Annotated in this window: 56 protein-coding genes, 2 pseudogenes and 3 riboswitches (2 of these 61 cut by a window edge); of the genes and pseudogenes, 44 read left to right on the forward strand and 14 right to left on the reverse strand. The window is 40.7% G+C overall.

The window, feature by feature from the left end:
- Together BM126_RS00285 and BM126_RS22080 are read left to right on the forward strand one after the other, a co-directional pair.
- On the forward strand, positions 1-341 hold the end of the coding sequence (locus BM126_RS00285) for a hypothetical protein (protein WP_090987141.1). Its footprint begins 517 nt before the window's first position; 341 of the gene's 858 nt are visible here — the last part of the coding sequence; its start codon lies beyond the left edge, outside the window; its stop codon occupies positions 339-341.
- 79 nt (positions 342-420) lie between these two features.
- Positions 421-588, forward strand: a complete 168-nt coding sequence (locus BM126_RS22080) for a hypothetical protein (protein WP_177201251.1) — start codon at positions 421-423, stop codon at positions 586-588.
- A 373-nt stretch (positions 589-961) separates the two neighbouring features.
- On the opposite strand, the gene BM126_RS00295 is transcribed toward BM126_RS22080, so the two are convergent.
- Entirely contained in the window at positions 962-1,201 is a 240-nt protein-coding gene (locus BM126_RS00295; RefSeq protein ID WP_071352150.1) for a YhdB family protein, read from the reverse strand.
- Between the two features lie 366 nt (positions 1,202-1,567).
- Here BM126_RS00295 and BM126_RS00300 point away from each other — a divergent pair, with 366 nt between their 5' ends.
- The 10 genes from BM126_RS00300 to BM126_RS00340 all read left to right on the forward strand — a co-directional run bounded on the left by BM126_RS00300 (position 1,568) and on the right by BM126_RS00340 (position 10,991).
- Positions 1,568-2,485, forward strand: a complete 918-nt coding sequence (locus tag BM126_RS00300; protein WP_177201252.1) for a M14 family zinc carboxypeptidase — start codon at positions 1,568-1,570, stop codon at positions 2,483-2,485.
- 11 nt (positions 2,486-2,496) lie between these two features.
- The gene (locus BM126_RS00305; protein WP_177201253.1) at positions 2,497-2,823 is read left to right on the forward strand and encodes a DUF3889 domain-containing protein; all 327 of its coding nucleotides are present in this window, start codon (positions 2,497-2,499) and stop codon (positions 2,821-2,823) included.
- Positions 2,824-2,919: 96 nt separating this feature from the next.
- Entirely contained in the window at positions 2,920-4,335 is a 1,416-nt protein-coding gene (locus BM126_RS00310) for a SpoVR family protein (protein WP_090987149.1), read from the forward strand.
- 374 nt (positions 4,336-4,709) lie between these two features.
- Positions 4,710-6,101: a protoporphyrinogen oxidase gene (locus BM126_RS00315; protein ID WP_090987151.1), complete on the forward strand. Its 1,392-nt coding sequence runs from the start codon at positions 4,710-4,712 to the stop codon at positions 6,099-6,101.
- Positions 6,102-6,153: 52 nt separating this feature from the next.
- Complete coding sequence (locus tag BM126_RS22085; RefSeq protein WP_177201254.1) at positions 6,154-6,318, forward strand: hypothetical protein; 165 nt, start codon at positions 6,154-6,156, stop codon at positions 6,316-6,318.
- An 802-nt stretch (positions 6,319-7,120) separates the two neighbouring features.
- Positions 7,121-7,495, forward strand: coding sequence for a GntR family transcriptional regulator (locus BM126_RS00320; protein ID WP_090987153.1), 375 nt, complete (start codon positions 7,121-7,123; stop codon positions 7,493-7,495).
- A 15-nt stretch (positions 7,496-7,510) separates the two neighbouring features.
- A complete protein-coding gene (locus BM126_RS00325) occupies positions 7,511-8,197 on the forward strand; it encodes an ATP-binding cassette domain-containing protein (protein WP_090987155.1) in 687 nt (228 codons plus the stop codon).
- Complete coding sequence (locus BM126_RS00330) at positions 8,194-9,027, forward strand: hypothetical protein (protein WP_090987156.1); 834 nt, start codon at positions 8,194-8,196, stop codon at positions 9,025-9,027. The genes BM126_RS00325 and BM126_RS00330 overlap by 4 nt, the downstream gene beginning before the upstream one ends.
- Before the next feature lie 12 nt (positions 9,028-9,039).
- Positions 9,040-10,266, forward strand: a complete 1,227-nt coding sequence (locus BM126_RS00335; protein WP_090987158.1) for a hypothetical protein — start codon at positions 9,040-9,042, stop codon at positions 10,264-10,266.
- Positions 10,267-10,406: 140 nt separating this feature from the next.
- Positions 10,407-10,991 (forward strand): undecaprenyl-diphosphatase, encoded by a 585-nt coding sequence (locus tag BM126_RS00340; RefSeq protein ID WP_090987160.1) that lies wholly within the window; start codon positions 10,407-10,409, stop codon positions 10,989-10,991.
- Positions 10,992-11,076: 85 nt separating this feature from the next.
- On the opposite strand, the gene pbp4b is transcribed toward BM126_RS00340, so the two are convergent.
- The gene (gene pbp4b / locus BM126_RS00345; protein WP_305728144.1) at positions 11,077-12,324 is read right to left on the reverse strand and encodes a penicillin binding protein PBP4B; all 1,248 of its coding nucleotides are present in this window, start codon (positions 12,322-12,324) and stop codon (positions 11,077-11,079) included.
- Between the two features lie 530 nt (positions 12,325-12,854).
- Here pbp4b and BM126_RS00350 point away from each other — a divergent pair.
- Entirely contained in the window at positions 12,855-13,793 is a 939-nt protein-coding gene (locus BM126_RS00350) for a cation diffusion facilitator family transporter (protein ID WP_177201302.1), read from the forward strand.
- A gap of 87 nt (positions 13,794-13,880) precedes the next feature.
- Here BM126_RS00350 and BM126_RS00355 read toward each other — a convergent pair whose 3' ends face one another.
- On the reverse strand, positions 13,881-14,315 hold the full coding sequence (locus tag BM126_RS00355) for a DMT family transporter (RefSeq protein WP_071352138.1): 435 nt from the start codon (positions 14,313-14,315) through the stop codon (positions 13,881-13,883).
- A 450-nt stretch (positions 14,316-14,765) separates the two neighbouring features.
- Here BM126_RS00355 and BM126_RS00360 point away from each other — a divergent pair, with 450 nt between their 5' ends.
- The 3 genes from BM126_RS00360 to BM126_RS00370 all read left to right on the forward strand — a co-directional run bounded on the left by BM126_RS00360 (position 14,766) and on the right by BM126_RS00370 (position 17,312).
- Positions 14,766-14,951: a hypothetical protein gene (locus tag BM126_RS00360; RefSeq protein ID WP_090987165.1), complete on the forward strand. Its 186-nt coding sequence runs from the start codon at positions 14,766-14,768 to the stop codon at positions 14,949-14,951.
- Between the two features lie 260 nt (positions 14,952-15,211).
- Positions 15,212-15,901, forward strand: coding sequence for a response regulator transcription factor (locus BM126_RS00365; RefSeq protein ID WP_090988331.1), 690 nt, complete (start codon positions 15,212-15,214; stop codon positions 15,899-15,901).
- On the forward strand, positions 15,885-17,312 hold the full coding sequence (locus BM126_RS00370) for a HAMP domain-containing sensor histidine kinase (RefSeq protein ID WP_256212929.1): 1,428 nt from the start codon (positions 15,885-15,887) through the stop codon (positions 17,310-17,312). The genes BM126_RS00365 and BM126_RS00370 overlap by 17 nt, the downstream gene beginning before the upstream one ends.
- A gap of 135 nt (positions 17,313-17,447) precedes the next feature.
- On the opposite strand, the gene spx is transcribed toward BM126_RS00370, so the two are convergent.
- Entirely contained in the window at positions 17,448-17,846 is a 399-nt protein-coding gene (gene spx, locus BM126_RS00375) for a transcriptional regulator Spx (protein WP_071352134.1), read from the reverse strand.
- Between the two features lie 326 nt (positions 17,847-18,172).
- Here spx and modB point away from each other — a divergent pair, with 326 nt between their 5' ends.
- The 3 genes from modB to BM126_RS00390 all read left to right on the forward strand — a co-directional run bounded on the left by modB (position 18,173) and on the right by BM126_RS00390 (position 19,853).
- On the forward strand, positions 18,173-18,829 hold the full coding sequence (gene modB / locus BM126_RS00380) for a molybdate ABC transporter permease subunit (RefSeq protein WP_090988335.1): 657 nt from the start codon (positions 18,173-18,175) through the stop codon (positions 18,827-18,829).
- A gap of 131 nt (positions 18,830-18,960) precedes the next feature.
- Entirely contained in the window at positions 18,961-19,437 is a 477-nt protein-coding gene (locus BM126_RS00385) for a hypothetical protein (RefSeq protein WP_090987168.1), read from the forward strand.
- A 218-nt stretch (positions 19,438-19,655) separates the two neighbouring features.
- Positions 19,656-19,853, forward strand: coding sequence for a cold-shock protein (locus BM126_RS00390; RefSeq protein WP_028393295.1), 198 nt, complete (start codon positions 19,656-19,658; stop codon positions 19,851-19,853).
- A gap of 69 nt (positions 19,854-19,922) precedes the next feature.
- Here BM126_RS00390 and BM126_RS00395 read toward each other — a convergent pair whose 3' ends face one another.
- Both BM126_RS00395 and BM126_RS00400 read right to left on the reverse strand, forming a co-directional pair.
- A complete protein-coding gene (locus tag BM126_RS00395) occupies positions 19,923-20,966 on the reverse strand; it encodes a ribonucleotide-diphosphate reductase subunit beta (RefSeq protein ID WP_090988337.1) in 1,044 nt (347 codons plus the stop codon).
- Positions 20,967-21,004: 38 nt separating this feature from the next.
- Complete coding sequence (locus BM126_RS00400) at positions 21,005-23,284, reverse strand: ribonucleoside-diphosphate reductase subunit alpha (RefSeq protein ID WP_090987170.1); 2,280 nt, start codon at positions 23,282-23,284, stop codon at positions 21,005-21,007.
- A gap of 129 nt (positions 23,285-23,413) precedes the next feature.
- Positions 23,414-23,593, reverse strand: a riboswitch (cobalamin riboswitch).
- Positions 23,594-24,030: 437 nt separating this feature from the next.
- Here BM126_RS00400 and BM126_RS00405 point away from each other — a divergent pair.
- Positions 24,031-24,966 carry a manganese-dependent inorganic pyrophosphatase gene (locus tag BM126_RS00405; RefSeq protein WP_090987171.1) on the forward strand — a complete coding sequence of 312 codons (936 nt, stop codon included), beginning with the start codon at positions 24,031-24,033 and terminating at the stop codon, positions 24,964-24,966.
- A gap of 167 nt (positions 24,967-25,133) precedes the next feature.
- Here the strand turns inward: BM126_RS00405 and BM126_RS00410 are convergent, their stop codons facing one another.
- Positions 25,134-25,337, reverse strand: coding sequence for a hypothetical protein (locus BM126_RS00410; RefSeq protein ID WP_090987173.1), 204 nt, complete (start codon positions 25,335-25,337; stop codon positions 25,134-25,136).
- A 200-nt stretch (positions 25,338-25,537) separates the two neighbouring features.
- Here BM126_RS00410 and BM126_RS00415 point away from each other — a divergent pair, with 200 nt between their 5' ends.
- From BM126_RS00415 to BM126_RS00430, 5 genes and pseudogenes are all read left to right on the forward strand, one after another.
- Complete coding sequence (locus BM126_RS00415) at positions 25,538-26,215, forward strand: TrkA C-terminal domain-containing protein (protein WP_256212970.1); 678 nt, start codon at positions 25,538-25,540, stop codon at positions 26,213-26,215.
- Between the two features lie 99 nt (positions 26,216-26,314).
- A pseudogene (locus BM126_RS23175) lies at positions 26,315-27,064 on the forward strand (CHASE3 domain-containing protein); the annotation flags it as partial.
- The gene (locus tag BM126_RS23180) at positions 27,059-28,009 is read left to right on the forward strand and encodes a methyl-accepting chemotaxis protein (protein WP_371261397.1); all 951 of its coding nucleotides are present in this window, start codon (positions 27,059-27,061) and stop codon (positions 28,007-28,009) included. The pseudogene BM126_RS23175 and the gene BM126_RS23180, both read left to right, overlap by 6 nt.
- Before the next feature lie 496 nt (positions 28,010-28,505).
- On the forward strand, positions 28,506-29,570 hold the full coding sequence (ytvI, locus tag BM126_RS00425) for a sporulation integral membrane protein YtvI (protein WP_256212930.1): 1,065 nt from the start codon (positions 28,506-28,508) through the stop codon (positions 29,568-29,570).
- A 118-nt stretch (positions 29,571-29,688) separates the two neighbouring features.
- On the forward strand, positions 29,689-30,018 hold the full coding sequence (locus tag BM126_RS00430) for a YnfA family protein (RefSeq protein WP_090987179.1): 330 nt from the start codon (positions 29,689-29,691) through the stop codon (positions 30,016-30,018).
- Between the two features lie 91 nt (positions 30,019-30,109).
- Here BM126_RS00430 and BM126_RS00435 read toward each other — a convergent pair whose 3' ends face one another.
- A complete protein-coding gene (locus BM126_RS00435; RefSeq protein WP_090987181.1) occupies positions 30,110-31,474 on the reverse strand; it encodes a hemolysin family protein in 1,365 nt (454 codons plus the stop codon).
- Positions 31,475-32,235: 761 nt separating this feature from the next.
- On the opposite strand from BM126_RS00435, the gene BM126_RS00440 reads away from it, so the two are divergent.
- The 3 genes from BM126_RS00440 to BM126_RS00450 all read left to right on the forward strand — a co-directional run bounded on the left by BM126_RS00440 (position 32,236) and on the right by BM126_RS00450 (position 33,986).
- The gene (locus BM126_RS00440; protein WP_090987183.1) at positions 32,236-32,817 is read left to right on the forward strand and encodes a YitT family protein; all 582 of its coding nucleotides are present in this window, start codon (positions 32,236-32,238) and stop codon (positions 32,815-32,817) included.
- Between the two features lie 196 nt (positions 32,818-33,013).
- The gene (locus BM126_RS23185) at positions 33,014-33,181 is read left to right on the forward strand and encodes an Lmo0850 family protein (protein WP_371261387.1); all 168 of its coding nucleotides are present in this window, start codon (positions 33,014-33,016) and stop codon (positions 33,179-33,181) included.
- A 184-nt stretch (positions 33,182-33,365) separates the two neighbouring features.
- A complete protein-coding gene (locus BM126_RS00450) occupies positions 33,366-33,986 on the forward strand; it encodes an undecaprenyl phosphate transporter UptA (protein WP_090987186.1) in 621 nt (206 codons plus the stop codon).
- A gap of 99 nt (positions 33,987-34,085) precedes the next feature.
- Here the strand turns inward: BM126_RS00450 and BM126_RS00455 are convergent, their stop codons facing one another.
- A complete protein-coding gene (locus tag BM126_RS00455; protein WP_090987188.1) occupies positions 34,086-35,420 on the reverse strand; it encodes a hemolysin family protein in 1,335 nt (444 codons plus the stop codon).
- A 482-nt stretch (positions 35,421-35,902) separates the two neighbouring features.
- Positions 35,903-37,045 (reverse strand): histidine kinase N-terminal domain-containing protein, encoded by a 1,143-nt coding sequence (locus BM126_RS00460; RefSeq protein ID WP_256212931.1) that lies wholly within the window; start codon positions 37,043-37,045, stop codon positions 35,903-35,905.
- Between the two features lie 195 nt (positions 37,046-37,240).
- Positions 37,241-37,343: riboswitch (TPP riboswitch) on the forward strand.
- A gap of 105 nt (positions 37,344-37,448) precedes the next feature.
- Here BM126_RS00460 and thiT point away from each other — a divergent pair.
- Positions 37,449-38,033: an energy-coupled thiamine transporter ThiT gene (thiT, locus tag BM126_RS00465; protein WP_090987192.1), complete on the forward strand. Its 585-nt coding sequence runs from the start codon at positions 37,449-37,451 to the stop codon at positions 38,031-38,033.
- 220 nt (positions 38,034-38,253) lie between these two features.
- Here the strand turns inward: thiT and BM126_RS00470 are convergent, their stop codons facing one another.
- Positions 38,254-39,612: a M28 family peptidase gene (locus BM126_RS00470; RefSeq protein ID WP_090987194.1), complete on the reverse strand. Its 1,359-nt coding sequence runs from the start codon at positions 39,610-39,612 to the stop codon at positions 38,254-38,256.
- A gap of 641 nt (positions 39,613-40,253) precedes the next feature.
- Between BM126_RS00470 and BM126_RS00475 the strand changes: the two genes are divergently transcribed.
- The 4 genes from BM126_RS00475 (at position 40,254) to BM126_RS00490 (ending at position 43,182) form a co-directional block, all read left to right on the forward strand.
- Positions 40,254-40,484 carry a FeoA family protein gene (locus BM126_RS00475; protein WP_071353085.1) on the forward strand — a complete coding sequence of 77 codons (231 nt, stop codon included), beginning with the start codon at positions 40,254-40,256 and terminating at the stop codon, positions 40,482-40,484.
- Positions 40,481-42,478, forward strand: a complete 1,998-nt coding sequence (gene feoB / locus BM126_RS00480; RefSeq protein WP_090987198.1) for a ferrous iron transport protein B — start codon at positions 40,481-40,483, stop codon at positions 42,476-42,478. Before BM126_RS00475 ends, feoB begins: the two co-directional genes overlap by 4 nt.
- 14 nt (positions 42,479-42,492) lie before the next feature.
- Positions 42,493-42,642 carry a FeoB-associated Cys-rich membrane protein gene (locus tag BM126_RS00485; protein WP_371261388.1) on the forward strand — a complete coding sequence of 50 codons (150 nt, stop codon included), beginning with the start codon at positions 42,493-42,495 and terminating at the stop codon, positions 42,640-42,642.
- Between the two features lie 69 nt (positions 42,643-42,711).
- Positions 42,712-43,182, forward strand: coding sequence for a helix-turn-helix transcriptional regulator (locus BM126_RS00490; protein ID WP_090988343.1), 471 nt, complete (start codon positions 42,712-42,714; stop codon positions 43,180-43,182).
- 100 nt (positions 43,183-43,282) lie between these two features.
- Here BM126_RS00490 and BM126_RS00495 read toward each other — a convergent pair whose 3' ends face one another.
- Complete coding sequence (locus BM126_RS00495; RefSeq protein ID WP_177201255.1) at positions 43,283-43,804, reverse strand: universal stress protein; 522 nt, start codon at positions 43,802-43,804, stop codon at positions 43,283-43,285.
- Between the two features lie 331 nt (positions 43,805-44,135).
- On the opposite strand from BM126_RS00495, the gene BM126_RS21790 reads away from it, so the two are divergent.
- On the forward strand, positions 44,136-44,327 hold the full coding sequence (locus tag BM126_RS21790) for a hypothetical protein (protein WP_141770011.1): 192 nt from the start codon (positions 44,136-44,138) through the stop codon (positions 44,325-44,327).
- 197 nt (positions 44,328-44,524) lie between these two features.
- A complete protein-coding gene (locus BM126_RS00500) occupies positions 44,525-46,525 on the forward strand; it encodes a transglycosylase domain-containing protein (RefSeq protein ID WP_090987202.1) in 2,001 nt (666 codons plus the stop codon).
- Positions 46,526-46,677: 152 nt separating this feature from the next.
- On the opposite strand, the gene BM126_RS00505 is transcribed toward BM126_RS00500, so the two are convergent.
- Positions 46,678-47,001, reverse strand: coding sequence for a hypothetical protein (locus BM126_RS00505; RefSeq protein ID WP_090987204.1), 324 nt, complete (start codon positions 46,999-47,001; stop codon positions 46,678-46,680).
- 245 nt (positions 47,002-47,246) lie between these two features.
- On the opposite strand from BM126_RS00505, the gene iadA reads away from it, so the two are divergent.
- Together iadA and BM126_RS00515 are read left to right on the forward strand one after the other, a co-directional pair.
- On the forward strand, positions 47,247-48,425 hold the full coding sequence (iadA, locus tag BM126_RS00510; protein ID WP_090987206.1) for a beta-aspartyl-peptidase: 1,179 nt from the start codon (positions 47,247-47,249) through the stop codon (positions 48,423-48,425).
- 156 nt (positions 48,426-48,581) lie between these two features.
- A pseudogene (locus BM126_RS00515) lies at positions 48,582-49,849 on the forward strand (MFS transporter).
- 181 nt (positions 49,850-50,030) lie between these two features.
- On the opposite strand, the gene BM126_RS00520 reads toward BM126_RS00515, so the two are convergent.
- Positions 50,031-51,134 carry a DUF2515 family protein gene (locus tag BM126_RS00520; protein ID WP_090987208.1) on the reverse strand — a complete coding sequence of 368 codons (1,104 nt, stop codon included), beginning with the start codon at positions 51,132-51,134 and terminating at the stop codon, positions 50,031-50,033.
- 199 nt (positions 51,135-51,333) lie between these two features.
- Positions 51,334-51,440: riboswitch (SAM riboswitch) on the forward strand.
- Positions 51,441-51,621: 181 nt separating this feature from the next.
- Between BM126_RS00520 and BM126_RS00525 the strand changes: the two genes are divergently transcribed.
- The 7 genes from BM126_RS00525 to BM126_RS00555 all read left to right on the forward strand — a co-directional run.
- A complete protein-coding gene (locus BM126_RS00525) occupies positions 51,622-52,341 on the forward strand; it encodes a phosphoadenylyl-sulfate reductase (protein ID WP_090987210.1) in 720 nt (239 codons plus the stop codon).
- 266 nt (positions 52,342-52,607) lie between these two features.
- A complete protein-coding gene (sat, locus tag BM126_RS00530) occupies positions 52,608-53,756 on the forward strand; it encodes a sulfate adenylyltransferase (RefSeq protein WP_090988345.1) in 1,149 nt (382 codons plus the stop codon).
- A 17-nt stretch (positions 53,757-53,773) separates the two neighbouring features.
- Positions 53,774-54,379, forward strand: coding sequence for an adenylyl-sulfate kinase (gene cysC, locus BM126_RS00535; protein WP_141770012.1), 606 nt, complete (start codon positions 53,774-53,776; stop codon positions 54,377-54,379).
- A 16-nt stretch (positions 54,380-54,395) separates the two neighbouring features.
- On the forward strand, positions 54,396-56,015 hold the full coding sequence (locus BM126_RS00540) for a nitrite/sulfite reductase (RefSeq protein ID WP_090987214.1): 1,620 nt from the start codon (positions 54,396-54,398) through the stop codon (positions 56,013-56,015).
- Between the two features lie 18 nt (positions 56,016-56,033).
- Complete coding sequence (locus BM126_RS00545; protein ID WP_090987216.1) at positions 56,034-56,237, forward strand: DUF3906 family protein; 204 nt, start codon at positions 56,034-56,036, stop codon at positions 56,235-56,237.
- 116 nt (positions 56,238-56,353) lie between these two features.
- Positions 56,354-57,133, forward strand: coding sequence for a uroporphyrinogen-III C-methyltransferase (gene cobA, locus BM126_RS00550; RefSeq protein WP_090987218.1), 780 nt, complete (start codon positions 56,354-56,356; stop codon positions 57,131-57,133).
- Positions 57,134-57,671 carry the 5' portion of a sirohydrochlorin chelatase gene (locus tag BM126_RS00555; RefSeq protein ID WP_090987220.1) on the forward strand. It continues 224 nt past the right edge of the window, so the window shows 538 of its 762 coding nt (coding positions 1-538); it begins with the start codon at positions 57,134-57,136; its stop codon lies off the right edge, out of view.

Raw genomic sequence — 57,671 nt, forward strand, 5'->3', positions numbered from 1 at the left:
TAGCCTCAGAGGAAACAGTATATATTTACTACTACTCAGACTTTCCTCTAGTGAAAATTGAAAAGAATAATTATGAAATATTTAATAATATTCCAGTTGAAGGTAGCAATGCGTTTGCAATCCTGAATAACTTTGTCTTGTTCAATAATGGTTATGACGAAGAAGGTAAAATACATTTGTACTCAATGGAAAATAATTCCTTAAAAAGTTTCGATTTATTAAATTTGAAAGGCGAAATCCTTAATTATGGTAATTCTGTTGGTAGAGGGAGTAAATTCTTCTTTAAAAAGGATAAAGATTTATATCTGTTGAATTTGGAGGACTTTTTAAAATCCATTTAATTTATTGAACCCGGTTTCGTTAGAGAAAAGTTCGGGGAAGAGTATTACGTTTGGGAACAGGGTGCTTTATTTGAAGAAGATGCCTGAAGAACTTACAAATGGTTTCTTTTCTTTTGATGAAATTTCACCATTAACGCCTTGTTTTAAAATAAAAGTAATCCTTCTTGAGGTGATGAAGTTGCTTTCTAAACATAATTCCATTCAACGAGATCGACCAAAACTTTTCTTAAAGATTGTTGTTTTTTAATAAGTTCTGTGAAGCGATCCCGTTGTTAAACCGGGTTGATTGGAGTGTAAGGTGCGAGACTCCTGTGGGATTAGCGGGACCCCGCAGGCAAAGCCGAGGAGGCTCACCGCCCGCCCCACGGAAAGCGAGCATCCTAGAGCGGAAATCAGCCCCTTGTTCCATAGCAGCAAAGTGTACGAAAACAGCCTAAAACAAAAAAGACTGTAGACAAACCCGTTTTTTGGTTTTGTCTACAGTCTGAGCTGACAATAGCCTTGTCAGCTCTTTCCTTGTCTCAAAGGTTAAGGTTTACCAGCCAATTGTAAAAACCTCAAATGTTTCCGCATAAATATTTCCACTTAACAAAAACTACGTGTAGCCAATTTTTTATTGCTTATCCATACAGGTATATATCCTGAGAAGACATTTCTGCTGCATGATCTAAATATCGGAGAAGGCTATATAAATAATTCTCAACAACCTTATAGTCATGTTCAAAGTGATAAGCGTGCAGGAAACGCTCTATTTTCTTTGAAAGAAATTGGTCTTCTGTCCGAACCATAAGTATAAGCAGGTTATCCCATTCAGAACGGTGTGTATAAAACAGCGCTCTGTCATAATCTGTTTTGTTCATTTGTATCTCCTCCTTAAAGGAGCTATTTGTAGTTTGTTCCGGAACCTCACTCTGCATTCCCATACAAAATGTGGAGATTGTGCTGTACCGCTGTTGTTTCTATTTACCAGAATAAAGATGATTAAGTGATACTTAGAGCGGAGATTTTTCTTATATAAAAAATGGACTTTAACGGACAGCTATCTCGTTTCAGCAACATGGAGCCCTAATTTAAAACCGGTGATAGATGCCCGTTAAAGCGGAATTAACGGTGAAGTCATGAAATTTCTTGCAGCCAGTTATTTAGTACTCTGTTTGATGATCTGTCCAGGCAGTTATGCTCAAGCCCAAATTATTCAGGAGGAACATATATATACATATGAAAAAATGGAAAAAGACTTGATTGATTTGCAGAAAAAGTACAAATTTGGGCTTAAATCTCTGGGAATCACAGAGAAAGGAAAAAAGATCTACGCTGCACATCTCGGAGAAGGCAAGGAAAGCATCATCCTAACAGGATCCCATCATGGAAGGGAATGGCTGACATCGCTCCTCTTAATGAAGATGCTCGATTATGCAAAAGCGCATCACCAGAACGAGGCGATCAGCAGGTACCCGTCAGATATTTTAAACAAGGTAAGTATTTGGTTTGTGCCTATGGTAAATCCTGAGGGTGTCAGCATACAGCAGGGGGATTTATCACTATATAATTGGAAAGAAAAATTGGCTCTGATGAAAATGAACCGCTGCAGCCTCAACTTTATGCGGTGGAAAGCAAACGGACAGGGAATAGATCTTAACCGCCAATATCCAGCAGGCTGGAGAAATGCAGAAACGGGGATCAACCATCCTTCGTATCATTTTTATAAAGGAAAGTACCCGCTTCAGGCAAAAGAGGCTGCAGCACTAGCAGCCTTTACACAAAAAATTAGGCCATTACTGGCGGTTGCTTATCATACATCAGGTAGGGAAATTTACTGGAAGTATCAAAATAAACAGGAAAACGTCATCAGGGATTACCTTCTTGCCTCTAAAACAGCAAAGATGACTTCTTACCTGCTTTCAGTCCCGGAGAAGCATGCAACCGGCAGCGGTTATACAGATTGGTTTATTACAGAATTTAAGCGTTCTGCAATGACGCTTGAAGCTGGTCCCCCTGCTGGAGAAACCAGTGTGCCTCTGAAGGTGTTCAAGGAGGAATGGCAAAGAAACAAATATGTAGGAATTATGCTGGCAGAAGAAGCCTATTTGCAGGTTAAGAATAAGAAAGAAAATCCTCTCCATACTAAAAATAATGAAAAATGAGGAGGATGAATATGAAAAAAACACTGCTCGCATTACTTGTTTTAATGTTGTTGCTTCCTGCCGCAGGCAAGGCTTCTGAAGGACCACCCCCGCACTATGAAAAGTATGGCAATATTGCCATTGCTGTAGTAAGGACCGACTATCCAGGAACATCGGTTACGGATTATGAATTTTTGGGGAGGAAGAAGTCTGGAAACGGAATTGCTGTGGATTCCTTCCTTTTTTTGATAAAAGATAAGGGGATAGAAAAAAATGTATTAATAAAAGCAGAGCATAGTCTGATTTCCCAGAACCTGATCAGCCTTTATGTCACTGAAGCACCATTTAATCAAAAATAACTCATCTAAACAAATTTAAAGACAGTCAGTCAGGATATTGTCATACTCCAATTCCTCTATCATACATTGTGGTAAGGATGAAAAGGGGGAAGAACAATGAATGCTGAACAAAAAGCCCTTGAATATACAATCAGTGAAATTACAGAAATCGCAAAAGGATTTGGCCTTGATTTTTATCCCATGCGTTATGAAATTTGTCCATCAGAAATTATATATACATTCGGGGCTTACGGAATGCCAACGAGGTTTTCGCACTGGAGTTTTGGCAAACAGTTCCACAAAATGAAGCTGCATTATGATTTTGGGTTAAGCAAAATTTACGAACTTGTGATCAATTCGGATCCATGCTACGCTTTTTTACTGGATTCCAATTCACTTATACAAAATAAATTGATCGTGGCTCATGTGCTGGCCCATTGTGATTTTTTTAAGAATAATGTCCGTTTTCAGAACACCAAGCGGGATATGGTGGAAAGTATGGCGGCAACAGCTGAACGCATTCGTGATTATGAAATACTTCACGGAAAGAAAGAGGTTGAAACCTTCCTCGATGCTGTACTAGCAATAGAGGAGCATATTGATCCATCTCTTATGCGCCCCAAGCTTTCCTGGACATTGGATGATTTGGAGATTGACGAGGAAGATCAGGCATCTCCCGCTTCTCCTTATGATGATTTATGGTCATTGGATTCCAAACCCAAAACACATGAACCAGCCAAGAAAAAGAAAAAGAGATTTCCGCCTCAGCCAGAAAAAGATCTTTTGCTTTTCATTGAACAGTATAGCCGCGACCTGGCTGATTGGCAGCGTGACATCTTAACGATGATGCGGGAGGAAATGCTGTACTTTTGGCCGCAGCTGGAAACAAAAATCATGAACGAAGGCTGGGCTTCATTCTGGCATCAGCGGATTCTCAGGGAGCTTGATCTTACCTCAAGTGAATCGATTGAGTTTGCAAAATTGAATGCTGGGGTGGTGCAGCCTTCAAAAACAGGAATTAACCCATATTATTTAGGGGTCAAGATATTTGAAGATATAGAAGAACGATATAATAATCCTACTGATGAGATGAAAAAGCTTGGCATTCAGCCAAACTCAGGCAGGGAAAAGATGTTCGAAGTGAGGGAAATAGAATCGGATATATCCTTTCTCCGCAATTACCTGACCAAAGATTTGGTTACCAGGGAAGATATGTACCTATTTCAAAAGCAGGGCAAGGACTATAAAATCGTCGACAAGGCCTGGAAAGAAGTAAGAGACCAGCTTGTCAGCATGCGTGTAAATGGCGGGTTTCCTTACCTGACAGTCAATGACGGCGATTATCTTCGAAATGGTGAATTGTATTTAAAGCATTGGTACGAGGGAATTGAACTCGATCTGAAATATCTGGAAAAGGTCATGCCATACATTCATCAGCTTTGGGGCAGAGCTGTTCACCTGGAATCGGTGATGGAAAATAAAGAAATGCTATTTACTTATGACGGAAAAGGAATACACCGCAAATATCTGTAAACCATGGAACGTGGACATCTTAAAATTGATCGGGCGGCTTGACTTCCTGAATAAATCTGTAAGGCGCAGGCATGTCCTGTGCCATTTTTTAATGCTGAAATGAAGGCCGGAACGGATACTGTATAATTATGGTCCTTTCCTGGAGTTCCAATCAGCCGGCCAATTTAACATAGGCTATCCTTTGAAAATTTTTTCAGTGTTCCCGCAATTAGCAGGAAAGTAATAAATGTACTTAATACTTTTTACAGTTATTTCAAATAATGAGTTGTTCCTAAATTGTTCAAGTTTGCTGTTACAGTTTATTGCGGGCAGTATGTTACAATTCAATTACAGTGAAGGCTCAAGTATTAGGGCCATTGATCGAGGTGCTGAAATTGAAAACAGTTGCAGTGATTGGCGGAGGCATCACAGGTTTATCTGCCATGTATTATTTGCATAAAGAAATATTAGAGAAACAACTAGACGTAAAGCTTGTGCTTATCGAGCAAAGTGAAACATTGGGCGGAAAAATCCATACGGTCCGTGAAGGCAAATTTACAATGGAAACAGGCGCTGACTCCATTGTAGCGCGCAAAAAAAATGTTGTTCCGCTTTTGGAGGAACTGGGCTTAACTGATGAAATGGTTTACAACGCAACAGGGACATCATATATTCACACAGAAAATCGCCTCCTGCAAATTCCTGAGGATTCTGTGTTTGGAATACCAATGAGCATTGAATCACTCTTTAGCAGCCAGCTGATCTCTACAAAGGGAAAGCTGAATGCATTAAAGGACTTGATTTCCACGAATAAAGACTTTTCTAAGGATGATTCAATCGGATTATTTCTTGAGCACTTTCTTGGCAAAGAATTAGTTGAAAATCAAATCTCTCCCGTTCTGTCCGGCATTTATTCAGGAAAATTAAATACTCTCACAATCGCTTCCACACTTCCATATTTACTTGACTATAAAAATCAGTATGGAAGCATTATCAGGGGGCTTTCACATAATAGAGATAAATTTAAAGGTTCAGGAAACCGGAAATTTATTTCTTTCAAGAATGGTTTATCTCAAATTATTGATTCTCTTGCAGATAAAATTAAGGGAGCTGAAATTTTAACAGGCACTGCAGCTTCCTCTATTGAAAAAAGCAATGGGAAATATACCATCTCTTTTACTAATCATGATGATATTGAAGCTGACTATGTTGTGTTAAGTGTTCCAGAGACCGCAGCTAAGCGGCTGCTGGGCAATCATGATTTGGAAGAAGAGTTCAATAAGCTAAAAAGCAGTTCTATGATCAGTGTTTACCTCGGTTTTGATATCCCTGACAGTAAATTGCCGAAAGATGGTACGGGATTTATTGTTTCTGAAAAAAGTGGTCTTGCCTGCAATGCTTGCACATGGACAAGCAGAAAGTGGGAGCATACTTCAAAAAGCAAGCAGCTTTTAGTGCGGTTATTTTATAAAAGCTCCAATCCGGTATATTCCGGCTTAAAAGACTTAAGCAATGCCGAATTATCTGAAGCTGCCTTAAGGGATGTTGAGAAAAGTTTGGGTATCTCAGCAAAACCGATTTCCAGCGAGGTTACTAAGTGGGAAAATTCAATGCCAAATTATCATATCTCCCATAACAAAACTGTGGAGGCTCTGGAAGAAAAAATGCTACAGCACTATCCTGGCGTTTTTCTTGCAGGCTGTTCATACTATGGAGTTGGAATACCCGACTGCATCGCCAATGGAGAGAAAATGGCCAATGCTATACTTTCTTGCTTTAATGGCTAATTTGACCATAAGCTGATTTAGCAATGGTTTAAGAATAGGGGCTGACTATGCGATGAGTAAGTTTTGGATTTATCGTTCTCTTATTGTTTTAATGGTAATAGCGTGTATTGTATTCTCCGCTATAGCCAGAAATATTGCAGGAATCGCTGTTTTAGTCATTGGTGCGGTTATTGGGATCGTTCTTATGGCTGCTAATTACAAATCAAACCGCAGGTAAATGAAGTGGAGACATTCTAAATGGATGTCTCTTTTTTGTATTCTTAGGATTTACATTAGAAAGGCACCTAACTTTGAAACTATGAGCATGACGATATCCGAAAAGAGCATGTCGGGGATTTTTAAATCAAGGTAACTGACTGCGACTGGATCAAAGGTGAAAAACTGCCGCTGGACAGGAATCTTCTTTATTAATTAAGGCTGTTTTCGTAAACTTTGTTGCTATGAAACAAGGGGTTGATTTCCGCTCCAGGATGCTTCGCTTTCCGCAGGGCGTGCGCTGAGCCTCCTCGACTTGAGTCTGCGGGGTCTCACCTGTCACGCTGATCCCGCAGGAGTCTCCGCACCTTCCGCTCCAATCAACCTGCTATAACAATGGAATTGCCTCGAGAACTATTTAAGTAACAACAATCTTTAAGAAAAGAGCTTTAATTAATGAGGCCATAAAGGATCTTATTATTAAGTGGGGTGATTGGAGCGTAAGTGTGGGTCTCTTCCTTAGATAAGGGGCAAGGTGAGCATCAAAGGCATTGCTGAAGATGCTCACCGGCTGCCCTTTGGAAATCAATCCTTACGAAAACAGCCTATATTAAACATTATTTTTTTAATGTTGACAGCAGGAGTGTATTACAGGTATAGTACATTATATAAGGTGTATGAACTACTTAGTACATACACTCAGGCTGGCTGCTACCCGCTATAACATAATTGTCAGCATATCTTTAACATCTGAGAAAGATTGAAGCTAAAACAGCGGAACACTGTCCATTGAAGGAAGTTTTACTTAATAGGAGTTGTTTTTCATGAATGTAACGTTTAACAATCGTGACCCGGTGTATTTGCAGGTAGTCCGTTACTTTAAGGAGCAAATTGCGATTGGGGCGCTTGAAGCCGGACAGGAGATCCCATCGAGAAGAGAGCTAGCTTCATTGCTCAAGATTAATCCAAACACGGCACAAAAAGCTTATAAAGAAATGGAGGAACAGGATTTGATCACGACAGAAAAAAATCATCCCAGCAAGATTACAGATGACATGAAAGTCTTAAGCGGCATCAGGGAAGAGCTCATTATAGAAGCGGTAGATATGTTCGTCCAGTCCATTAAGCCGATTAATGTGCCGGTTGGTGAGCTATTAAATCTTATTGAAAAAAAATACAACTCTGTCGAAAAGGGATGACAAGGAGGAATCTTAATGATTGAAGTGAAGAATGTCAGCAAAAGATATGGCCGGAAAAAGGTGCTTGAGGATATAAGTTTTACAGCAGAAAAAGGTGAAATCACCTGTCTTATCGGAATTAACGGAGTAGGAAAAACCACTACTTTAAAAGCAATCATGGGTTTGACTCCATACAAGGGAGAAATCACGATCGACCAAAAAAAACTAGATAAAAACAGTTATGAAAAAATCACATATGTACCTGATGCCATAACGATGCTGCCATCGATGTCCATTTTTCAGGCTTTTGACTTCATGAAGGATTATTACTGCAGCTGGAATGGGAAAAAGGCTGATGAACTTCTCGAATTTTTTAAGCTTAAGAAGGAAATGAGGATTTCAGAGCTATCCAAAGGAAATACCTCTAAATTAAATTTGCTTTTAGGGCTCGCACTTGATGTGGATTATATTTTGATGGATGAACCATTCTCTGGCATTGACATGTTCAGCAGAGAACATATTGCCGATGTTTTCGCAAGCTCGCTGATTGAGGATAAGGGTGTCATTATTACTACTCATGAAATTGGGGATATCGAGCACTTAATTGATAAAGCAGTGCTGATTGAATACGGTAAAGTTATTAAGGAATTCAAGCCTGAAGATTTGAGGTTTTCAGAGGGTAAATCAGTTGTAGATGTTATGAGAGAGGTGTATCAGCAATGAAGAAATATGCAAAGTTAGTGAACTTTGAAGTCAACCGGTTCGGTAAAATGTACTTAGCTCTGCTTCTTATTACGGTTCTTTCACAATTTATAGGGGTAATTGTCCATTCTAACAGTTATATGAGCAGTGCTCATCAAGACATGCAGCAGCAGTCACTGACTGAGGCACAATATCTTAGTGATTTTGGCCCTACATCCTTTCTGGATATCATGAATAGTTTTTGGTTCCTTGGACCAATAGCACTTAGCGCAATAGGCCTTATCCTTTATATCTTTTTAATTTGGTATAGAGACTGGTTTGGCAAAAATACTTTTATTTACAGATTATTGATGCTTCCAACTTCGAGGCTAAATGTCTATCTCGCCAAGGCGACAGCCATCTTTTTAATGGTGTTAGGGCTTACGGCGCTTCAGCTATTGATACTTCCTCTTGAAAATGCACTTTTTCTGCAGCTTGTTCCTGAACATTTCAGAAGTGTTTTTCAAATCAGTACATTAATTAAGGGAAACCAGGTATTAAACGTTATTATTCCAAGGAATTTTCCGCAGTTTGTTCTTTCATATGGTATTGGATTTATGTGTGTGTTTGCATTATTTACAGCTATTATGTTTGAAAGAAGCTACAGAATAAAGGGTATTTTTATCGGGATTCTTTACTTTGCAGCTTCACTTGCTGTATTTCTTTCACCGCTTTTACTGATTGGTTTCACAGATTCCGTGTATCTGTACCCAATGGAGCTGGCTGGACTGGAATTAATCTTTGGCCTTTTTGTAATCGGTGTATCCATTGCGATTGGCAAATTCCTCATTAATAGAAAAGTTACTGTGTAAGGAGAATAGACGATGAGAAGATATTGGAAAACAAGCTTAATTATTGCAGCTTCGATTATTTGTATCGGTACATTTTATATCCAGTCAGCACAATCAGCGGACAAGCTACCGCAATATAGAATAAATCCTGAAGAAGGCGGTGCTGACTACATCAAGCCGGTTGTTCTGGAAGGAAGTTATTTGAATGGCAGCATAGGTGAACCTGTTGAGATTACTGCAAAGGGAACTGTGTATACCGGTAAACTGCCGTTTTTCAAAAGTCTGGAAAATTCAGCAGCATATAGCAAAAGAATAAAAGAACTTCAGTCAAAGTACCATAATTTTATGAGAGGAAAATCTCAAGAAACCCATTTTTATGAAGATAGCAATAAACTCGCCTATGTAGATGTAACAGGGGGTTACGACGGAGACAGCAATAATCTTACTTTTAAAATTTCCCAGCTGGATAAAAAAGACAAAGATGTCACGTCCATAAAAATGCCTGTTCCAGGCAGGGATAAGTACAACTATATATTTGTTTCAGAGGTACAGAGCGCAGGTTCAAAAATATATGTTGTCACAACGAATTCAGCACAACTGCCTGATGAGGATCACGCCGAAGAAATCCACGTGTACACATTTGATATGCATAAAGGGAAGCTTTTGGATAACCAGACCATCCAGCGTACACAAGGAGGGCCAAAGAATGTGCATGTTTCTTTTGAGAAGGCTCTTGATGCAGATGAGATGGGTCCAGATGACTATCTTGTATTCAAAAAAGTCTCTACAGAGCAAATCTCTAATAAGGACGGAGAAACAGTGGATGGAAAAACTAAGATTGACTGGGTTGTTTTTAATTTAAAGGAAAACATTCAAGTGAAGACAGAAATCCCGCAGGAGTTTACAAGCGGCGAAGAAAATCTCCCTGTATATCATCATGGATCTGTCCTATATTTCTTTTTAGAAAAAGATCATGTTCTTCATCTATATAAATATGATGCTGCAAGCAGCATCCCCTCTAAGGAAATTGCTATCCCTCTGGGACAGAAGGACTTAAGGGTAAATTCATTATTAATAAACAAAGAAAAGGTATTTGTTATGGCAGTAAGCGGAGAAGAAGACTTTGGCGGAAAGGACAAAATTCTCATCGCTGCTGATTTAAATTCTGGAAAGCAGGTCTTTAAAGGAAACATTTTAGAAGGAAAAGGCAATAAGAAAGCGGGGAAAGATCTTCAAATCGATGGAATAAGCATTAATTAGACGGGTTAACGTTTTAATAGAATTTTAATTTGTTAATTGATTTTATAATAGATATAATTATTCCGCAGGCATGTTCCAAATTAATTTTGGGCAAAAGGCAAGATGTTTTGGAAATTCCCCCTGCAGTTAGGAATGATTAAATGAATTACGAGTTATTTAAAGATATTCACAATTTGTCTGGACATAGCAATGCCCTTGATCAATTTATGGTGTTTATCACGAATAATGCAATCTACATTTTTGCATTGGCACTTTTAGTTCTTTGGCTTTTTGGCGGCAAGTCCATGAAACGTGCAGTTCTTTTTGCCGGCGGCACTGGGGCAGCTGCATTGATTGCAAATGTGGTCATCTCTCATATCTATTATGAGCCGCGTCCATTTGTCACCCATCATGTTCACACGCTGATATCCCACGCAAAGGATGCATCATTTCCCAGCGACCATTCTACAGGTGCTTTTGCGATAGCCATTGCCATGTGGTTTCATTACAAAAAAGCGGGTATTCCAATGTTTATCTTAGCATTATTAACGGGATTCTCCCGGATTTGGGCCGGCCTTCATTATCCATTTGATGTACTGGGAAGCCTGATTGTGGCTATGATTGTTGCTTTTGTAATCTTCAAGCTTTCGGGGCTTCTCGATCCATTAGTCAATGGTATCATATCAATTTACTATTCAATCTTCGGCAGAAAAAGCAAAACATCTTCCAGGACCAAACATCTATGAGCAATACAGAAATATAACAGCAAAAAGAAGGATAACCATTCTGGTTTCCTTCTTTTTTGCTGTGATAAAGCACATCATAAGGAGACTAGTTGACTTTTAAGGCCTGATACACTGCAGATACAACATTGCCATACTGGCTGATGCCATATGTGTCGCCAAGAAATTTATTGGGATCTTTTTGCGGATCCGCCACTGGAGAATGCTTTTTATTGGTTAAAAGGACAATCCCCAGATTTTTCTCACGATCGATGACGGTAAGAGTACCGGTCCAGCCTGTATGACCTACTGCATTTTCGCTTGCATAGGGACTGAACATCCAATGCATGCTTGAGTTTCCATTTCTTCTCCAGCCCAGCCCGTAAGTAGGATTCATATCGGATGGTGCTAAAAATTGATCAATTGTTTGTTTATCGAATAACCGTACATTCCCGTAACCGCCATCATTCAGTATCACCTGAAGCAAAACTGCAAGATCTCCTGTCGTTGAAAATAAACCTGCATGCCCGGAGACCCCTCCCATTGAATAAAAGGCTTTTTCATCGTGTACTTCACCTTGAAGGGTATATGTGCGGATGCCTGGAAAGTATATAGCCCCGTCCCTGGTATTTCCATTAAGTTCAGTAGCAGCAAAATCCTCTGGTTTAAACCCCTTTTGCAGCGGGTTAAAGAGTGTATGCTTCAATCCCAGCGGCTTATACAGCTTTTCCTCTGCATATTGGTCCAGCCTTTTGCCTGTGACTTTTTCAATGATAAAACCCAGCAGCATATAATCCAGATCACTGTATATATTTTTTGTTCCTGGCTGATAATCTAAGGGAGTTCTTGATATCATTTGAAGGACTTTGCTGCGGTCCGTCGTGTATAAATCCCCGGCAAGCTTGGGATTATAGTATTCGACACTCGGCGGGAAGCCAGCCGTATGGTGAAGGATATCAATTAACCGAAGTGTATCTTTTCCTTTGATTTTATCTTCAGCACTATCCCTGAACTGGGGGATATAGTGTGAGACAGTCTGATTCAGGTCTATTTTGCCCTGGCTTACCAGGTGCTGAAGGGCAAAGTTCACTGAATACATTTTGGTATTTGATGCAAGATCGAACATAGTGGTCGTTTTCATTTTCTTGGGGTGCTTCAGCAGTGTACCCCGATCATATTTTTTTGCATAGCCATAAGCCGTGTTTTTTACAATTTTGCCATCCTTGATAACAAGCAGGACAGCCCCAGGGAAACCATTATCGATTTCATTTTTAATCAAAGAATCGACTTCCTTTAACTTAGAGGATGAAAATCCGGCATCTTCCGGTTTATGTACCTTTTTAAGTACCGGATACATCAGGTTATGCGGATTGTGCCTGCTGGCGTTCTCACTTTTCTTGATAACCAGTTTTGTTTCCTTTGCGGAATCGTTCTTGGCAGATGCCTGAATTGAGCCTGTCAGCATTACGGATAGGGAGAGTGCGGCAATAATAAGCTGTTTACAGGGTGTTTTCATGTTTTCCTCCTTTATTTTAAAAATTCTGAATTTAACTCTATCATAGAATGTCCGGTTCCTTTGTGTAAAGATGGAACATCGTTATTTCAGTAAATTGATACTTTTGTCCTCCATAGTCAAATGTTCTACATAATGAAGAGAATGAATGGCATTCAGGCACTTTACACCTGGATAACCCAAAAAACCATCTGTTTTTTAATCCAGGTTATGTTTGAGTGAATAATTCTTTCCTTTAGGAAACATATTTAATTTCTTTCAAAATAATTTATCTTTTCCTAAAATAAGCACTGCAGGCAATTCTGTTTCTCTAGACTCACCTAAACTTCTTATATTACTATGGAAAAGCAGTTAATTTTTATTGGAGTTGATCGATTTTGGATGTAAGAGAATCCTTGGCCCATAAGGTGGCATGGATAAGTCTTGTAAGCAATATTATCCTGATGCTTGGAAAGATTTTAATCGGCTGGTATGGAAACAGTGATTCCGTTTTTGCAGACGGTATTCACTCTGCAGCTGACGTCTTTGCATCAGTTATTGTCCTCATTGTCATAAAAATTGCGAGTAAACCAGCTGACGCAGAACACCCATACGGCCATGGAAAGGCAGAGGTAATCGTTTCTTCTATTGTGGGTATGATTCTTTTAGTGGTTGCATTATACATTGCATATGAAGCCCTGACTGGATTTCTCCATCCGGTATCAGCGCCAAGCATTCTTGCATTATGGGTAGCGTTAATCTCATATGTTTCTAAATTATTCTTATACCGATACTCCTTTAAAGCAGCTGATGAGCATAACAGCAAAGCAATAGAAGCAATTGCACTGGATCATAAAGCTGACATTGTTGCGTCGCTGGCCGCTGCTATAGGTGTAATTTTATCAATAGTTGGCGGAGCTTACGGCTGGGACTTCCTGCTTTACGGAGATAAGCTGGCAAGTATATTTGTTGCCTATCTTATTTTCCGCATTTCAAAAGAAATGATTACAGAATCGTATGATATTCTTCTTGAAAGAAGTATTGACGGGGAAACATTGAAGGGCATAGAGTCCATTATCCTGACGTTTAAGGATGTCAAGCGCATTGACAAAATCCGTGCGCGCGAACAGGGACATTATATTTTAGTGGACGCAAGGATTTCTTTATTCCACGATAAAACTATTAAAGAAGGCCATGATATAACAAAGGCAATAAGAGATGAAATCATGAAGCAGTATAGTGTGATTAAAGAAGTATTAATCCATGTTAATCCCTACTATCCTGAGGATGCCCTGCAGGATGATGAAAAGAATCAAAATAACAATCAATTATAAGTAAAGTTATACATAAGAAAAGACCTTCACTTTTGCCTGAAGGTCTTTCTCTTTTTTTGACGTTTAATTCATTAAAGTGCAGCAGGCCTATTTTTTATTGAATAGATACAGGGACACCAAAAGAAGCAGGATAGCTGTAATCCTTTTAGCATCAAGAGAAATCTGATTTCCTCCGAGCAGCCCCAGATGATCGATGACGGCCCCAGTGATGATTTGCCCTGCAATAACCGCGACCAGTGTTTGTGCAACACCTATGCTTGGAACGGTGAAGACCATCACACTTACATAGAATGCCCCAAGAAGCCCGCCGATTAATTGCCATTTTGGAACGGCAGAAACTGCGGAGACGTGCCCTTTGCCAAAGAATATCAAAACGAAAAACAAGGCGAGTGCCCCAATGGCGAATGAAATGAAGGAGGCCTCGATTGCTCCAGTTTTCTTGCCCAGTCCTCCGTTAATTTGCGACTGGAAGGCAATGGCGATTCCGCCTGCTAAAGCAAGCAGCGGAAATATAATTTTCATCTCTTAAAACTCCTTTGCGAAAAATTTGGATACTCAGTGTACTGCCTCCTGAGAAATCGGAGAGTATGTATGGAGAAATTATACTCCAACACGATAAAAAAAGGGAATTTCCAACTCATGAAAAAATACACCATTGCAGGATCTTCACTTTTTGAATGGCTCTTTTCTTAAAGATTGTTATTTTTTAATTGTTCTGTGAAGCGAACCCCTTGTTCAGGTAGCAACAAAGTTTACGAAAACAGCCTTTCTTAAAGATTGATGCTAATTAATGAATTCTGCAAGGTGAACCCATTGTTGTACTAGGCTGCTTGGAACTTATGATACGAGACTGTGCAAGAACAGCAGAAATCAGCCGCTTTGTACCACACAGCGTTTGGGAAAACATATTGAATGATGTCTAAAGTTTCGCTTTACGGAAAAGATAAGCCAAAACGTATAGGAGGTGCTGAGATGAAAGAGCCTAATAATGGTAATAGGGAAGAAGCAGAGGATTTGATTCAGCTTGCTGAAATGATTAATGCGGGTGGAGACAGCGGAGAAATAGATGAAATTGCAAGCCGCAAGAAACATTTAACCTGCAATGTGGAACTATTCAATAAAGAGCTTCGTGCGATTGCTGATGATTCAGAAGAATGAGAAGGCGGAGCATGAAGAAAAGCTGGCAGCAGAAGGAGCCGGCTTTTCTTTTTGATATAAAAGACCTGAAAAAAATGATGGAGCTCTAGCCTCTATGGTTTTTTTGAGCTCTTTATTCTGCTTCCCCATTCGTTTAACATAATCCTGACATATTGTTCTGATATCCTATATAAAAAGGGGATTTTTAATTATGTGTAAGCCAGGCTGTATTGGCACTGGCTATGTATTTTAATATTATTGTATGTGGGGTGAAAATCAAAATGAAGAAAGTATTGATTATAGAAGATGAACAAGCCATTTCTATGGTGCTGAAGGCTTATCTGCAAAGAGACGGCTTCGAAGTTTTTCAGCATTACGAAGGAAATGGAGCCATAGATGTTTTTGAAGAAGAAAAACCTGATCTTGTTCTTCTGGATGTGATGCTTCCAGGGAAGGATGGCTGGCATATATTGAAGGAAATACGGCAAAAGAATGCATGCCCAGTAATCATGCTTACGGCGCTCGGAGATGTGGACTATCGATTAAGCGGCTTTAAGTCAGGTGCTGATGATTATATTTCCAAGCCATTCATAGCTGAAGAAGTCGTAGCAAGAGTTCAAGCGGTTTTAAGAAGATCAGCAAGCAGCAGCACAAACACCGCTAATATTAGGCAATATGGCAATTTGCGTGCTGACTTCAGTTCATATACGATTCAGTTGAATGGCGAAGAAATCAGTTTAACTCCAAGAGATCTTTCGTTATTCTTATTTTTGGCGAAAAATCCTAATCAGATATTTACCAGGGATCAGCTGATTGATCAGGTATGGGGCATGGATTATGACGGAAGTGACCGCGCTGTTGACCTGGCGATTAAAAGAATAAGAAAGGCATTGGAAAAATGGCCGGCAGCTGAAGGAGAAATAAAAACTTTACGGGGGATGGGGTATCAATTAAGTGTCAGCGAAAACTAAAAAAAGAACAACTCTTGTAAGATATTGGACAACTAGATACCTGATTACATTGGTTACAGGCTTAATGGTGCTGTCAATTTTTTCTGCATGGTGGATGGAGCACACAGCTTTGCAGTACAGACTAAGTTTACTGAAATATCTCGCCGATGAAACATCTGACAGGGTTATCAAGGAAAATGGGAAAATGGTGGTGGGGCCGGTCCTTTCTGGTGTTGTAGAAGAAAGGGAGAAAATCCTTCATCTTAATAAACCGCCTATTATCTATATCACAGATACTCAAGGCGAGATTATTTATACAATGCCGCAGCTTTATATAGCTAAAGGGGACGACCATCTTCCAAAAATAATCATAAACAGTAAGGAACCCATACAAAAGGTGAAAATCAGGAATGAAAATCAGGTTTATGTTGTCAAATCGGCCATAGACCGTAACGGCAAAAAATATGGCTGGGTTGTGATTGCACAGGAAGAGAGTACATTAAAGGAACTGAACCAGGATCATGGGCTGCTTGCAGTTATGATGGGAGGACTTCTTATTTTGGGCTGGGGGGTGATTTACGTTCTCTCCAGAAGGATTTCCAAACCAATTCAAAAGGTGGCAAACGCTGCTGTACAGATCCGCCAGGGCAATTATGATATTCAATTAAAGGAAGAAGAACCAAAAGAAGAAGAAATACATGAATTGATAGAATCGTTTAAGGAAATGACCAACAGGCTGAAGCAAAATGATAAGCTGCGTGCCGAGCTGTTTGCAGGAGTGACTCATGACTTAAAAACCCCGGTTACGTCAATTAGCGGACTGATTCAGGCAGTAAAGGATGAAGTAGTAACAGGGGAGGAAAGCAAGGAGTTTCTCACAATATCGCTTAAGGAAACACAAAGGCTGCAAACGATGATTGAAGATTTACTTGATTATAACGCCATGGCTGCTGGTTCATTCAAGATTCGCTTTGAAAAGGAAAATTTGAACAAATTTCTTCAGGAAATAGCTTATCAATGGAAAATGACCCAAGATGATCAGGATTTTGAACTGTCTGTAAATCTGCCAGAAGAGATAGTCACCGCAATGGTGGATCGGTTGAGACTTCAGGAAATTATCATAAATTTACTGAATAATGCGAGGCAGGCGCTGATGCAGGATGGAAAAATCGAAATCAGCTTATACAGTGTAAGCAAAGACCGTGTATGCATTGATATCCGTGATAACGGGCGTGGCATACCGGATGAAGAACAGGATTTTGTATTCGAACCTTTTTATAGAGGGGAGAAGAAAAAGCTTAGGGTACGCGGACTTGGTCTTGGCCTGCCATTCAGCAAGATGCTCGCTAAAGCCCAAAAAGGAGATCTGAGCCTTAAGGGCAGCAGCAGTGAGGGTACCATATTCACTATCTCGTTATTAAAATCAAAATAAAGAAATCGGGCTGCCCATTTGATGGACAGCCCGTCTGGCTGTTTAAAGAGGGTTTTCCTGTTGTCTCTTATCAAGCGGTAATCAAATATTTTTTTAAACGACAGATCGTGAAAAGCTGAACATGATAGTTATGAATTAAGCATTAATAAGGCTGATAGCCCTCCATAATTGAACATGTCTTACCTGGCGCGGCAGGAATCGCCCCATTTCCTCTTCATTATAGCCAGTGTGAAGATTTTTTTCGTCAAAAATAATCGGACGGCGCAGCAAGTCAGGATTTTTTTGAATGATGCTGCAAAGCTCATTTAATGGTGTATTATTAATGTCGATTTTCATGTTCTTGAATTTTTTTGAGCGGGTAGAGATAATTTCATCAGTACCGCCTTCTGTTTTTCTTAGAATTTCTTTAATTTCGTTAACTGATAGAGGCTGTGCATATAAGTTTCTTTCTTTATAAGGAATATTGTTCTTTTGCAGCCATGATTTGGCCTTTCTGCATGCAAGACTGCTTGGTGTAGTATAAATGTTTACCATTAAGATCGACTCCCTTATCATTTTTTAGCTATATCGCAGTAAATAATTATTTGTATATTCATCTGATACTAGTTACTTTACAGAATGATTGTGTCAGCAATATGTCAAGAAAAAGACATTTTAAAAAAAGGCAGAAAATAAAAAGAGCGGGGATTTGGAGTATAATGTTGAATGTGAAGTCTTATTCAGCAGATTTTTGTTAAAATACATGGCTGATTTCTGCACGTTGTTTGCCGGAGTGGATCCGCTAAAAATAGTAAATTAGATGCAAGGAGAATAAAAAATGGATAATCATTTAATGATAGAAAGTAATGGCTGCAGCAGTTATGACAGCTGATTTCTGGCTTCCTGTAAAGATTTCTATCCAAGTTGCAGCCATTTCTGGGCTTGCTGTATTTTGTATTGGAACGCTGGCAGCAAGGTTTATGGCAAATAAGAAGTTCAGAGGGAGCGTTCTCCTGGAAACTCTTTTCTTGCTTCCTTTAGTATTACCGCCCTCGGTAGTCGGGTTCTTGCTTATCATTTTTTTCGGAAGAAACAGTCCAGCTGGCCAGGGAATTGAATGGCTATTTCACCAGCCGATTATCTTTACATGGGCTGCAGCTGTGATTGCCTCCATTGTTGTAGCTTTTCCGCTGATGTATCAATCAGCTAAAACTGGATTTGCAGGTATCGATTCTGATATCGAAAATGCGGCAAGAGTGGATGGCGCAAATGAGTATAAGGTTTTTATATTCATATCTATGCCGATGGCCATAAAATCCGTCATTTCAGGAGGGATTTTAAGTTTTGCGAGGGCCCTTGGGGAATTCGGTGCAACTTTGATGTTTGCAGGTAACATTCCTGGCAGGACACAGACAATGCCGACTGCTATTTATATGGCGATTGATTCAGGAAATATGGAAATGGCATGGATGTGGGTAGGGATAATGATCATGATATCTTTTATCATGCTGCTGGCGGTGCATATTATCAAAGATTAAATTACCTTATGCCCTGAAAAATATAGGTGAGAGCTGCTGGCAAATAATGCGGCAGTGAATGGGCGGATTTGGAGTACTGTATGGTATAATCAACAGACAAATGAACTGAATAATGAAATGAGGAAAACTGTGTGCTGACATTTGAAGAAAAACTGAATATTATTGAATCCTTTCCTGAACTGGAAAGAAAGGATGTCTCTCTTGGAAGAGTGAACTTTCATTATGAAGAAAGCGTGCATGAAAAGAAAATAGTCGTGCAGCATTTACACCCAAATGGAAATGGATTTGTCTACGGCGGGCATTTGCCAAAAGCAGCAATAGATCGCAAGGGTTATGTGAATATCCGTGATTATTCAGAATCGGAATTAAGGGACATCATAAAAAAGAGCATAGGCTATCTTTCCGAGCTTCATGAAGAGAAAGAAGAAGAGGATACGTACACCGATTTAGAAGGAGTCTGGACGAAACGGGGACAAGAAGAACTATCTCTGGTAAAAGAAGATTTACTGTGGAATGTTTATTCCGGAAGCAATCTTGAAGATTGCTTTGAATCTCCTATTGAGGCTGAAAGGTACTTGAAAGAGGAAGGCTTCAGCAAGAAAGATTAAAGGCGAAAGAAGCAGGAAATAAGCGAAATTTGTCGTTAATAAATTTTCTGATTTTCTTGTTTTTTTAAGAAAAATCATGTTATACTATAGTCAATTATTTTTGTTCGGATTAAAGATTGATAGAAGGAAAGTACATGTTACATGGTTTCCTCTTGAGACGTTATCCTAGATCAAGAATAGTAATATAAGGATTTTTTTCCAAACAGGAGGAAATACACATGGTACAAGGTAAAGTAAAATGGTTTAATGCAGAAAAAGGTTTCGGTTTCATCGAAGTAGAAGGACAAGACGACGTATTCGTACACTTCTCTGCTATTCAAGGCGAAGGCTTCAAAACTCTTGAAGAAGGCCAAGAAGTTTCTTTCGAAATCGAGCAAGGCGCTCGCGGACCACAAGCTGCTAACGTTCAAAAATAATTGAACTTTAAAAGACTCCCATTTATCTGGGAGTCTTTTTTTGCAAAATTATCTAGGATTTTAGTGTTTTTATAGTTCATCAAAGCCATTATCAACAGAATTAATCTTCGTATACTGTCTTGATTTTTGCTCAAAAAAGTCTGACCTGCCTTTATCCGCATCCTCATAAGCTGCAATCCATTTCATCGGGTTGTGCCGATAGCCCTCAAAGGGCTTGCCGAACCCCAGCTGGCTGCATCGGACGTTAGCGTAAAATTTAATATATGCCTCCAGGTCCTTCATCGAGATGCCATCTATTTTATCTCCAATGATATGCTTTCCCCATTCGATCTCAAGGCTGGCGGCTTTAATAAAGGTCCTGCTTACAAACTCTTCAAATTCAGCTGTTCTGCATTCCGGATATTCCCTTAGGATTTCCTGGAATATCTTTACGAATAAGTCCACATGAAGCTGCTCATCTCGGTTAATATAATTAATCATCGTCGATGTTGCGACCATTTTTTGGTTTCTTGCGAGATTATAAAAAAATGCAAAGCCGGAGTAAAAGAACAAACCTTCCAAAATGACATCAAAGACAATGGATTTAAGCAAGCTTTCAACACTGGGCTGCTCTGCAAATTCCTTATAGCCATTCATGACAAACTCGTTCCTTGAGACAAGGACGGGTTCACTTCTCCAAAATTCGAAAACTTCTTCCTGCTTCTTTGCTGTAACCAGACTGGATAAGACATACGAATAAGAATGATTGTGAATGACCTCCTGCTGAGCAAGCATAATCATCAAGGCGTTCAGGCTTGAGTCTGTAAGATAATCTGCTACACGGCCAGCATAATCAGTCTGAATGCTGTCCAGCAGTGCAAGAAGTCCAATTATCTTAAGAAAAGCATCTTGCTCAATCTCTGTTAACTGGCTGAACTGCTTGATATCCTGTGACATGTTAATTTCAAAAGGCGTCCAAAAATTCCCGAGCATTCTTTTATATTTTGGATACGCCCAGTTAAAGGCGGTATCATCCCAGTTTAGGATATTGGAACTGCGGCCGTTTATAATGGAGGTTGACTTGTTCGGGGCACCATCATCCATAAGAGCACGTTTATTTACTTTGATTTTCATGAATTCCACCTCTTCTTTTTTCATGTATATCCTGAAACTTAACTGGAGCAAGAATCGCAATCTTCCAAATCACTTGATGTAGAGCGGATATAATAGGTTGTTTTAAGACCTGATTTCCAGGCTTCCATATGATAGTTCAGCAGTTCTTTTGCTTTAATGGTGTTTTTAACATAAATATTGAAAGATATAGATTGATCAATATGGCGCTGCCTTGCTGCATTTTGCTTAATGCTCCAAAGCTGGTCAATATGGAAGGAAGATTTATAGTACCACGATGTTTCGCTGTTCAAGTCTGGAACCGTAACCGGGATTTTATAATCCTTTTTCTCTTCGGAAAATACCTTCAGGAAAATAGGATCAATGCTTGCTGTGCTGCCGGCTATAATAGAAGTGGTTGCATTTGGAGCGACAGCCATTAAGTAGGCGTTTCGGATGCCGTTTTTCATGACGTCCTGCTGCAAACCAGGCCAGTCCAGATCAGAATCACGGTTTAAATAATCCCTTTTAGCAAAATATTCGCCAGTTTCCCAGTCGGAATGGCTGTAAACCGGGTATACTCCTTTTTCTGCAGCAAGCTCCATGCTCGCTTTGATGGTTAAGAATGCGATTTTCTCATAAAGGGCATCAGCATATTGTACAGCCTCCATGCTTTCCCATCTTATTTTCTTCAGGGCAAGCAAATGGTGCCAGCCAAATGTTCCAAGGCCGATGGCCCGGTATTTTTTATTAGTTAATTGTGCCTGGGGAACAGAAATGGTATTTAAATCTATTACATTATCAAGCATACGAACCTGAATGGAAATCAGCCTTTCCAGCACATTGCCTGTTACTGCCTTTGCCAGATTAATTGATGATAGATTGCAGACCACAAAGTCTCCGCCCGTTTTGATTGTTATGATTTTCCCATCTTCTGTGTACTGCTCATGAATGCTTGTGGAACTCTGATTTTGGGCAATCTCCGAGCAAAGATTGCTGCAGTAAATCATGCCGGCGTGTGAGTTCGCATTTTTCCTGTTAACTTCGTCCCGGTAAAATAAGAAAGGAGTTCCAGTTTCAAGCTGGCTTTTCATGATGCTTTTCATGATTTCTATTGCTGGTATTTCCACTTTTGAGAGTTCCGGGTTCTCGATGCAGAGTCTGTATTTTTCCCGGAAGGTTCCAGAGCCCCGCTGTTCATCATAAAAGTCTTCGAGGGAAAATCCCATTACCGTACGGACCTCATGCGGATCAAAAAGGAACCATGAGGAACGGGACTCGACTTGTTCCATGAATAAATCTGGCAGACAGATCCCTGTGAATAAATCGTGCGTTCTGTACCGTTCATCTCCATTGTTAAGCTTGGAATCCAGAAAGGGGAAAATATCCTTATGCCAGACATCAAGGTAGACAGCAATGGCTCCTTTCCTCTGACCGAGCTGATCTACGCTTACTGCAGTGTTATTAAGCTGCTTCATCCAGGGAATAACACCTGATGATACTCCTTTAAACCCTTTAATATCGCTGCCTCTGCTCCTGATTTTACCGAGATAAACACCAATGCCGCCGCCGGATTTAGATACATTAGCAATATCGGTGTTGCTGTCATAAATGCTTTGTAGGCTGTCCTCAATAGTATCTATGAAGCAGCTTGAAAGCTGTCCATAATTTTTTCCGGCATTTGCAAGGGTAGGAGTGGCAGCGGTCATATATAGATTGCTGAGTGCCCAGTAAGCTTCCTTCACGTATTCAATTCTTTTTTCTTTTGATTCATTTGCCATAATTGTCATAGCGATAATTAAGAAGCGCTCCTGTGGCAGCTCCTGAATTTTACCGTCAAAGTCTTTTGCTAAGTATCTGTCCGACAATGTTCTCAATCCTATGTAGGTGAACAGCTTATCCTTGTCTGCATCCAGCAGCTTTCCAATCTCTGTAATTTCTTCTTTTGAATATGAATCGATAAGCAGAGGGTGGAAAATCCCCAGACTGCAGAGATGGCTGATGAGGCTATACAGGGAACCATAAGGTGCATCCGGACTATAGCTTCTGTTTGCAGCAGCCTCACTGCGCAGGAAGTTCAGGTATACTCTTGCACATACAAAAGTCCAGTCAGGTTCGATTTCTGAAATTAAAGAAAGTCCTTCTAAAATGATGACATTAGCGATTTGTTCTTTGGAAATCCCGGTTCGGCCAAAGAGGATTTCCGTTACTCTTTCTTTGAAGTCCTCAGTTTTCAGGAATGGAAAATCGCGAAGAATTTCTTCGAGGGAAGCGACTGCCTCTTTTTTCAATTCATATTCCTCGTGCATGGATAAACCTTCAGCAGATAGTGCCACTTTCATCTTGTTTTCCTCCTTTTGGATATAAAAAAACCCGCTCATGAATTGAGCGGATCAAACGATGTGATAAAAGAGAAAATGAAGACGGTGCTTTTAACCCATCGTTTCATCACCTCAATCCCCGAAGAATAAGAAACTTGGCAGGCAATAGGCAGGTCTCCTGGCTTATGTTCATCCTACTCTGAGTCCTTCCCGTATAAAGACATACAGTGGAAATCTCATTTCGTCACATTTACAGTTGCGGGGACAGCTCCGGGTTTACACCGGATTCCCTTTTCAGCCATTTCTGGCACCTATGCTTGCGGTTCTATATATAGTTTTATGTATATATTCATGTTCCATATCTAGTATGTTGACTGATATAATCGTACGCTAACTTTATGAAAATATCAACTATGAAAAAAAGTCAGGTTGATTGGAGCGTAAGGTGCGAGACTCCTGCTTAGATGAGCAGAACAGGTGAGACCTAAGCAGGCGCGGCCGAGGAAGCTCACCGCCTGCCCCGCGGAAAGCGAGCATCCTGGAGCTGAAATCAGCCACCTTGTTTTATAGCAGCAGAGTTTACGAAAACAGCTTTAATTGTTTAGAAGGAAAATGGATGCAGACAAATTTCTGTCAAAAAGAGAAGGGGAAACTTGAAAAAATTTAATAATTAAAAGACAATGAAGTTGTGATAAAATAGATGAAAAAGCTGTGCACCAAATTTGGGAAAGAGCTAAAATTCAATCAAGAACAAAAGGAGTAATAACGTGGAAAAAATATTAGTGTTCGGACATAAAAATCCAGATACAGATACAATTTGTTCAGCCATTGCTTATGCTGATCTGAAAAAGCAGCTGGGCATGAATGCAGAACCCGTCCGTCTTGGTGAAATTAACGGTGAAACTCAGTTTGCATTAAGCCACTTCAATATGGATGCACCGCGTCTTGTTGAGGAAGTTTCAGCAGAAGCGGATACTGTCATTCTGGTTGATCATAATGAACGCCAGCAAAGTGCGGATGATATTGAGAAAGTGCGGATTCTGGAAGTAATCGACCATCACAGAATTGCAAACTTTGAAACAAGCGATCCGCTATATTATCGGGCTGAGCCTGTTGGCTGTACAGCAACGATCTTAAATAAGATTTACAAAGAAAACGGCGTCAGCATTTCAAAGGAAATTGCCGGTCTGATGCTTTCTGCGATCATTTCAGATACTTTATTATTTAAATCACCGACCTGCACGGACCAGGATGTTGCCTGTGCACTTGAATTAGCAGCCATTGCAGGAGTTGAGGCGGAGAAATACGGTCTTGACATGCTGAAGGCAGGAGCCGATTTAAGTGATAAGTCCATTGAACAGCTTATCTCGCTGGATGCAAAGGAATTCCAGATGGGAAATGTCAAAGCAGTTATTGCCCAGGTTAATGCTGTGGATACAAATGACGTTCTATCACAGCAGGATGAGCTTGAAAAAGCCATTTCTCAAGTCATAGAAGAACGCAGCCTGGATTTATTCCTGTTTGTGGTTACAGATATCCTGAACAATGATTCCGTTGGCCTTGCACTGGGCCGTTCAGCAGAATCTGTTGAAAAAGCCTACAATGTAACTCTTGCAAATAATACGGCAGTATTAAAGGGAGTAGTTTCCCGCAAGAAGCAAATTGTTCCGGTATTGACTGAAGTTCTTGCTGCTGAAGCTTAAGAGTAATAAAAGGGTACATCTCGTGAAATGAGATGCACCCTTTTTTTAATTGGGCTCCGCTATAGCTTAAATAGGATTATGCCGCATAGAGCCTGAAGCGAAATAAGCCGGCTTTAATGTTCATAGATAAACATTATCATTTATCAAGATTGAGGTGCGGGGACTCATTACTCTTCACTGGATGAATTGTCTTTTGTATCTTCCTTATCCCGCTCTTCCTGATTTTCCATTTTTATATCCTCCAATGGAAGGTCATCAATTGGCATAACAGTTTGATCTCTTTCCAGCTGTGTTTCACGATCTTCTTTAAATGCCTTGGATTTTTCGTTTCTTTCCTCCAGGTACTTTTCTTTATCCCTATTATGGCTCATAACAGATCTCTCCTTTTTCATGCGTTTTTTATCTTTTCCCCTATAAAAAATTGTCAAACACATAGTGCCTGTTCAGTGATTGTATAGCAGGGGTTCCTGGGCTTATAAAAATATCATGGGAAGATATACTAGAAACAGGGAAGGCAAAGGGGTTTTTTGCATCCCGAATAGAGGTATACCTAAGGAGGAAGGAAGTGTTGGTGCTGGAATTTGTATTTATTCTTTTATACTTTGCGATCATTGCACTTGTTATAGAAATTTCCGTGATTCTTTTTAATATGACAGGAATGAAGACAAAGGTGTCACGGTTTCAGGTGATTTCCATGCTGACTGGCACCGGATTTACAACAGATGAATCAAGTGCCATCATTGATCATCCAATACGCAGAAAAATAGCTGCATTTCTAATATTATTCGGGGCCTTTTCACTTGCAGTCATCATTTCATCCGTGAGTACCATTCTGTCTGACGATCTCAGGATACATGAACTCTCCATTATTTGCGGAGCATTGCTTGTCCTCCTTTTTATCGGCAAAACAAAATGGATTCAAAAGCACTTTGAAGGTAAAGTTACGGAGGAAATGGAGCAAAATTACCAAATGTATGAGCGTCCAATCAAGGATATTCTTTTTTTGAATGAAAATGATCTGGTGACCGACCTGGCGATTAAGGAAGGAAGCCCTTTAATCGGAAAAAAGGTGGGTGATATCCTTTCGGAAGATGATGATATTACTATCCTTTTTATTCAAAGAGGAGAAGTTCAGGTACGTAAAGGCCTGAATGGCTCTACCATCAACGAGGGAGATCGGATTTATCTGTATGGAAATAAAAACGAAATTGAGGAGAAATTCGAGTCGGAAATAGATAAGAAAAATTGAGGCAATTGTTGAATATTTTTTCTCACTCTTCAATAACAGTAAAATTTTGCTGTTTTTGTCCGATAAAAATTAGGACATTTGAAGAGTGAGGAGACAGATATGAAGCTAACAATTTCTAGAAAACTGATTGGGGCCTTCGCTGTGGTTTTGCTTTTGCTGGGGAGTGCCACTGCATTAACAAACTGGCAGCTAGGAAAAATTGATCAAACCTATGAGTTGGTGTTCGATCAGAATATAAGGGACCTGCTTGCTGTTAAAGATTTAAGGGAATCCGTCATGGATCAGTCCAATCATATCAGGGGGTATTTAATAACTGGAGATCCTGTTTTCATTAATGATTATAAGCAGTCAGTCAACGAATTTGAAAGCACTTACAAACATTTGCTGAGCGGTACAGATGATAAAAAAGGAAAGGAACTGCTTAAAGATTTGAAGGATACCGATAAACTGTATCAAGCTATGGTTCAAAGGGAAATTCTGTTCAAGCAGCAAAACAGAGAAGAGACTTATATAGGTATCGTTAAAACCTCTGCAGCCGGCATGGGGAAAAACTTTTCCAATAAAACAGCCGGGCTTGTTGAATACCAGAAGCATAAAATGGACCTGGCCAGAAAGAATGCACATGATAATTCGAATCACACTCAGGCAATCGTCTGGATCGTGAATATTTTATCTGTCATCATTGGTATTATCCTGGCTATCAGCCTTGGAAGGTCCATCACAAGACCAATCCGAATTGTTTCCGGAGATTTAAAGGAGCTGGCAGCAGGAAACTTGTCGGGCCAAATGATTTCGGTGAAGAACAAGGATGAAATTGGCATTCTTGTCGGGGCGCTGAACCAAATGAAACAGGATTTAAGAAACATTATTACCAGAGTCCAGGATTCCTCCCTGCAGGTTGCTTCAAGCAGTGAAGAATTATTGGCGAGTGCTGAACAAAGCTCCCAAGCAGCCCAGCAGATTGCGAGCATCACCCAGGACCAGGCTGGCGGGCTGGAGGGGCAATTACAGCAATTTAACAAGGTATCGGATTCAGTTGATGAAATGTCCCAAGGAATGGGCAAGATTGCATCAGACAGTGAGGAAATGCTTCATGCAGCTGAACTGGCAGGCCTACTAAGCCAAAAAGGAAAGAAATCAGTGGAAAGCATCGTAGCACAGATGAAAAAGATTGATGAGACAGTAAAGGATGCAACGCATTCTATCCATCAGCTCGGCAGCAGATCGAATGAAATCAGCCATATTGTTGAAATGATTACTTCTATTGCCGATCAGACCAATTTGCTGGCACTGAACGCAGCGATAGAGGCGGCAAGGGCCGGCGAGCATGGAAAAGGGTTTGCTGTAGTGGCAGATGAAGTGAGAAAACTTGCTGAGGAGTCAAAAAAGTCCGCTTCCCAGATCCATGAAATGATTGGGCATATCCAAAGTGAGACATCAAGAGCAGTGGAAGCAATGAATGCCGGAAATAAACAGGTGTTTAATGGATTAGAGCAAACCAGCGAAGTGAATAACGCCTTTACCCAGATTTCAGGGTCAATCTCAGATGTATCAGAAAAGGTTGAGGATGTATCGTCATCGGTCAAGAATCTTTCATCAATAAGTGAGGGAATTGTAGGCGCGATACACTCTGTGAAAGCTATTGCTGAAAACAGTGTGATGGGGAGCAGGGAAAGCTCGGCTGCCACTCAGGAACAGCTTGCAACGATGGAAGAAATCACAGCTTCTTCAGCTACATTGTCTCAATTATCAGAAGAGCTGCAAACACTTGCAGCAAAATTCACAGTGGAATAACATGTAAGGGTTCTATCATCCGCCTTCAGATTCATTAAATGAACCTGGTTATTAACTGCGGCAGTCATATACTAGGGAGGCCTCCATCTTGTAGATGGAGGCCTTATCTATTTTTTTTGGAGCGATTACCATAAGTTTTTGCAATATACGGCAGACTTTCTTTAAAGAAGGCTATTTTCGTAAACTTTGCTGCTATGAAACAAGGTGGCTGATTTCCTCTGCAGGAGGCTCGCTTTCCACGCAAGCGGTGAGCCTCCTCGGCTGCGCCTGCTTAGGTCTCATCTGCTAATCTAAGCAGGATTCTGGCACATTACGCTCAAATCAGCCTGACTTGACAATGGGAACGCCTCACATAACAAATAAAAAAACAACAGTCTTTAAGAAAAGAGCCTTTAGAAATGAATGTAATGAGTGGTACAGCCATACATATAGTAATCATGGCGTTCAATATGTGCTGTTATATGATAACCGTGTGCAGGATTCGTATATATAAGACATGGCCGGCAGAAGGCAGGGAGGAAGAGGCATCATGATATCAAGCTGGTTTTGGAGATTTGTGTTTGCTGGGGGTATTTTATTTTTAATTCCTTATTCATGGCCATTACTATTTGCTCTTGGCACAGCTGCCTTTCTTGAAAAGCTGATTGTCTTTATGATCCGTTCTTGGAGGCTGAATAGATTTTGGGCTGTTTTACTTACTTTTGTCTGCTATATTGGAGGATTGCTGTCTGCCGTTTACTTTGCTGTTTCGGTGCTGGCGGGCCAAGTCGTCACGTTCGCAGAAAAGCTGCCGCGTTTAATTAAGGAACTTTACTACTCTGCGATTTTGCCTTCAGTTGGACAGTGGGATAAATATTCCGAGAAACTGCCTGCAAATGTCATTTCTTCAGCAGAACGGGCAGTTGAAGGTGGAATCCGCTCATTGGAAGCCTTTCTGCAGGAGCTCATGCAGGGTACCGTACAGCTGGCTGCGCTGGTTCCGGGCTTTTTTATCGATTTTCTGATTTACGTAATTGCCCTGTTTTTATTTTGTCTGGAATTCCCGATAATAAGGAAAAAGGCGAAGAATCTGTTGAAGGAGACAACCTATCAGAAAATTTCTCTTGTCTGCAGCGATTTGAGTAAAGCAGCCATAGGTTTCCTTAAAGCACAGGTGTTTTTAAGCTTCATTACTTTTCTCCTTGCTTACACTGGATTATGGATTCTCGGGGTACCATTTACACTTCTGCTTTCTATCCTGATTATTTTGGTAGATATTCTTCCAATACTGGGAACTGGCTCAATGCTGGTGCCATGGGCAGTAATAGCTATCATTCAGGGAAACGGGCATTTAGGAATCGGGCTTATCATTTTATTTTTCAGCATTACGGTGATCAGAAGAATTATCGAGCCAAAGGTATATTCAGCAAATCTTGGTTTAACTCCCATAGCATCGCTGATCAGTTTATATTTAGGCTTAAAGCTGATGGGTTTTATCGGTCTCTTTATTGGGCCAGCTGCGGTCATTGTCTTTGAAACGCTTAAAAAAGCAGGCTTTATAAAACTGAAAATTAAAATGTGAGATTTAGCCCTTCCTGTACGTGGACCGCGACGCTCTTAATCGAACGCGGAAAATATGCTAGTATAAAATATACTGTATGCATATTATCCATTCTTGTCTGCAGGAAGGGAGGGAATCAATGGCGAAATCCATAATATTTTTTGTTCTGGCGGGTATTGCTGAAATTGGCGGTGGCTATCTGATGTGGATCTGGATTAAAGAGGGCGCATCATTCTGGCTTGGCATAATTGGCGCAATTATACTTGCCGTTTATGGAATCATTCCTGCGTTTCAAAGCTTTCCGTCTTTTGGAAGGGTGTATGCAGCATATGGCGGGGTGTTTATCATTCTGTCGCTGCTGTGGTCATGGGCACTTGAAAAGAAGACTCCGGATCTGTATGATACGGCGGGTGCAATTTTATGCCTGGCTGGGGCGGCAATTATCTTATGGGGACCGAGAAATATCTAGAGAGCATTGTTTTGCCGGGCTGTAAAAGAAAGTGCCCTGCTTAGGCGAAAAAGCAAAGAACCCGTACCAGCTGGTACGGGTTCTTTTTGCTTTAAGATACAATTTCAGTTTGCTGTACAACAGGAAACTCCATGACTTCAGGAACTTCAGCTGTGATTTTTGCTTTTTTGTAAATTTCAATGTACCGGATATGATGTTCTTCCATATCCGTGATTTTGAAATGGTAATCACCCTGCTGCAGGATATCTCCCTGCCTGGCTTCGTAGTTTTCCGTGAGCATCCAGCCTCCGATTGTATCGATATCTTCATCAGAGATTTCAAGTCCTAGGAGGTCATTTACCTCACTGATCAGAACCTTGGCATCCAATATATAATGCTCTTCTTTCAATTTGCGGATCATCGGTATTTCATCCAAATCAAACTCATCGCGTATGTCGCCAACGATTTCTTCCAGGATGTCTTCCACAGTAACCAAACCTGAAGTACCGCCGTATTCGTCCATTAATATCGCCATGTGAATACGTTCCTTTTGCATTTTAAGCAGCAGATTATGGATAGGAATGCTGTCGATCACCCTGATAATCGGACGTACGAATTTTTCTATGGTTGTATCTGCTGGTTTGATTCGATCCGAAATCATTTCGGTGAAAAATTCCTTCACATTCACCATGCCGATTACGTGGTCCTTATCACCTTCAATGACAGGGTAACGTGTGAATTTTTCTTCCTTCATTGTTGCAAAGAAGTCCTCGAGAGTATCCTCGATGGATAATGCGGCAATTTCTGTCCGGGGCACCATGATTTCCTTAGCGATGCGATCGTCAAATTCAAAGATTTTATTCACATACTTAAACTCAGATTGGTTAATTTCACCATTTTTGTAGCTTTCGGATAAAATGATGCGTAATTCTTCCTCAGTGTGAGCGAGTTCATGCTCTGAAGCCGGCTGTAAGCCAAACATTCTTGTAATCAATCCTGCAGACTTATTCAGCAGCCAAATAAATGGATACAGTATCTTGTAAAACAGGATTAATGGTTTTGCAGCGAGCAAGGTGATTTCTTCCGCCTTTTGGATTGCAAGTGTTTTTGGAGCCAGTTCCCCGATTACCACATGAATAAAGGTAATGAAGGCAAAGGCCAAGACAATCGAAAGAAATTCTGCTGCTGTCTCGGGAACGTTTAACTTATGAAATAAAGGAGCTAAAATATGTTCGACCGTCGGTTCTCCCAGCCACCCGATTCCAAGCGCCGTCATTGTGATTCCCAGCTGGCAGGCTGACAAATATTCATCAAGGCTTGAAATGACTTTTTTTGCCTGGAGTGCGTTATTTTTTCCTTCTTCAATCAGCTGTTCAATTCTTGAACTTCTCACTTTGACTATCGCAAACTCCGAAGCTACAAAAAATGCTGTCAAAGCAATTAAAATGGCAATAATAACCAAGTTTATTATGTCCAATAGTCTCCCTTTATCCGCCGGAATGGCGAATAAGGAGTCCACCTCCTATAAATTAAAAATATAGTTTGAATCAATTAGTTTTTAGCTCCATTAAAGCTCTCTGCTGATTTTTTGGCCGTTTCATGGCCCAAGCTGCCTGGCACTCCTGCCAAAGCGGCGGGAGTTCCTGCAGCAGAATTCAGCAAATTAGAAGAACAGAGCCTGGTTTAAAGGCAGGCAAATACGTTCTGATAGGCGAAAGAAGGGCAGTATGTTCATTTGCATAACAAGCGCCTTTACTTTTCAGTCCGTACAAAGCAGGCTTTGCCAGCTTAAAGAAACATGCAATTTTTAATATCCCATCTTATCACCTCATCCGCAAATTAAGTAAATATCTTTATTATAGAAAAAGTATAAAATACCGTCAAATCGCTAAAATATCCAAAAAGAAGCTTATAACATAATATATGGCCGCTTTCTCCTCTATATTAGCTTTTTTTAGCGTATATGACAGACTGATCAATTAATTTTTATGCTCCGCCTTAAGCTTCCTGCAGTTTTGGCCAAATTGCACCACTGCAGGTATGTGAATAATGCTTAATGAGGCAGGAAGTTTTAAACCGGCAGCGGGTGCGGGACCTGCTTCTAAAATATAAAATCAGCAATAACAGGGGCGTTTGTTATAGAGTATTCAAAAAATAGCGAAGATGAATAGGGAGTTAGACTAAATAAAAATAACCGCCATAACATGTAAAGAGGGACAAGGGAGGCTTACCATTTATATGCTTGAGAAGATAGGCGCAATGATCGCGGGCAGCACTTTACTTGCAGTCGGGATTAATTTATTTTTGGCACCTTATCATTTACTTGACGGGGGATTGATCGGGATAGGTCTTTTGATTAATTATTATTCAGGATTTCCAGCAGGGCTCAGCATGCTTCTGGCAAGCATTCCCCTTTATCTATATGCTTGGCGTAACGAGAAAAAACTTTTTTTTAACAGTCTGCACGGGCTGCTGTTTTCATCCATATTCATCGACCTTTTTGCCGGTAAGAAAGTACCTTGGGATTTGCCCTTGTTTGCCAATGCTGTGATAGGGGGAGCCATTATTGGGCTTGGGATAGGATTGATGCTCCGGTATGAAGTCAGTACAGGAGGAACTGATCTGCTGGCACAAATGATTTCCAGTAAAATGGCAGTGAATGTAGGCGTTGTTATATTCATCATTGATGGAGCAGTGATTATTTGCGGTCTTGGACTGGTAGGTATAACTATTTTCTTGTATTCCTGCCTTACCATATTAACCGTAGGCCTTTTAACATCGGTCACGATGATGGATGTCTCAGGAAAATTGCAGGACTAATTCCTTAAAAACTGTCTTGCAGCAGGATGAGAGGGAACCAGCAGGGAATAATATAGTAGCGTATATATCTCTATTATCAGGGAAACGGATCAGGCGAAATTAATATTACATGTTTTAACATGTGAGATCCTGGGAATGTAGTTTGTAAACACATAAATAAAATACTGAGGTGAGATGATTGGAGAATGAACTTATTTTGAAATTTAGAAATAAAGGAGTAAAGATTGAAAAAACCAAGTCCAGGAATGAAATTTTTTCAAGTGTCTTTCAGTCCGATCCTTCTTTACTGGCTTTTCAGGCTTCTATTTTTGCAGACCGTCTCTCATGCATTCACACTGATAAACAAAAAGTTAATGAGTTTTAACATTCAGCAGCATGCCTGATAAAATGGTATGCTTTTTTATTGTCTGCTAAAACGTATGCTAATAGTGAATATTAACAGGCAAATGCTAGTAGTATTATTAAAGGACAAAATGAAATAAATATTTGCAAAAAAAATGAAGCAGCCTTATTGTGAAAGAGAAACAATAAAGAATAGGGAGTTAATTATGTCTGAGTTTATTATGAAGATATTAGAATTCTTTTCCGGACTGGGCTATTTTGGAATCATGCTGGGCCTAATGATTGAAATTATTCCTAGTGAGTTTGTTCTTGGCTATGGGGGATTTTTGATAGGCAAGGGAGATCTTAATTTCTTTTTGGCCACTGTCTTTGGCGTTGCAGGCGGTACTATTGCCCAGCTGTTTTTATATTGGGCTGGTTACTTCGGGGGCAGGCCATTTCTTTTAAAATACGGGAAATACATATTGATTAAAGAAAAACAAATCGATATGGCTGAGAAGTGGTTTGAAAAATATGGAGTAGGCGTCATTTTCTCTGCACGCTTCATTCCAGTTGTCAGACATGCCATCTCCATACCTGCAGGCATTGCGAAAATGTCCTGGACTAAATTCACTTTGTATACCGTGGCAGCCCTCATTCCATGGACTGTACTGTTTTTGTATCTTGGAATGGTATTGGGGAGCAACTGGAAGGATATTAAAGAAAAAGCTGCTCCAATTGTGCTGCCGGTCATGATTTTGGCATTTGTAATCGCGGCTGTTTATTTTATCTGGAAGAAAAAGAGAACACCGCCAATTGTGACTGTTCCAAAGAAAAAGAAAGATTAAAGCATATCCCAAGCGGGGTTATTATGCATGAAAACTTGCCTCTATAATCAGGAGAAAAAAGGAGCAGCCAGGGATGGCTGCTCCTTTCGTTGATAAATATTATAACTCAGTTGAATATTCCTCCTGCAGCGGGAGCTTTTCCACCTTTTTCGTTACTTCGATAAACTTAATGGAGTGGTCTTCCATTTCCAGCACCTTAAAGCAGAATGAATCACTTTCAATAATATCACCGATTTTAACATCATAATTTTCTGTCAGAATCCAGCCCCCGATTGTATCTACATCTTCCTCGTTCAGGTGGATGCCGAGGAGGTCATTGACTTCTTTCACAAGTAATTTTGAATCAATGATATAGTGTCCGTCTTTAATTTTCCGGATAGAAGGCACTTCATCGATGTCAAACTCATCCCGTATATCTCCGACAATTTCCTCAAGTATATCCTCGACAGTTACAAGACCGGATGTACCGCCATATTCATCCATAAGGACAGCCATATGAATTCTTTCTTTTTGCATTTTCAAAAGCAGATCGTGAATCGGTGTGTTTTCCATGACTCTAATAATTGGCCTTGTATATGAATCCAGTGTTTCAGAGGCAATGTTTTTCTTTTTTACAATGTCAGAAAATACTTCTTTAATGTTAATAAGCCCGACAACGTGATCTTTGTCACCCTCAACGATAGGGTATCTGGTGAATTTTTCTTCTTTGGCAGTGTTAATGAAATCCTGTATGGTGTCATCCTTAGCGAGGCTGACAATTTCAGTCCGGGGAACCATGATTTCTTTAGCTATTCTGTCATCAAATTCAAAGATATTATTCACATATTTAAATTCCGATGAGTTTATTTCGCCGCTTTTATAGCTGTCTGATAAAATAATACGCAATTCTTCTTCAGAGTGAGCGATATCGCTTTCTGCAGCAGGCTTGAGCCCGAATGCACCTGTCACCAGCCGCGAAGAATGGTTCAATATCCAAATGAAAGGAAACATGATTTTGTGAAAGAAAATCAGCGGTTTTGCAATCAGAAGACTAACCTGTTCAGATTTTTGAATGGCGACTGTTTTCGGAGCCAATTCACCGATCACTACATTAAGGAAAGTGACGACAGAAAAGGCAATCAGGAAGGTGAGGACTTGTACAATGCTGTTCGGAATATCCATTTTCTTTAGCAAAGGTCCAAGGATGTGCTGAACGGTGGGTTCTCCCAGCCAGCCAAGCCCAAGGGCAGCAATTGTAATTCCGAGCTGTGTGGCAGATAAGTATTCGTCCAGATTGGTGGTCACCTTTCTGGCTGCCATGGCTTTCGGGTTTCCTTCTTCCACCAATTGATCAATCCTTGATCCTCTAACCCTTATGATGGCAAATTCAGAAGCTACAAAAAAAGCTGTGAGAGCAATTAAAAAAACGACTAAAAGTAAGTTTATTATGTCCAAAAACGCTGGGACCGCCCATTGGAAAGTGAATCTGATAATAGTTCAACTTCCCCTGCAAGCTGTCCCGGTCACCTCCCGGGGCAATGAATGATATTTTTACTTGGTGTTGACTGTTTTTTAAGGGCTGTTCATATTAAATGGCCTTACGGCTAATCCTGCTTGCTGATATAAATGGCCGCTTTCACCGAAAGGCCTCTTGAACCCTCCGTTTAACCGAAAAAATTTCGTGAGTTTGCCTGCTAGCTTTATTATTCTATTGTACTGCGTATTTTATTTCATGCTGGACAAGGCTTGTCTAGTTTGTAACTAGTATAAGGAAAAAGATATGCACCAGTCAAAGGTTACGGTTTCCCTGCATAGAGGGCCGCTTATTTTGGAATACCCCTAATCAGGCAGGAATAAACGATTTGGAAACAGGATTGCGGGAAGGATATAACTGAAACTGTCTATAAAAAAAACAGCTCCAAAGGAACTGCTGATTTTTACGGATGTATTTCATAATCCAATCCTGGTTTAACACAAGGAGTATGTATGGTAAAAGTCGTCAGTGAAGCAGAAGAGGTACAGCTTAATGTGCCGTTGTGTTTTTCGATAATTTCCCTGCAGACAAACAATCCGAGTCCTGTGCCTGTTTTTTTCGTGGTGGTAAATGGTTCGAATATAGTAGAAATAATGTCATCCGGAATTTTCGGGCCATTGTTTGCAATGTGCAGCGTAAGATAGCCTTCAGGGTTTTCCTTGGCGGTTATGCTTATGGATGGTAAACTGATACTTGAAATGACATCCAGTGCATTTAAAATAATATTGATGAATACCTGTCTGAATTCTTCTTTAGCTCCATTGATAAAAAGGCCGGCTGGAATACTGACCGAGATGGCAGCATTCACCTCAAGGATGGATGGATAGAGGAATTCAATAACTTCATTGGCTAATTCACTCACAGAAAAGAGTTTAGCTTCATATACCAAGCTTTCTTTTTTTGATAAATTCAGAAATTGGGTAATCCTGTAATTGAGCTGTTCCAATTCTTTTGAAATGATATCCAAATATTTAATTTCAGCATTCTCTGACTGCAGAAGCTGAACAAATCCCATGATTGAAGTAAGCGGATTCCTGAATTCATGAACAAAGCTAGACGTCATTTGCCCGAGCAGGGTAAGCCTGTCCTTATGTGTCTGGCTCAGAAAATTATACTGTGATTCTATAATTTGTGTTTTTAGCTCTGAATAGTGTGAAACTGCGTAAAAAATACACTTGTCAAAACATTCATTAATCCGAAGCAGCACACTACAGAGCTCTTCAGGTTTTTTTTGCAATTCTGCCAGCCGGTAATAAATAATGGATCTGCCGAGTGAACAGTTGTGGATGAATTCATCAATATGTATATTTGCCTTGTAACGTTGTCCGGCTACGAGCTGGGAGTAGTTTTTAATATATTCGTCCACCAAATTATCCGGCTCACTTAGGGACATGATAACTAAATCAAAAAAATGCTCCCCATTTTCTGCGATATTCTCCATATATGGGTCATGTGAGGAAATCATGATCCTCTCATTCCATTCTGAAACAATACTTTCCTTATAAAAAATTAAAAAGTCAATAAATGTTTCATTAATAAACACCATTATGGCCTCCGACTAAGGTAGATTATAAAATTATTTCGTCCTAGTTCTAATTCTATAGTATAGAAAGAAAACCCTTTTTAACAGATAAAAATGTTCTATAGTATAATATTAAGGATTAAAGTTAATTTCTGCAGAAATATAGTGCTTGTAAATTCCTGAAACACGTAGTATATTTCATTCGAGGATAAAAAAATAGTAATCCACAAGGGGAGCCCTTACGGCTGAGAGTGAGCGATTTAGTTCAGACCCTATGAACCTGTTAGTTAATGCTAGCGTAGGGATGTGGTATTGGATAAAAGCAATAAAGGGAATCCATTACCGCCCTGTATTGCTTTTTTTGCGTTGGCAAAAAAACATACAGGCACGCTCTTGTAAGCTTCTCACTGGGGAGAAGGAGGAAAATATGCAAAATAAGACATTGTTTATGGTTGAAGTGGCTGTTTTCGCTGCATTAGCACTGCTGCTCGATTTAGTATCTGGTTTTATCTTTTCAAGAATATGGCCACAAGGAGGTTCGGTATCCATAGCGATGGTCCCGATCTTTCTAATGGCATACCGCTGGGGTGTAAAAGGGGGGGTTGTGACAGGGCTGCTTTTGGGACTTCTTCAAATCGTTATTGGAAACCCGGTTATTGCTCATCCTGTGCAGGGTTTTCTTGATTACTTCCTTGCATTTTCCCTCGTGGGAATATCAGGGATATTCATGAACAAAGTTGTCACAAGCTATAAAGAAGGCCATACAGGCAAAGGGAAAATGTATGGAATAGCCGGCATCCTTCTTGGAAGTTTTCTGAGATTTTTATGCCATTTCACTTCAGGCATTGTATTCTTTGCGTCATATACGCCAAAAGGACAGAACGTGGCTGTTTACTCATTGGTTTACAATGGCACGTATATGCTGGCAAGCTTTATCCTGTCAGCGATTATCGTGGTGCTGTTATACTCGGGAGCTTCAAAGGTGCTGATTAAAAAGTCTTTTCAGGCATAATATGGTGACGGTTTATTTTATCGGTATGTACTGATGTTCCTCGGGAAATATTACTGTGCTTTAATAATGCTGAAATCCTGTTTTTTTTTTTCGGTTGCTGTGAAGCGTAAATCAGCAGACGAAACAGACGAAACCTATATAAAGTAATGATGCTTTTATATTTATGATTCTGGCCCAAGGAAGAAAGGGGCTCGCCTATATTTAGGCGAGCCCCTTTTTGTCAATCTACCGGGCGGTCTTCAAAGGGATATTTTACAATGGCGGGCGATTTTGGATCAGCTATTTCATAAGCTGATGACCCGACAATCTTTGCAACTTGAAGCAATTTCTTTTTATCAATTTTATCCAGTGTATCTGTCGGCTGATGATACCATGGTTCGACAGGCGAATGAATGAACAAGGCAGAAGGGATGCCAAGCTCATGGAACGGCTGGTGGTCACTGCGGCCTAATTCACCGTAAGGAATGGTTTCTTTGAATATTTGGTAACTGTATTTAGCGCCAAGATCTGTAACCAGGTTTTTCTTGCCGTCAATTGTATACATGATCAAGCCTCCGGCTGGCTTGCCTTTACCTGCATCACGTCCGCCAATCATGTCCATCTGGAAGTGTGCTACCATCCGGTCTGTATCTGTCTTTGGAAGGTGTGCAGCATAGTAGGATGATCCGACAAGGCCTCGTTCTTCAGAGCCGAATGTCAGGAAGCGGATTTCGGTGTCTGTTTTTTCTTTGGAAAGTACTCTTGCCAGTTCGAGGACAGCTGATACTCCGGAAGCATCATCGTTAGCGCCGGGTCCGCCGTGGACAGAGTCATGATGGGAGCCGATGGTGATAACCTGGCCGGTTGTCTTTTTGGAAGTGGGTTTCATGCTGGCAATAACATTGTAGGAGGTTTTTTCTATTTTTTGAATATCAACGTCAAGAGTCGCAATAAGCTGTTCTGTTTTTAGCTGCTCTGCAAGCTTCAGCCCGGAAGCCCGTGTGATGGCAACAGCTGGAATATTCTGTCCCTCGCCGGCCTGTCCAAATTGATTGCCTTCTGCAGAGTTGTTAAACATAATAACTCCAGCAGCTCCTTTGGCGAGAACATTTGCTATTTTCTCAATGAAAGGAATGTCTCCCCGCTCAATCAGTGCGATTTTCCCTTTTACATCGCCAATTTCTTCTGGCTTAGCTTTGCCTGCAAATACGAGTGGGGCGGTAATTTTTCCGCTTCCGCTTCCGCTGAATGCATACGGTTTTTCTTCAATATCCTGGCCGGCAATTTTTGCATATGCGTGATTTGTTTTAAAGTCATAAATAGGGAAGGGCTGAATTTTTGTCTTCAAGCCAAGCTTCTTAAACTCATTTTCTATGTAATGTACGGCCTTCAGCTCCCCTGGAGTACCAGCTTCACGGGGCTGTTTCGAAAGCAATGCAATGGTGTTGTACATTCTGTCTGCACTGAGTTTCTTAAGGAAGCTGCTTTGTACGGTTTGTTCATGATGGACAACCGGCTTCTTTGCAGCTGTAGCCTGTACGGTCCCGCCTGTCAGGACTAGGCCGGCTGCGAGTGCTAATCCTATAGATTTACGCTTCATAAAATTCCTCCTCAATTAAAATAAAATTCTATTTTATTATTATAGATGACAGAATTTTTGTAAATTTAATTAATTCAGCAAATTTTGCGGATTTTCCGGAAGAATTGTTTGATAATCTCAGAAAAGGTCGGAAAGATAGGGGAAAAGGCCAGCAGGAACATGCGGCCTTTTCCCGAATGGAGAAAAACCATTTTAGGGTTCAATTGAAGAAAAATAAGTCTAAATGGCTAGTAAAAGAGATAGCAAATTATCCAGTTTGCTAAACCACCCAACTTAGGATGAATACATTTAGGGCAACATGGTGTTCCGTGATAATGACTTCTATCATGTCTGTCACAGCTTTAATTAGCTGTACATAAAACCTGTGATTTTTTCTGGAGCAGGTGCAGATGCCATCCGGAAATCACGTGAAAAAGAAGAAACGTAATTTTAGTTTTTAGAAGAATATTTCTTTCTATTTTTTTTTGTTATGTAATATAATGATACATATCAAATGTAAATGATAATCATTTTCACATCATTAATTGACAGGATAATCTGTCATTGAGCTATATTAGAACCAGGCTTCCAGCGGGCTGCCTGTAATCCATATTCAAAAAACATATATTGAGATACATTTTTCACTGTTTGGGGGGATCAGCATGTTAACAGGCTTAAAGGCAGGGGAAAAAGCAGTGGTTTTTAGCATGGTAAAGACAAACCAGCTAGTGAGAAGAAGGTTGCTTGATTTAGGGATTTGTGAAGGTTCTGAGGTTTGCCTTAGATGCATCATGCCATTTGGCGGCCCTTATATGATAGAATGCAATGGGCAATCTGTTGCCATCAGGCGCAGAGATGCTGACGAGATAGAAGTAGAGCGGGAATTGGCATGAGCATTGCACTGCTTGGAAACCCGAATACAGGAAAAACCTCACTATTCAACCACTTAACAGGTTCATACGAATATGTAGGAAACTGGAGCGGTGTAACGGTAGAAAAAAAGGTGGGCACATTAAAGCATTCAAGCGGAAAGATTATTGATTTGCCAGGCGTTTATACTCTCAATCCTCTTTCACGGGATGAGGGGGTTGTCACTCAGTTCTTTTTGAATGAAACGTGCAGGACTGTGCTGAATATACTGGATGCCTCCCAGCTTGAAAGAAACCTTCATTTGACCATGCAAATCATGGAGTATGGAAAGCCGATTGTTATAGGTTTGAATATGGGCGATGTTGCTGATAAACGAGGCATTAAAATTAATGCAGGTAAGCTGAGCTCCATTTTAGGATCTCCTGTTGTTCCGATAACCGCAAGAAATGGATCAGGGTGTGATGAACTTGCAGAGGTAGTCGTTCAAGAAAACGTGCAGGGTTCATTAAACTCTTTCATTGATTATGGACAAGCGGTCGAGGAAGGCATTGCTCTTTTAGGAAAACAGCTGCCTGAAACACGATTATCTGTCCGCTGGCTGTGCCTTCAGCTTTTGGAAGGGAATCCTGATGTAAAGCATTATCTTGGTCAATATGCAGATCATCAATGGCTTGAGGAGTTCATTTCTGTAATCAATCAAAAAGTCATAGCTTCCGGGAATTCGAAAAGCGTTGAATCTTATATATATGAAACAAGGCAGAAGAAGATAAAAGAAATCATTCATGAAGTGATGGAGCGCAAAGAGACGAAAACACTCACCTTGACAGATCGTGTGGATGCGATTGTGACAAACAAATACCTTGGCATCCCTATTTTTTGCGGCGTCATGTATCTCATGTTTATGCTGACATTTGACTGGTTTGGCTTTCCGTTATCCAATGCCCTCGATGCCTTTATGTCAGGGCCGCTGACGAAAACGATTACCCTGATCCTGAATGCAGCAGGTGCATCCGGATTTATTAAATCGCTTATTTTGGATGGAATTGTGGCCGGTGTGGGCGGAGTGCTTGTATTTGTGCCTCAGATCTTTATTTTATTCTTATTCATATCCATCCTTGAGGATTCAGGCTATATGGCACGGGTGGCTCTGGTGATGGACCGGCTGATGGAATCTGTCGGGCTGAACGGAAAAGCATTCATTCCCATGATTATCGGATTTGGATGCAACGTACCCGGGATCATGTCTGCAAGAACAATTGAACAGCCTAAGGAAAGGCTGCTGACTATACTGCTTACACCTTTAATGTCCTGCTCGGCCAGGCTGCCCGTTTATACACTTTTTGCCGGCGCCTTCTTTGTGCACAATAAGGCTTTAATCGTATTATCGCTTTATTTGCTTGGAATAGCAGTCGCACTTGTTCTGGCAAAGATATTTTCTTCCACCATACTAAAAGGTGAAAGCTCCTTTTTTGTAATAGAGCTGCCGCCGTATCGCATGCCTCAGGGTAAAGCCCTTTGGAGAAGCACGTGGGATAAGGGAAAAGGCTTTGTTAAAAAGGCTGGAACATTCATTTTTGCAGGCTCCGTTTTTATTTGGCTGCTTTCTAGCTCCGGCCTGTCCGGATGGGGAGTGAATATGGATGATAGTTTCCTTGCCATGATTGGCGGTACGGTCGCTCCACTGCTGGCACCTTTAGGATTTGGGACCTGGCAGGCTGGAGCATCGCTGATTACTGGATTTTTAGCAAAAGAAGCGATTATTTCATCGATGAATATTATTTACCATACTTCAGGAGACGTTCGCCTGCAGGGATTGCTGGGTGATTTCTTTACACCGCTATCAGCATATAGCTTCATGGCATTTATCTTATTGTATATCCCTTGCCTGGCTACTACTGCGACTATCTTCAAAGAAACCAGCTCTAAGAAATGGACGTTCTTTGCTGTTATGTATGCTTTAATACTTGCCTACATCATTTCGATTGCCATTTATCAAGGAGGAAAATTATTTTTCTGACAGGAGGCAGCATCATGATTAATTTCATTTTAGGCGCATTGATCATTGGATATGCATCATGGGCCATGTATAAATTCATCAGCAAATCTAAACAGGGAAAATGCGGTGCTTGTGCGTTAAAGAAGTCTTGTTCATCAGATTGCAGTACAGGCCCGTTAAAATAAATGTATTTTAAGCTGCCGGTACATGGCGGCTTTTATTTCTTGGCAGAGGTCTTAAGAGGCGGTGAGAGTGTGAATAAGCAGGATATTATTGAGATAGTCTCCGACAAGATCAAGCTTGTCAGGGTGGAAATGGGTTATACACAGGATAAAATGGCGGAAATAATCGGTCTGTCAAAAAAAACTCTGGTTCAAATTGAAAAAGGCAGAACCCGGGCTGGCTGGACGGCAGTGATTGCCATATGTGCGCTTTTTCGCGAAAGCGATGTTATACAATCTTCCTTTGGAGGAGATCCGCTTGAAGCGGTTGAAACGGTCGCCAGGGCCGGTGCAGATTTTAAAAAGGAAAAAACAATGGGCGGCAAGGTCTGGTGGAAGGAAGTCTCTTCCGAATATGGATTTGTGCTTCAGCAAAATATGATCAGCCAGCATTACCGTATATTGGATGAGGATAATTACCGGCTTTACAGTACAGCCGGCAAACAAGATGCAGTACAAAGATACCAGGAGCTGGTAAACGGGAGGCACAATAAACCAAGCTGAATTTGATGTAAATAATCGGAGGCTGCATGGTGCTTATGCAGCCGCCAGTCAAAAGCAGAGCCTTATGGAAACTGAAGTTTAGGCAGGGAGATGTTAAGCACTATTTAGCTATCAGGACAGGACAAGATGCATCCTTAATTATGGAGCTCCCGGTGCTTCCTGTGAACAATTTTTGAATCCCCGATTTTCCGCTGTTTCCGACTATAATCACATCTGCACCAATTCGCTCAGCATAGCTGCTGATGCTTTCTGCAGGATTCCCTTCGAGTATTTCAAAGTTCCCGTCCACACCGTTTTCGCTGAGGATACTTAAGCAGTGGCTTTCTGCTGCTGTCACACTATTTGAAACTACAAGATGTGTTTCAGCATCTCTGTTATAGTTATTCTCTACCGGCAGCACGGGATGCATTTGGGTCGGATCAATATAATAGCCGTCATTTGCTAATCCGGCAGACCCAGGATTCCCCACGGCTCTTTGCTCTACTCTTTCATTATAAACATGGGCAATAGTAAGTTTGGATTCAGGGATTCTTTCTTTGAAGTAAATTCCGTATTCGATGGCTCTCTTTCCTTCATCACTGCCGTCATAGGCAACTACAATTTGTTTAAAAGAAATGGACATATGTTTCATCTCCTGACATGAAAATTTATTAGGCTCTGCATGCCTTGCCTGATGACTGCGGCTCCCGGTGCCAGACTTTCAGGAGTCTAATGAATCTGCCGCAATCAGCAAAGTGCTTAAACAAAGCCAATATTCGTATTCTTTGAATTAACTTTTTAATACCCCATTTTACGGAAATTATCCATGTTCCCTGGAAATGATGAAAAATAAGGGATTTTAGGTAATGGCCAAATAATATAAAGACAGATTTTTTTGTCACAGTATAAGAAAAAAGTACCATTACATACCGGAAAAAAAAGCACTATAATTGTGGCAAATGAAGTGAAAAGGGGTGGTTGAAATAATACATGCCAATGTTCACCCGACCATAAGACGATGTCTGCAGCACTTGGATGTCATCGGGACGGACCATAAAACAAGACAGTTAGTGTATATGTATATGGAGACATTATGCAGGGAACTCGCCACCGGAGAATCAAATCAACTAAAAGAGGCAAAAGTACAGAGGCCATTCATTCTGTAATGACATAAGCATGTAGCCTGCAAGGCAGCCGTTAAACCGCGGCTGCCTTTTTCTGTCCAATATGATCGGCTGCATGAGAAAAAGAGATAGTTTACATGATATTAGGAAAAATATATACAGAGTATGAACTAAAAAGTGGGTAAAGGAATTAAAAGCTGTTAAAATTGGTTTTGCCATCGCAAAAATAGGGAGGCATTATGAAAAGAATCGAAAGAAACAGAAAAAAATACAGAAAAAAAGCATGGCCGCGTATTCTGGCGGTCTTCTGCATTATTGCAATAGTGGCGGTAGGATTTTCAGCCTTTTACAGGCCGAAAATCAATTTAAATGATAAACTTGCACGCCCTACGGAAATTTATGATGGAAAGGGCGTGCTTGCAAGCAGGATCACATCAAATAAAACTGAAGGGGTTCCAATTGATAAAATTCCAGAATCAATGAAAAATGCTGTGATATCAATTGAAGACCGCCGTTTTTATGAACATCATGGGATTGATTATCAAGGCATCATGCGGGCTCTCTTAACAGATATTAAAGCAAGGGGTGTAGTTGAAGGAGGAAGTACCATTACACAGCAGCTTGTAAAAATATCCTTATTGAAGCCTGAGAGGACCTTTAAGAGAAAATGGGAAGAATTTTTCCTTGCCCGTGAAGTGGAAAGAAAATATAAAAAAAGCGAAATTATGGAAATGTATTTAAATCAGGTATATTTTGGCCATGGAGCTTGGGGAATCCAAAAAGCTTCAGAAATTTATTTTGGGAAAGACCCGTCAAAATTGACCTTATCAGAGAGCGCTGCACTTGCCGGAATGATCAATGCACCGTCAGCGCTTGACCCCTATAAATATATGGATAAGACCATTGAGCGGAGAAACCTTGTTTTATCCAGAATGAAATCCAATGGAAAACTGAAAAAAGGTGAATATTCACAGGCGAGAAATGAAAGGTTAAAACTTGATGGAAGAAACCTTAAGGATCCACTAAAGGGGAAATTTCCTTATTATGTAAATCAGGTCCTTCGTGAAGCAGCTGGAAAGTATCATTTGAATACGGATGAGCTGCTAAGAGGCGGTTACAAGATTTTCACTGCCCTTGACCAGGGGATGCAGGCGGATGCAGAAAATGTTTATAATAATGAGCTCGATTTTCTGGATCGTTCAAACAAAGGAGCCGTACAAAGCAGTGCTGTATTAATGGACCCAAAATCTGGCGGCATTCAAGCATTAATAGGGGGACGGGGAGAACATGTTTTTCTGGGATACAACCGCGCCTCCCAGCTAAGAGCCCAGCCAGGATCTGCTATGAAGCCGCTCGCTGTTTATACCCCTGCACTAGAGGAAGGTTATGAAATCACAAGTGAGTTAAAAGATGAAAAAATGAAATTTGGGAACTATGAGCCATCCAATCTTAATGGTCAATATGAAGGACAAGTTCCCATGTATGAAGCAGCCATGAAATCCCTCAATGTCCCTACTGTCTGGCTGCTTAATGAAATAGGAGCTGATAAGGGCGTCGATGCTCTCAAAAGGTTCGGGATACCGCTTGATAAAAAGGATAAAAGTTTAGCTCTTGCATTGGGCGGGATGGATAAAGGGGTTTCTCCGCTGGATATGGCAGAAGCTTACTCGGCATTTGCCAATAATGGTACACGGTCAGATGCCCATACCATTGTCAAAATTGAAAACTCTGAGGGGAAAGAGATCGCTCACTGGACAAAGAAGAAGACAAAAGTGACAACAAAAAAGGTTGCTGAGAAAATAACCAGCATGCTTCTTGGTGTTGTTAAATACGGGACAGGGAAGAATGCAGCTGTTCCCGGTTATGAAATTGCCGGTAAGACTGGCTCTGCCCAGGCAGTAATAAATGGAAGGGACCAAGGCGTTAAGGATCAATGGTTTGTAGGATATACGCCAAAATTGGTTGGTGCAGTATGGGCAGGAACTGATAAAACTGATTCAAGCAACTATCTGACAACACACAGCAGTGAAGGGGCTGCCATTGTTTTTAAAAAAATCATGTCAAAGGCTTTGGCCAAAGAGCATCCGGAATCTTTTAATGTACAGGATATAGGCCCTCTCATTGAAGAGAGGCAAAAGGAAAAAGAACAGCAGGATAAGTGGAAATACTGGCTGGAACAAGGCGGAAATCTCAAAAAGAACTTTGACAAATGGAAGAACAGAATATTTAAATGGAAATAGCACTTCTGAAAGCAGAAAAATAAGCCGTGTGCTTCTGAACACGGCTTATTTTTCAGCATTTTCTGGGTTATTGCAGATGGAAGCTATTTCAGGAAAGTAAAAAAGCCGCCATTTTTAAAAGGCAGCCTTCAGATGTTGTTCGCGGAATATCATTATATCTGTATAGTCTGTTCGGGATTGGCAAAGAATTTAAACTTATCATTTTGCCAAATCGTTGATGAGTGGCAGCAATCCTTTATGCTTTGGAGAGTTTCCTGAACGTTGGCTCCTTCAATGATTACTTTGATATCCGAACATTCATTAAGTGTGAGCATGAAGGATACGAGACTTGAAAGCTTGGCAGAATCAACGATTTTTTGCTTGCACATGAAATACGCAGTGCTCCCGGAATTTTTGGTAATTTGGTATAATTCCATTAATTGTCTCATGGTCAGCTTCTTATTTAATGAAACTTCAGTGGAAATCAATTCACTCATCATGTTTTTCTCCTTTTGTTAGTGATATTTTATATAAAAATTCTTAATCGGTAGGGTTATGGTTGATATTTACCCCGGGCACATCTTTTAAAACCTTTGATGTGCAGAAAAAATGCTATTGTAAGAAAGTTAATTATTATTAATGAAAATTTATTGAAGTAAATGGCTGGCTTAAGCACTTTACTGATTGAACCGGGAATCACCAGGCAAGTTAAACAGAGAATACATTGGAGGGTGAATGCAATATGCTTACGCTAATAAAAAATGGAGAAGTATATGCCCCTGAATATATTGGGAAAAAGGATGTACTGCTTGTTGCCGATAAAATAGGTTTTATAGAAGATGAAATTGAAATTCCAGAATCCTTTGATCAAGTAAAAGTAATACAGGCATCAGGAAAGCTTGTAGTGCCGGGTTTTATAGATGCCCATGTTCATATTATAGGCGGCGGAGGCGAGGGAGGTTACAAAACAAGAACACCGGAAATTCAGCTGACAGATGCAACACTTGCAGGCATTACTACACTGGTTGGGGTAATTGGAACAGATGGAACGACAAGAACCATGCCTGCGCTGCTTGCCAAGGCAAGAGCTCTTGAAGAAGAAGGAATTACCTGCTTTGTGCATACAGGCTCTTATCAGGTGCCAGTTAAAACGTTAACCGGAAAAATAGAGGATGATTTAATTTTAATTGATAAAATTATCGGAGTAGGGGAAATAGCCATAGCAGACCATAGATCATCACAGCCTTCAGCGGAGGAAATTGCAAGACTCTCCTCAGAGGCCCGTGTTGGGGGCTTACTATCCGGAAAATCAGGAGTTGTCAATATCCATGTTGGAGACAGTATGGATCATCTAGAGGTGATTGAGCAAGTCGTAGAAAAAACCGAGGTGCCAATCAGCCAATTCTATCCGACGCATATTAACAGAAACCATCATTTATTTCATGCAGGAATTAAATATGCGAAAAATGGCGGATATATTGACTTTACGACAAGTACCATCAAAAAATTCATTGAAGATGGAGAAGTGAAGGCAAGTACTGCTCTAAAGCTGGCACTTGAAGCAGGTGTGGACATCAGCAGAATGACCTTTACCTCTGATGGGCAGGCAAGCCTGCCCGATTTTGACAGCACCGGAAATTTGGCAGGGCTTAGTATAGGAAAATGCATGTCTTTATATGAAGCTGTTAAGGACGCGATCACTATTGATGGAGTATCGGCAGAGAATAGCTTTCGGGCAGTAACAGAAAACCCTGCAAATATTTTAAAACTCTCCCAAAAAGGGAGAATAGAAGCTGGAAAAGATGCAGATATTTTGCTTATGCATAAAGAGACATATCAAATTGAAACGGTATTTGCCAAAGGGCGGATGATGGTCGAAAATGGCCAAGCCTTGATAAGGGGAACATTTGAAGGGGAATAATTATTAATAAAATACTGTATTAAGCCATTGCTAATACGGCATGCGGACATTCTTCTCAGACTATAGTCGGAGAGAAAAAACAGCGGCAGGCTATATATTAAAATAACCCTTTTCTGTATAATTATGTTAATAAAAATAAGAAGAGGCAGGTTTAATATGAACAAAATGGCAAGTGTTTTCCGCGAAAAAAATTTCACAAAGTTATTCTTAGCCGCCTTTACATCACAAATGGGCGGTACGATTGGCTTACTGCGTTTATGTTTTATTTGCTTAACCGCTACTCAAATCAGCCGGTATATGCGACGATAACGGAGCTGATGTTTTCTCTGCCTGCATTGGCGGTTTTCTTCATGGTAGGTGTTGCAGCTGACCGCCTGGACCGCCAAAAGGTAGCGCTTTATTGTGACTGGATATGTGCAGGGTTATCTCTCCTGTTTATTCTTTCATTAATTATTCAATGGATCCCGCTTACTTTCGCACTTCTGTTTTTAAGAAGTGCAGTCCGGAATTTTTTCTCCCCGGCAGAATCGGCCATTATCCAGGGCATATTAACCCCTGAAGATTATACGACAGCAGCCGGGCTGAACCAGATGGTTTCAAGTTTGTTCATGCTGTTTGGCTCTGGACTTGGGATTTTCTGCTATTGGCACTTTGGCATCCGCGGTGCCATCCTGATTGATGTGCTTGGTTTCATTATAAGCGGGTTTTTAATTAAGTCCTGCCGGTTAAGCAAGGAAGTGCGCCTTCCAAATGGACATCATTCATTGAAGGATTTGAATTTCTCCTTTGTACTGAGTGACTTTAAAGTCGGAATCTTTTACATTCTTAAAAATAAGCTGCTGGCCAGCCTGATTTGCGGGTTCATCGTTTTTGGAATTATCAATGGAGCCTTTTCTGTCATGCAGGTATTCATATTAAAGTACAAGTTGGAGCCTAGTCATTATGAAGAGTATAGCATCGTTCTCGGAATTGTCTTTGGCGCTGGGGTGCTTGCCGGCAGTGTAATGGCTTCCATGCTTGCACAGAAGATGAAGCTTTATAAAATGCTTGTGCTCGGTTTACTGCTTTCTGGGATAGCAACAGCATGGGGGGCAGTGGTTCCTTCCACAATGCTCTATTTAATCAGTTCTGGAGCGGTCGCCTTATCTCTTCCAATGATCAACGTAGCGATTGGAGGATGGATGCCACGCATTGTTGATCCCAAAATGATGGGGCGGGTGCAGGGCTGGGTCAATCCCCTGATGATGATGTCCCAATCGGTTACCCTGCTTTTGATTGCAGGCTTTTATCCTAAACATATTACAGTTGAATCTTTATTTTGGCTTGTCGGATCCTGCCTGTTCTTTGTTGGTATATTCTACAGCATCATTTTGCCAAGATTCATGAAGAAAAATGCTCCATTACAAGCCGGAGTACATGCCTGAAGAGCTTCCGTTTCCTGATTAAGGAAACGGATTTTTTAACGCAATAAAATGTTTGCAGCAGCAAAATTAGATTGTAAACCGCCGAAAACAGGCAGAATTATTATGTTTCGGTAACCCCCGCCCTGGGAATGACTGCCCGCAAAAGTGAGATTGTTCAGAATCAAAAAATGCAGTAGGGACCTTAGATAATGGCCTTTATTTCATTGATTAGCTGCAGCTGGCGGAGATTATTCATCGCGGTTTCTGTTATGTCCAGTTTTTTCATTGCAGGCAGTTCTATAAGGTCATCCATGCAGTCCTCATTTTTAAACCAGTCAAGCATCGGAATAATCGGGAGTTGTTCATCCGGCCATGCTTCCGTTAGGTTTGGGCTGTGAATTTTGCCTTGCTGCTTATTTTCCCCGAATATATAGGGCCAATAATCCGCTCTTGACCCTGTATGAGGGATTGACTTTGAAAATTGATAAATTCCTTTGTGAATTTCAGGATGCTGAAAGAGAATTGCGTACAGCTTCTTGCCTGTCATAATTCGGCTGGACAAATCGGCAAAGCGTTTTACGGTGAGGCCAGTCAGGGAGCTTGGTGATGCTTTTTTATAGGAAAATGGAAAAATGACTGTAGTGAAACCTAAAAATTCCTGGAGCTGAAAATCAATTCTCTGAAGTATTTCTCCATGGCTGGTGCGCTTTAATATGCGATCTTCTAGCATCCTTTGTTCATTTATTATCATGGCAGCAGTGAGCAGGGGAGGATTTTTCTCTGCCGTAAACATTTCCCAGATTGGATGCATAAATCGGGAAATATGAAAGATGTTTAGAAGCTTCCTGAGCTTAAACGGTTTTTTTTTATAGAGTTCATATAATAGGAGCTGCGGATAGGCATCTGAAAAGATGGCTGCATTTGCATGCTCTAAAAAGCGAAAGAATATTTTCTGATCATCCTTGCTGAAAAGATGGTTCATGCTCTCCCCTTTTAAATCTGTCATATGATATCCGCCGTTTCTGGATACTAAATGGGCAAGCAGGGACCAATGGAGTTCCGGATTTCTTTCATAGCAATCAAGATAAGCGTTCGTTCGGGTAAGGTTATTCCGATTCGCTTGTTTGGTTTCTTCCCGTACCTTGCTTACAATTGCTGTTTCGTGAGGCAGGAGTCCTTTATCGATTTCTGCAGGAAAAGCCAATTCTTTTTTTATAAGAGTGTTTAACATAGTGAATGTCTGGGGGTTCAGCAGGTTTTTTGAGGCTTCATTTTTTTTCTGGGCGGAAGCCTTAATATAATTCAAAAGTGTCTTTATCGGAAAAATATAAATTCCCCCTTAAAATTAACGCATGATGCAATATATGTGAAATGCAAAATGGAAGGTCCAAAATGGCATCTTTCCGCATAGTAATATTTTCAAGAGATGATCATTAATATCCAAGTAAATAAATAAGATAACTTATTGACATATTTTATTGTTGTGTTATTATTCTTAATAATCAAACTTATCTAGAGAGACTGAGGGAATTGGCCCGATGATGTCCGGCAACCTGCATAGTATGCAAGGTGCCAATTCCAACAAAATGTGATGCATTTTGGGAGATAAGGTATATGTTTATATGACATTGCCAAAATCTTTCCAAAGCGGAAGGGTTTTTTTTATGAAAAATCTCTGCTCACAAATGAATAAAAATAGCTGACTAGACAACTAGAGGCGGTATTAGCGGGTTTTTGTTAATGCTGCCTTTTTTTATTAGGGATTATAGCTGAACACTGAAAGGAGGCAGTTTATGGGCAATGACATATTGCTGTATCAGAATTTTAATGAATATCCGCTTGTTAAGTTCCCGGAGGATAGTGAAACAAAAGGGGCTCTTGAAGTTTTAGATTGGTCCTATAAAACCTATGCTGATGAATTGGTGTATGCCTGCAGCTTCGGAATAGAAGGTATTGTTCTGATTGATCTGATTTCGAAGATTACCGATAAGGCAAAGATTGTTTTCTTAGACACCGGCCTGCATTTCGCGGAGACATATCAATTAATACAAAAGGTAAGTGAAAGATACCCGAATTTACAGATTGAAATGAAGAAGCCTGAACTGACGCTTGCAGAACAGGCAGAACAATATGGACCTGAATTATGGAAAAGAGAGCCTGATAAATGCTGTGAACTCAGAAAAATCATTCCCCTGAATGAAGTTCTTTCTATGCCGCTTGCCTGGATTTCTGGTCTGAGGCGGGAGCAATCCCCATCCAGAGGAAATACCGAGTACTTTAATAAAGACAATAAGTTCAAATCTGTTAAGATTTGTCCGCTCATTCATTGGACATGGAAGGATGTTTGGCGGTATGCCCATAAAAATGATCTGCAATATAACATTCTGCATGATAAAGGCTATCCAAGCATTGGCTGTGAAACGTGTACGGCCGCAGCTGTGAATGAAGATGACCTGAGGTCAGGAAGATGGTCAGCCACCGGGAAAACGGAGTGCGGGCTTCATACTTCATAAAAAATAACTGTTTTTGTAAACTTTGTTGTTATGAAATAAGGTGGCTGATTTCCGCTCCAGGCTGCCCGCTTTGTGAGGGCGTGCGGTGAGCCTCGAATGTAATGCTTGCGGGGTCTCACCTTCCCGCTAATCCCGCAGTAGTCACGAATCTTACGCTACAATCAAGCCAGTTAAAAAAAAGCTTCACAGAACATATTAAAAAAACTAAAATCTTCAAGAAAAGAGCCCAAAAAATAGAACACAAGAAAACATGGGAGGAAAAAAACGTGACACTAAGCAAACCGCATGGAGGAACACTTATCAATAAGTGGAATCCCCATTATGAGACAGCACATATAAAAAAAGAAATAGAGCTTGATGCCATTTCATTAAGTGATCTTGAATTGATTGGAACAGGGGGCTTCAGCCCAATTGAGGGATTTTTGGCACAAAAGGATTATGATTCCGTCGTTGATAATATGCGGCTTTTGAGTGGAGCGGTTTGGAGCATTCCAATTACTCTTCCCGCCTCCAGGGAAGCCGCACAAATCCTTTCAAAAGGAGAGGAAGCAAGGCTGGTCCATGATGGCATCACGTACGGCACCATAATGATCGCTGATATTTATGAGCCTGATAAAAGCAAAGAAGCAAGCAGTGTCTATGGAACTGAGAGCAGCGAACACCCGGGGGTACAAAAGCTTTACAGCAGGGGGGATATTTATATCGGCGGAGAAATAAAGCTGACTAAAAGAGTCGAAAGGAAGGGCTTCAGGGATTTTTACAGAGATCCGAAAGAAACCAGAAAAATCTTTTCTGACAAGGGCTGGAATACGATTGTGGGCTTCCAGACCAGAAATCCTGTTCATCGTGCCCATGAATATATCCAAAAAACTGCACTGGAAATAGTAGATGGATTGCTGCTTAATCCTCTGGTAGGAGAGACAAAATCAGATGATATCCCTGCAGACATCAGGATGGAAAGCTATCAGGTGCTCATTGAAAACTATTATCCTAAAGAAAGGGTGTTTCTTTCCGTTTTTCCAGCAGCCATGCGCTATGCGGGACCAAGAGAAGCGGTATTTCATGCAATGGTCCGCAAAAATTATGGCTGTACGCATTTCATAGTTGGCCGTGATCATGCAGGAGTAGGCGATTATTACGGCACATATGATGCCCAGAAAATCTTTTCAGATTTTACAGAGCAAGAGCTTGGAATTACCCTCTTATTCTTTGAACATAGCTTTTATTGCAGCAAGTGCAAAAACATGGCCTCTGCCAAGACCTGTCCGCATAACTCAGAGGATCATGTTATTTTATCAGGAACAAAAGTGCGGGAAATGCTTCGAAACGGAGAAATTCCTCCGGCTGAATTCAGCCGCAGGGAAGTCATCGAAGTACTGATTAAAGGAATGAAAAAGGATGAAGTGCAGGTTTGATTAGAAAAAGGGGGGGCATGGGTTTGGAGGCAGCTTCAAATATTACATGGCATGAATTATCATTATCAAAGGAATTCAGAAGAGTGCAAAATGGGCATCATAGCTTTGTCATTTGGTTCACAGGGCTTTCTGGCTCAGGCAAATCAACGATAGCAAATGAACTTGCAAATGCTTTATACAAAAATGGAATCGGCAATTATGTTCTCGACGGTGATAATATCCGTCATGGGCTGAATAAGGATTTAGGGTTTACTGACAGTGACAGAAAGGAAAATATCCGCCGTATTGGAGAAGTTTCAAGACTTTTCGTCGACAGTGGCCAGGTCGTTTTGACTGCTTTCATTTCTCCTTTTCAGGAGGACCGCGATACAGTCAGAAACCTGCTTGAAGACAACGAATTTATTGAGGTATACGTCAGGTGCCCAGTTGAGGAATGTGAAAGCCGTGATCCGAAAGGACTGTATCAGAAAGCCCGGGGCGGTCTGATCAAGAACTTTACCGGCATAGATTCTCCCTACGAGGAACCGCGGAATCCAGAAATCATTCTTGAAACAGAACGTTATTCCATTGAAGAATGTGTCAGCCAGCTACTGCACTATTTAACTGGCAGAAATTTTATTTAAGCAGGGGGAACGGGACATGGGCTACGAAAAAAATTGGCAGGATCATCCTAAACTAAATAAAACAGAAATCAAGAAACTTGAAAAAGATGGCCTCAGGATTTTTGAAGATATTCCTTTTTATGCTGAAAACGGATTTGAATCAATTCCAAAGGAAGAATGGGATATGTTTAAGTGGGCAGGCCTTTATTTGCAGAGGCCTAAAGAGGATGGCTACTTTATGATGCGGGTTGTTATCCCATCAGGCATCCTGACTAATGAGCAGGCAGAAACGCTTGCCCTTATTGCCAGGGATTACGGCCGCGGCGTATATGATATTACAACACGGCAGGCCGTGCAGTTTCACTGGCTGACCATCGATCAAATACCCGATATTTTCAGCCGCCTTGAAAAAGCAGGCTTGACGACAGCGGGGGCATGCGGAGATATCACCCGGAATATTGTCGGAAGTCCGCTTGCCGGTATAGATGCTGAAGAATTATTTGATACAAGAGAATTGGTCAATGAACTTTTTCATTATTTCAGCAAGAATGAAGATTTTTCTAATTTGCCAAGAAAATTCAAAATTTCTGTCTCAACGAATCTTTATAATGCATCCAATTCCGAAATCAACGATGTTTCCTTTGTGCCGGCGTATAAGGAAGTGAATGGTGCAAGAATCGAGGGCTTCCATGTGAAAGTTGGCGGGGGACTATCAGCCGTTCCGAAGCTTGCGGAAACACTGGATATATTTATCACTCCAGATCAGATACTGAAGGTGGCCATTGCCGTCACAACCATTTTCAGGGACTATGGATACAGAGAAAAACGGCACCATTCACGCCTGAAATTTCTAGTTGCCGACTGGGGTCCGGAGAAATTCAAGGAAAAGCTGCTTGAGTATACTGGACCTCTTCAGGAAAAAGGGGAAGATGCTTCAAAAGGCTGGAATGCAGGTTACTTTTATGGTGTCCACAAGCAAAAACAGGAAGGGCTGAACTATGCAGGGATCCATATACCTGTAGGCCGGCTGACACCTGATGAGGTTTTGGAACTTGCCCGTATTTCAAGAAAATACGGCAACGGGGAAATCAGAAACTGCAACTCTCAGAATCTGATCATACCAAACATACCTGATGAAAGTGTAGAATCATTTTTAAAGGAAGCGATTTTTGAAAAATTTCCGGTGTCTCCAAAAAAAATACTGGGTTATGCGGTTTCTTGCACGGGAATCGAATATTGCAATCTGGCATTGGTAGAAACGAAGGAAAGAATGAGACGTGTGGCAGAAGCTCTGGATGATGAGCTCCAACTCGATGTTCCTGTAAGGATTCATATGGTAGGCTGTCCAAATTCATGCGGCCAAAGGCAAATAGCTGAAATTGGCCTTCAAGGAATCAAAATGAAAAATAAAGAAAAGGTTATGGTGGAAGCTTTTGAAATTTACGTAGGAGGCACATTGCATAAAGGCGGCAAGTTCAATGAAAAGCTGAAAGGCAAGGTTGCAGCGGAGCAGCTGGAGCATGTTTTAAAAGACCTTTTGGTGTTTTTCCATGAAACAAAAATCCCTGGAGAAACTTTCTTTGAATATGTCGAAAGAACGGGAACAGGCAAGCTTCAGGAAAGGCTCGATACATACCTGGAGAGTGTGGCAGTCTAGAAATTGGCAGGTGGGAATATGAACTTATATCGATTTGAGGTTACAGTAGATAAAGAAGTGATTCATGTCATTATTGCCGCAGAAAATGATGAAGCAGCATTTGAAATGGTTGACATTGAATTGGAAAAACATTATTTAAGGCTTCCAGTTATTGATGATATTTCTCTTCATGAAAAAAAGAAAATCAGTAAAGGAGCGGGTTTTGTTTTATCGGGACAGTGATGCTCACCCGAAACTGGCGGCAGATAAACTGCTTCGTTAACTGGCCATCAATGGGGAATGTGTAAAGCACCTGCCCATGGAAGTTTTTTTAGTTTTGCAGAGAAAGGGTGAGTATTATGGGAAAGGTTTACCTGACTGGAGCGGGTCCAGGAGATCCAGATTTAATTACCGTGAAGGGCTTAAGGTCCATCCAGGAAGCGGATGTGATTTTGTATGATCGCCTGGTCAATGAGGAGCTGCTGAAAAACGCAAAGCCTGGAGCAGAATTGATATACTGCGGCAAGCTTCCTGATTTTCATTTGATGCAGCAGGAAACAATTAACCGGTTTCTTGTGAAATATGCCAAAAAAGGGAATGTGGTTACAAGACTTAAAGGAGGAGATCCTTTTGTATTCGGCAGAGGCGGGGAAGAAGCGGAAGCACTTGCCGTGAACGGGATTCCATTTGAAGTTATACCCGGCATCACTGCCGGCATTGCGGCTCCTGCCTATGCCGGGATTCCGGTAACGCATCGTGATTATGGGTCATCCTTCGCTTTTATTACCGGCCATAAAAAAAATGGAGAAAAAGATACACACAAATGGGAGGCGCTCGCAAAGGGCATTGATACACTTGCGGTGTATATGGGAGTGAAAAATCTTCAATATATCCAGAAAAAGCTGATTGAGCATGGGAAAAATCCCGATACGCCTGTAGCCTTTATCCACTGGGGAACCTTTCAGGAACAAAGAACTGTAGTAACCACTCTTTGCAAAGCTTCAGAAACGGCGGCAAAAGAAAATGTAGTTAACCCATCTTTGATTATTATTGGTGAAGTCGTAAAAATGAGGAAGAAAATAAGCTGGTTTGAGCAGCTTACATTCAGCGAAAGCCTGCTTGTGAGCGAGGGATTTTAAATGGAAGCCATTCTTTACATCTGCCATGGAAGCAGGGTAGAAAAGGCCCGCATGGAGGCAGTTTCGTTTATTAAGGAGTGCATTAATCAGCATCCGGCGGCGATACAGGAATATGGCTTTCTTGAACTTGCAGAACCTTCTATTGAACAGGCATTCTCGAACTGTGTCAAACGGGGGGCAAAAAAAATCATCGTACTTCCTGTTTTGCTGTTGGCAGCCATGCATGCGAAGGAAGATATTCCGAACGAACTTAAAAGAATCCAGAAGCGTTTTCCTTTTATAGAGATTAAATATGGTGCTCCTATTGGGGTTCATGATTATATGATTGATATTTTGAAAGAGCGGATAGCAGAAACTGGGGAAACAGACATTGAGAATTCCATTGTTCTCCTTGTCGGGAGGGGAAGCAGCGATCCAGACGTTAAGAGAGATTTGACCTCAATAGCAGAACGGCTGAAAATAAAAACCGGTTTTCCCGCAGTGGAAGTCTGCTTTTTAACAGCGGCTTCCCCTGGACTGGAGGAAGGGCTTGTGATGG

The organism is Bacillus sp. OV322, assembly GCF_900112495.1.
GTDB lineage: Bacteria > Bacillota > Bacilli > Bacillales > DSM-1321 > Peribacillus.

What these genes read in the sequence shown, in the direction of transcription:
- BM126_RS22080 (WP_177201251.1), top strand. Translation starts at nt 421, where the DNA reads ATGCCTGAAGAACTTACAAATGGTTTCTTTTCTTTTGATGAAATTTCA.
- BM126_RS00295 (WP_071352150.1), bottom strand. Translation starts at nt 1,201, where the DNA reads ATGAACAAAACAGATTATGACAGAGCGCTGTTTTATACACACCGTTCT.
- BM126_RS00300 (WP_177201252.1), top strand. Translation starts at nt 1,568, where the DNA reads ATGGAAAAAGACTTGATTGATTTGCAGAAAAAGTACAAATTTGGGCTT.
- BM126_RS00305 (WP_177201253.1), top strand. Translation starts at nt 2,497, where the DNA reads ATGAAAAAAACACTGCTCGCATTACTTGTTTTAATGTTGTTGCTTCCT.
- BM126_RS00310 (WP_090987149.1), top strand. Translation starts at nt 2,920, where the DNA reads ATGAATGCTGAACAAAAAGCCCTTGAATATACAATCAGTGAAATTACA.
- BM126_RS22085 (WP_177201254.1), top strand. Translation starts at nt 6,154, where the DNA reads ATGAGTAAGTTTTGGATTTATCGTTCTCTTATTGTTTTAATGGTAATA.
- BM126_RS00320 (WP_090987153.1), top strand. Translation starts at nt 7,121, where the DNA reads ATGAATGTAACGTTTAACAATCGTGACCCGGTGTATTTGCAGGTAGTC.
- BM126_RS00325 (WP_090987155.1), top strand. Translation starts at nt 7,511, where the DNA reads ATGATTGAAGTGAAGAATGTCAGCAAAAGATATGGCCGGAAAAAGGTG.
- BM126_RS00330 (WP_090987156.1), top strand. Translation starts at nt 8,194, where the DNA reads ATGAAGAAATATGCAAAGTTAGTGAACTTTGAAGTCAACCGGTTCGGT.
- BM126_RS00335 (WP_090987158.1), top strand. Translation starts at nt 9,040, where the DNA reads ATGAGAAGATATTGGAAAACAAGCTTAATTATTGCAGCTTCGATTATT.
- BM126_RS00340 (WP_090987160.1), top strand. Translation starts at nt 10,407, where the DNA reads ATGAATTACGAGTTATTTAAAGATATTCACAATTTGTCTGGACATAGC.
- pbp4b (WP_305728144.1), bottom strand. Translation starts at nt 12,324, where the DNA reads ATGTATCCGGTACTTAAAAAGGTACATAAACCGGAAGATGCCGGATTT.
- BM126_RS00355 (WP_071352138.1), bottom strand. Translation starts at nt 14,315, where the DNA reads ATGAAAATTATATTTCCGCTGCTTGCTTTAGCAGGCGGAATCGCCATT.
- BM126_RS00360 (WP_090987165.1), top strand. Translation starts at nt 14,766, where the DNA reads ATGAAAGAGCCTAATAATGGTAATAGGGAAGAAGCAGAGGATTTGATT.
- BM126_RS00365 (WP_090988331.1), top strand. Translation starts at nt 15,212, where the DNA reads ATGAAGAAAGTATTGATTATAGAAGATGAACAAGCCATTTCTATGGTG.
- spx (WP_071352134.1), bottom strand. Translation starts at nt 17,846, where the DNA reads ATGGTAAACATTTATACTACACCAAGCAGTCTTGCATGCAGAAAGGCC.
- modB (WP_090988335.1), top strand. Translation starts at nt 18,173, where the DNA reads ATGACAGCTGATTTCTGGCTTCCTGTAAAGATTTCTATCCAAGTTGCA.
- BM126_RS00390 (WP_028393295.1), top strand. Translation starts at nt 19,656, where the DNA reads ATGGTACAAGGTAAAGTAAAATGGTTTAATGCAGAAAAAGGTTTCGGT.
- BM126_RS00395 (WP_090988337.1), bottom strand. Translation starts at nt 20,966, where the DNA reads ATGAAAATCAAAGTAAATAAACGTGCTCTTATGGATGATGGTGCCCCG.
- BM126_RS00400 (WP_090987170.1), bottom strand. Translation starts at nt 23,284, where the DNA reads ATGAAAGTGGCACTATCTGCTGAAGGTTTATCCATGCACGAGGAATAT.
- BM126_RS00410 (WP_090987173.1), bottom strand. Translation starts at nt 25,337, where the DNA reads ATGAGCCATAATAGGGATAAAGAAAAGTACCTGGAGGAAAGAAACGAA.
- BM126_RS23180 (WP_371261397.1), top strand. Translation starts at nt 27,059, where the DNA reads ATGAAACAGGATTTAAGAAACATTATTACCAGAGTCCAGGATTCCTCC.
- ytvI (WP_256212930.1), top strand. Translation starts at nt 28,506, where the DNA reads ATGGCCGGCAGAAGGCAGGGAGGAAGAGGCATCATGATATCAAGCTGG.
- BM126_RS00430 (WP_090987179.1), top strand. Translation starts at nt 29,689, where the DNA reads ATGGCGAAATCCATAATATTTTTTGTTCTGGCGGGTATTGCTGAAATT.
- BM126_RS00440 (WP_090987183.1), top strand. Translation starts at nt 32,236, where the DNA reads ATGCTTGAGAAGATAGGCGCAATGATCGCGGGCAGCACTTTACTTGCA.
- BM126_RS00450 (WP_090987186.1), top strand. Translation starts at nt 33,366, where the DNA reads ATGTCTGAGTTTATTATGAAGATATTAGAATTCTTTTCCGGACTGGGC.
- BM126_RS00460 (WP_256212931.1), bottom strand. Translation starts at nt 37,045, where the DNA reads ATGGTGTTTATTAATGAAACATTTATTGACTTTTTAATTTTTTATAAG.
- thiT (WP_090987192.1), top strand. Translation starts at nt 37,449, where the DNA reads ATGCAAAATAAGACATTGTTTATGGTTGAAGTGGCTGTTTTCGCTGCA.
- BM126_RS00470 (WP_090987194.1), bottom strand. Translation starts at nt 39,612, where the DNA reads ATGAAGCGTAAATCTATAGGATTAGCACTCGCAGCCGGCCTAGTCCTG.
- BM126_RS00475 (WP_071353085.1), top strand. Translation starts at nt 40,254, where the DNA reads ATGTTAACAGGCTTAAAGGCAGGGGAAAAAGCAGTGGTTTTTAGCATG.
- feoB (WP_090987198.1), top strand. Translation starts at nt 40,481, where the DNA reads ATGAGCATTGCACTGCTTGGAAACCCGAATACAGGAAAAACCTCACTA.
- BM126_RS00485 (WP_371261388.1), top strand. Translation starts at nt 42,493, where the DNA reads ATGATTAATTTCATTTTAGGCGCATTGATCATTGGATATGCATCATGG.
- BM126_RS00495 (WP_177201255.1), bottom strand. Translation starts at nt 43,804, where the DNA reads ATGTCCATTTCTTTTAAACAAATTGTAGTTGCCTATGACGGCAGTGAT.
- BM126_RS00500 (WP_090987202.1), top strand. Translation starts at nt 44,525, where the DNA reads ATGAAAAGAATCGAAAGAAACAGAAAAAAATACAGAAAAAAAGCATGG.
- BM126_RS00505 (WP_090987204.1), bottom strand. Translation starts at nt 47,001, where the DNA reads ATGAGTGAATTGATTTCCACTGAAGTTTCATTAAATAAGAAGCTGACC.
- iadA (WP_090987206.1), top strand. Translation starts at nt 47,247, where the DNA reads ATGCTTACGCTAATAAAAAATGGAGAAGTATATGCCCCTGAATATATT.
- BM126_RS00525 (WP_090987210.1), top strand. Translation starts at nt 51,622, where the DNA reads ATGGGCAATGACATATTGCTGTATCAGAATTTTAATGAATATCCGCTT.
- cysC (WP_141770012.1), top strand. Translation starts at nt 53,774, where the DNA reads ATGGGTTTGGAGGCAGCTTCAAATATTACATGGCATGAATTATCATTA.
- BM126_RS00540 (WP_090987214.1), top strand. Translation starts at nt 54,396, where the DNA reads ATGGGCTACGAAAAAAATTGGCAGGATCATCCTAAACTAAATAAAACA.
- BM126_RS00545 (WP_090987216.1), top strand. Translation starts at nt 56,034, where the DNA reads ATGAACTTATATCGATTTGAGGTTACAGTAGATAAAGAAGTGATTCAT.
- cobA (WP_090987218.1), top strand. Translation starts at nt 56,354, where the DNA reads ATGGGAAAGGTTTACCTGACTGGAGCGGGTCCAGGAGATCCAGATTTA.